Here is a 55,098-nt window from a genome sequence, read left to right as displayed (position 1 = left end):
CACGAGCCAGTCGAGGCTGAGGTCCCGCCACACGAACTCGCGTGACGTGACCACGAGGACCGCCTTGCCGGCGTCCTTCGCCGCGCGGACCGCCTCCAGGACGTCGGCCCGCGGCGGGCAGTCCGCCGACGCCGCGTGGAACGCCGAGAAATCGCGGTCCTCGCCCTCGACGTGATGGAGGATCGACGTCACGTCGCACAGCGTGCCGTCGAGGTCGGCGATGACTGCATCCATGTGGGGAGGGTGGGGCTCGAACCCACGACCGAAGGATTATGAGTCCTCTGCTCTGACCGGCTGAGCTACCTCCCCGCGTCGCGGCGTTAGCCTAGCCGGATGGAGCCGACACCCCTGGAGCCCGTGGACGAGTTGTGGGAGCGCGCGCTGGTGGTGGTCGCCCATCCCGACGACGTGGAGTTCGGTGCCGCCGCCGCGATCGCCCGCTGGACCGACCAGGGCAAGACCGTCGTCTACTGCATGGTGACCAGCGGCGAAGCCGGGATCGACGGGATGGACCCGGACGAGGCACGCCGGGTGCGCGAGGCCGAGCAGGTCGAGTCGGCGCGCATCGTCGGCGTCGACACGGTCGACTTCCTCGGCCTCCCGGACGGCGTCATCGAGTACGGGGTGCCACTGCGTCGTGAGATCGCCGCGGTCATCCGCAAGCACAAGCCGGACATCGTCATCACCAACAACTTCCGGGAGAACTGGGGCGGCAGCATGCCGAACCAGCCCGACCACATCGCCGTCGGCCGGGCCGCGCTCGACGCCACGGGCGACGCCGGGAACCGCTGGATCTTCGCCGAGCAGCTCGTCGACGGGCTCGAGCCGTGGGGCGACACGAAGCAGGTCTGGGCGGCCGGCTCGCCCGACTCCCGGCACGGCGTCGACACCACCGAGACGTTCGACCGCGGGGTCGAGTCGCTCAAGGCGCACCGGGCCTACATCGAGGGTCTGGGCTGGGAGCACTTCGACCCGGCCGAGTTCCTGGAGGGCACGTCGCGCCCGGCGGGCAGCCGGCTCGGCGTCACGTACGGCACGCCGTTCGAGGTCTTCTCCCGCGTCTGGGGCGAGTGACCACCGGCCGTGACCGACGTCCTGCTCGACGTCCTGGAGCTGTCCGGCGTCTTCACCTTCGCCCTCACCGGTGCGCTGGTGGGGGTGCGCAAGGACCTCGACGTGCTCGGCATCCTCGTGCTGGCGCTCGTGACCGGGCTCGGCGGCGGCATCGTCCGTGACCTGCTGATCGGGCACGTCCCGCCGCACGCGCTGGAGGACTGGCCGCTCCCGGCCACCGCCACGGCCGCGGCGGTCGTCGTGTACTTCCTGCACGGACCGGTGCAGCGGCTCGGCCGGTCGATCCTGCTCCTCGACAGCATCGGGCTGTCCGTGTTCTGCGTGAGCGGCACGGTGGCAGCGGCCCACGCGGGCCTGTCGGTCGGCGCGGCCACGGCGCTCGGTGCGGTGACGGCCGTCGGCGGCGGCGTCATCCGCGACGTGCTGACGGCCGAGGTCCCGCTGATCTTCCGTGGCGAGCTGTACGCCCTGCCCGCACTGCTGGGGGCACTCGTCAGCGCCGTGGTGGAGGAGGCCGACGGACCGGCTCCGCTCTACCTGCTGGCCGCCGCGCTCTGCCTGGTCTGGCGGCTGCTGGCCGTGCGCCGCGGGTGGTCGGCTCCGAGCGCCTGGCGCCGGCGAGCCTGGTGAAGCTCCCCCGGTTGGACTCGAACCAACAACCCTCCGGTTAACAGCCGAATGCTCTGCCAATTGAGCTACAGGGGATCGACTCCTCGTCGAGGAGCACGGTCACACACCTTAGCAAGGTGACCTCGCAAGTACCGCATCGCCCGGGCCTCTCGGACGCGCACCTGAGCCTCGGTGAGATCGAGCATCTCGCCGACCTTTCGGCGTGACCGAGGGATGCCGCCCGGCTCGCCGATCCGGAACCGCACGGTCACCACCTCCACGAGGTCGCGGGGCAGCACGGCGAGCAGGGAACGGAGGTCCTCGGCGGGCTCCGGAGGGGCTGGCGACGGCGCCTCGTCGAGCCGTTCCGACGGCGACTCCGGCCGGCTCCGGGGCTGCATGGCGTGCGTGATCCACGGCCAGGCGTACGTGGCCAGGCGGCACCCGCGATCGGGGTCGAACCGGTCGACGGCGGCCATCAAGGCGAGGGTCCCCTCCTGGATGGCCTCGTGGAGCGCGTCGCCGCGGTGGCCGAGGCTCTGCGCCCGCAGCACGACGAGGCGCAGGCTGTCCTCGACGAGCTGTCGCCGGGCCACGGCGTCACCGGCGCGCGCGGCAACGGCGAGCCGGTGCTCGCGCTCCGCGTCCATCGCAGGTCTCTGCATCAGCAACGCCAGCACCCTGTCCACGACCCCAGCCTGACCGGCACGAACGCCGATCGGACGGCCTCCGCGCGACCCTGTGGACGCCGCGAGGCCTGGGGACGGTCAGGCGCCGATGGCGCGGTCGCGCAGGGTGCGGTGCTGCTGCTCCAGCGCGATCAGCTCGCCGAACATCCGGTTGTAGCTCTCGGTCTGCTCCACCGGGTTGGTGCGCTGCAGCTTGGACTTCAGCTCGGTGATGCGGCGCGCAAGCGTGAGCGCCTGCAGCTGGGCGATGATCGACGCGATGACGGCCGGCGAGTCGCCGCGCATGCGCAGCGGCTCGACCGCGGCGACCGACAGCACGCGGCGGAGGTCGTCGGACGGCAGGGCGTCGGAGATGCGCGGGACCCAGGACGGGTCCGGCTGGTCCGGCCAGCCCTGGGCGCTGAAGTGCCGCCACAGCTCCTGGGCCACCGGGTGGGTGAAGTCGTTCTCCGCGACGTCGTCGACCAGCGGACCCGCGAGGTGTGGGTACTGGGCGAAGACCTTGAGCGCCTCGCGCTCGTCAGCGAACTCCGGGGCGCCGAAGCTCGCGAACGGCGCCGGCTCCGCGGCCGGCTCCTCCTCGGCCACGGGCCGGCGCGGCTGCTGCTGCGGCGCGCTCTTGCTGCGGCGGTGCTCCGCGCGCACCTGGTCGACGTCGAGGCCGACCTTCGTGGCCACCTCGCGCAGGAACTCCTCGACCTTGCTCTTGTCGCGGATCGCAGAGGCGAGCCGCACCGACTCGCGGACGGCATCGATGCGCTGGTCGCCGCGGTCGAGGTCGTAGCGGGCGAGCGTGTTCTCCAGCACGAAGCGGTACAGCGGGACGCGAGAGGCGACCAGGTCGCGGACCGCGGCGTCGCCGTCGGCCAGGCGGAGGTCGCACGGGTCCATGCCGCGGGGCTCGACCGCGACGTAGGTCTGCGCCACGAACTGCTGGTCGCTGCTGAACGTCTTCATGGCGGCACGCTGGCCGGCCTCGTCACCGTCGAACGTGAAGATGATCTCGCCGCGGAGGGCGTCGTGGTCCAGGAGGACGCGGCGCAGCACCTTGGCGTGCTCCTCGCCGAACGCCGTGCCGCAGGTGGCCACCGCGGTGCGGACACCGGCCTGGTGGCACGCCATGACGTCGGTGTAGCCCTCGACGACGACGGCCCGGCTCTCCGAGGAGATCTGGCGCCGGGCGAGGTCGAGGCCGTACAGGACCTGGCTCTTCTTGTAGATGGGCGTCTCGGAGGTGTTGAGGTACTTGGCCTCGACGCGGTCGTCGTCGAACATCCGGCGGGCGCCGAACCCGATGATCTCGCCGGTCAGCTCGCGGATGGGCCACAGCAGGCGGCCCCGGAACCGGTCGTACAGGCCGCGCTGGCCGCGGGAGGCAAGACCGCCGACGATCAGCTCCTCGTCGGTGAACCCCTTGCCCTTGAGGTGAGCCACGAGCGCCTCGCCGCCGCGGGGTGCGAAGCCCATGCCGAACGTCTCGGCGGCCGACTGGTCGAAGCCGCGGTCGGTGACGAACTGGCGGCCCACCTGCGCGTCGGGCGACGACGTGAGCGTGGTGGCGTAGAACTCGCCGGCCAGCCGGTGCGCCTCGAGCAGCCGCTGGCGCTGGCGGGGGTCGCGCCGTGGACCGGAGGGCGCGTTGCCCTCCTCGTAGCGCAGCTGGATGCCGTACTTGCCGGCCAGCCGCTCCACGGCCTCGACGAACGTCAGCCCCTCGATCTCCTGGAGGAACTTGATGGAGTCGCCACCGACGCCGCAGCCGAAGCAGTGGTAGTAGCCCTGAGCAGGGCGGACGTTGAACGACGGCGACTTCTCGTCGTGGAACGGGCACAGGCCCTTGCGGGACCCGCCGCCGGCGTTGCGGAGCGTGACGTACTGCTCCACGACCTCGTCGATCTTGGCGCGCTCACGGACGAGCTGGATGTCCTCGTCCTTGATGAGCCCTGCCATGGTCGGAATCTTAGGCGTTGCCGCCTACAGCCCGACCCGGTCCGCCCAGACCGGTGCGGAGATGTCCGTGAGGCTGGCGACCTGGTCGACGACGGCGCGCAGCCGGCCGGCGTCGTCGGTCGCGGCGTCGTGGTCGGCGCGCAGGTCCGGCTCCAGGTCACGGCCCTCGTTGGCGACCAGCTGCTCGACCAGTCCGGTGAGCAGCTCGCGCTGCTGGGTGAGCTGCTTCGTGCGGTCCTCCGAGCGCATGACGTAGTGCGCGGCCACCGCCTTCAGGACGGTGATCTCGTCCTTGGTCGCGACGGGCACCTCGAGGTCGGCGCCGTACCGGACGAGCGGGCCGCTCCCCCAGCGCTCGACGGTCGCGGACTGGACCGCGGTGACGAACCGGCCGATGAGCGCGCTGGTCAGGCTCTTCAGCACGGCGCGGGACGCCCGGCTCTCGTCGAGCGGCTCCTGCGGCCACTCGGGCATGTCCTCCAGGCGGCCGAGCGCGGCCGACAGCCGGCCGTCGTCGATCCCGGCGTCGTACCAGTCGCGGGCCACCGCGTAGACGGCCGTCTCGTCGAGCGACGCGAGCTGCAGCGTGAACCAGCCGCTGACCACGCCGTCCTCGACGTCGTGCACCGAGTACGCGACGTCGTCGGCAAGGTCCATCACCTGCGCCTCGATCGGCCGGCGGAGCGGCTCGGCGTCCTCCCGGGCCCAGTCGAAGATCTCCCGGTCGTCGGGGTAGACGCCGAACTTGCCGCCGGCCTCGGCGACCTCGCCCCGCCCCCACGGGTACTTCACGCAGGCCGCGAGCGTGGCGCGGGTGAGGTTGAGCCCGACGCTGCGGCCGTCGGGCGCGAACGTCTTGCCCTCGAGGCGGGTGAGCAGCCGGAGCGTCTGGGCGTTGCCCTCGAAGCCGCCGCACGCCTCGGCGGCCGCGTCGAGCGCGATCTCGCCGTTGTGGCCGAACGGCGGGTGGCCGAGGTCGTGGGCCAGGGCTGCGGAGTCGACGATGTCGGGGTCGCAGCCGAGCGACGCCCCAAGCTCGCGCGCCACCTGCGCGACCTCGAGCGAGTGGGTCAGCCGGTTGCGGACGAAGTCGTCGGTGCCGGCGCCGAGGACCTGGGTCTTGGCGGACAATCGGCGCAGGGCCGAGGAGTGCACGACCCGGGCCCGGTCGCGCTCGAACGGCGTCCGCCCCGCGCGCTTCGGCGGCTCAGCGACGAAGCGGGCGCGCGCCTCGATGCCGTAGGGGTCGTCCATCGCTCGCAGGTTATCCCGATCCCGCGGACGTGCGGCCGATCCCGTGTGATGATCTGCGGCGTGCGATCTCTCGGAGCGAGCGTCCTGGCGGGCGCGATCGGTGGTCTCGTGGTCGGCGGCCTCGGCGGACGGCTGTTCATGTTCGTGCTCGCCCGCATGAATCCGGAGGAGCACGGACGCGACACCGACGACGGCTTCGAGATGGGCCAGTTCACCGTCAGCGGGACGCTGAACCTGCTGGTGGTGACCACGGTCATCGGGATCATCGGCGGGCTCGTGTACCTGGTGCTGCGTGACCTGCGGTTCGGCCCCGCCTGGTTCCGATGGATCAGCCTTCCGGTCGGCGCGACCGTAGCGGTCGGCTCGATGCTGGTGCACAGCGACGGGATCGACTTCCGGGTGCTCGACCCGCAGTGGCTCGCCGTCACGCTCACCCTGGCCGTGCCGTTCCTCTTCACCGTCGTGGTCGCGGCGCTCGGGGACCGGTGGCTCGGCCCGGACGCGGTGATCCGGTGGCCGAACGCGCTGGCCTGGACGCTGCGAGCCGCTTGCGTCGTCGTCCTCGGCGTGTTCCTGGCGGACCTCGTCGACACGCTCCGCGAGCTCGACGACAACCCCTTCCAGTTTCCGGCCTAGCGACTCACCACTTGCCGTGGCGCGGGCGCGGCTGGCAGCGCGGGCAGGTGAACGACGAGCGGTTCATGAAGGCGTCGCGACGGATCGGGGTGCCACATCGCGGACACGGCTCACCCTCCTGCCCGTAGGCCGCGAGCGAGCGGTCGAAGTAGCCGCTCTGACCGTTGACGTTCACGTAGAGGGTGTCGAACGACGTGCCGCCCTGGCCCAGTGCCTCGAGCATGACGGCGTTGACGTGGTGCAGGAGGTCGTCGACCTCCCGGGTGCGCAGGTGCCGCGTGTTCCGCGCGTAGTGCAGCGGGGTGCGCCACAGCGCCTCGTCGGCGTAGATGTTGCCGACACCGGAGATGAGGGTCTGGTCGAGCAGCGCGCGCTTGACGCCGGTCTCGCGCCGCTTCAGCCGGGCGCGGAACTCCGACGGGTCGAACAGCGCGTCCAGCGGGTCGCGGGCGATGTGCGCGATCTCCGGGGGGAGCTCCGCCCCGCCCTCGCTGTACGACATGCCGCCGAACATCCGCTGGTCGGCGAAGAGCAGGCGGCGGCCGTCGTCGAGGTCGAAGGCGATGCGCAGGTGCCGCGGGTCGTCGGCGCCGGCGTCCAGGATCAGGAACTGCCCGCTCATCCCGAGGTGCGCCAGCACGGCGTCGCCACCCTCGAGCGGCAGCCACAGGTACTTGCCGCGTCGCTCGGCACCGGCGATCGTGACACCGGTCAGCCGGTCGGCGAAGTCCTGCGGCCCGGCCTCGTGGCGACGGACGGGGCGCGGGTGGTGCACCGTGACCCGCTCGATCCGCCGGCCGACGACGTGCTCGGCCAGCCCCATGCGGACGACCTCGACCTCGGGGAGCTCAGGCACTGGCGGGTGAGGTGGCGTCGGTCGTGCCGGTGATGGCCCGCCAGGCGATCTCGGCGACCTCCTGCTCGGCCTCCTTCTTGGAGCGGCCGGTGCCACCGGTGAAGACCTGCACGCCGACGTGCACCTCGGCGGTGAACGTCTTGTCGTGGTCGGGGCCCTCGCTCTGCAGCACGTAGCGGGGGACGCCGAGCTCCTCGGTGGCCGCGACCTCCTGCAAGGACGTCTTCCAGTCGAGCCCCGCGCCGAGCTCGGAGGCCTTTTCGATGACGGGGTCGAAGATCGTGTGGATGACCTGTGCCGCGCGCTCGATGCCGAACTGCACGTAGATGGCGCCGATCAGCGCCTCGACGGTGTCGGACAGGATCGACGCCTTGTCGCGGCCGCCAGTAGTCTCCTCGCCGCGTCCGAGCCGGACATGGTCGCCGACGCCCAGCGTGCGGGCCACGGCGGCGAGGGCCTTGGCACTGACGACGGCGGCTCTCAGCTTCGCGAGCTGGCCCTCGGGCAGCTCCGGGTGGTTGGTGAAGAGCGTGTCGGTGACGACGACGCCGAGCACAGAGTCACCCAGGAACTCCAAGCGCTCGTTGTTGGGGACGTTCCCGTTCTCGTACGCGAACGACCGGTGTGTGAGGGCGTGCTGCAGCAACGCGGGGTCGAGATCGGGGACCCCGAGGACCTGAGCCAGCTCCTCCATCGGGCGAACGGCCCGGTCAGAGGACCTGACGACGCTCGCCGCGCGCGCCGTACTGGCCGCACTCGGGGCACACGCGGTGCGGCACGACCTTGGAGTCGCACGCGGGGTTGGCACAGTCGACGAGCGTGGGGGCCTGGGCCTTCCACTGCGACCGGCGGTGACGCGTGTTGCTGCGCGACATCTTCCGCTTCGGAACGGCCACGATTACTCCTTGTTGTCTGTCTCGGTCATCCGGCTCAGCGCCGCCCACCGGGGGTCGATCGCGTCGCCGTGTGTGTGGTCTGGATCATCCGCGAGCCGTGCTCCGCACTCGGGGCACAGTCCCGGACACTCCGGGCCGCACACGGGGTTCTGCGGCAGTGCCAGCACCACCGCGTCCCGCAGGACGGGTTCGAGGTCGAGCAGGTCGCCCTCGAGTGACAGCTCCTCCTCGCCGGCGTCCGCGTAGAGGTAGAGCTCCTGGAAGTCCACGACGATCTCGTCATCGAGGCCCACCAGGCACCGCACGCATTCTCCGGTGGCCTGCGCCGAGGCGGTTCCCGTTGCCAGGACCCCGTCCATGACCGCCTCGAGCCGAAGCTCGATGGCGATGTCCGAACCCTCGGGCACGCCGTAGACGTCGCTGCCCAGGTCGGCCGGTGCGGCGACGGAGAGGTCGAGCGAGCGTTCATTGCCCGGTCGGCGCCCCAGCTCCTGGGTATCGACGACCAGAGGTCCTGACAGCACGTTCGTCCATCCATCGACGTACACGACACATCGGCCTGCACGCAGGCCGTTGATCATCGTACCGGGTGTCCATACACCTGAGCCAATTGGTCACAGGCCGGTGGGAGCCTGCAGTCATGGCCACCGAGGGCACCGTGCTGCACGCCGACCTGGACTCGTTCTTCGCATCGGTCGAGCAGCGCGACGACCCGTCTCTGCTGGGCCGGCCCGTGATCGTCGGCGCGGGCGTCGTCATGGCGTGCAGCTACGAGGCGAAGGCCCGCGGCGTCCGCACGGCGATGGGCGGCCGCCAGGCCCAGCGGCTGTGCCCGGAGGCCGTGGTGGTGCCGCCGCGCATGGACGCCTACTCGGCCGCCAGCAAGGCGGTCTTCGAGGTCTTCCGCGACACCACGCCGCTCGTCGAGGGGATCTCCATCGACGAGGCGTTCCTGGAGGTCGGCGGCCTGCGCCGCATCCGCGGGCAGCCGTCCACCATCGCCGCCCAGCTGCGGGTGGACGTCCGCGACCGGGTGGGCCTGCCGATCTCGGTCGGGGTGGCGCGCACCAAGTACCTCGCCAAGGTGGCCAGCGCCATGTCGAAGCCGGACGGGCTGCTCGTCGTGCACGTCGAGGACGAGCTGCGGTTCCTGCACGCGCTGCCGGTCGAGCGGCTGTGGGGCGTCGGGCCGAAGACGTCGGAGAAGCTGCACTCCGCTCGCCTCCACACGGTGGGCCAGGTGGCGGCGTTCGGGCTCTCCGAGCTGGTGCAGCTGCTCGGGCCGGCCGCGGCGCACCACCTGCATGCCCTCGCTCACAACCGCGACCCGCGCCGCGTCGAGACCGGCCGGCGTCGCCGCTCGATGGGGTCGCAACACGCCGTCGGCCGCGGCCCGCACTCCCCCGCGGAGCTCGACGTGGTCCTGATCGGCCTGGTCGACCGCGTCACTCGCCGCCTGCGTGCCGCCGGCCGGGTGGGCAGCACGGTCACTCTGCGCCTGCGGTTCGACGACTTCACCCGGTCCACGTCGTCGCGCACCCTGCCGCGACCCACGTCCAGCACCGAGACCGTGCTGCAGACCGCGCGTCAGCTGATGCGATCCCGCGCCGACGAGATCGCCGACCGCGGCTGCACCCTGGTCGGCATCTCGGTGAACGGTCTCGACGACCACCCGGCCCAGCTCGTGCTCCCGTTCACCGCGTCCAGCGGCCGGGCACTCGACAGTGCAGCACTGGAAGGGGCCGTCGATGCCGTCCGCGACAAGTACGGCTCCAAGGCCGTGCGGCGGGCCGCGCAGATCGGGCGCTCCGAGCGCGCGCCGATGCCGATCCTCCCGGACTAGCTCTCGGCGAAGCGCTGGGTCATCTGCTCCAGCACGAAGTCGGGCACGAGCCGGCTGACGTCGCCGCCCCCCTTGGCGACCTCCTTGACCAGGCTGGACGCCAGGTAGGAGTACTCCGGGCTGGTGGGGATGAAGATCGTGTCGACGTCGGTGAGGCTGCTGTTCATCTGGGCCATCTGCAGCTCGTAGTCGAAGTCGGAGACGGCGCGCAGGCCCTTGACGATGGCCGAGACGTCGTTCTCGGTGCAGAAGTCCACGAGCAGGCCGGTGAACGACGCGACGGTGACGTTGGGCAGCTCCGTGGTGGCGCGGCCCAGCATGTCGATGCGCTCGTCGATGGAGAACAGCGAGGACTTCTTCTCGTTCACCAGGACCGCGACGACGACCTCGTCGAACAGACGGGAGGCGCGGCCGACGATGTCGAGATGACCGTTGGTGACCGGGTCGAACGAGCCGGGGCACACGACCTTCGTCATGTCAGCGACCGTACCAAAGGTGCGTCTCCCCATAGGCCTTGTCGCGGACGGCTTCGAAGCCGTCCGGCCAGGTGAACGGGGTCCGCGAGGACCGCTCGACGACGGCCAGCCCGTGGGTCAGACAGTCCTGGCGCCGCAGCGTGCGCAGGAGCTCGTGGATCTCGTCGGTCGTCGTCGCGTAGGGCGGGTCGAGGAAGACGAGGTCGTACTCGTTCGTCTCCTCTCCGGCGACGAATCGCTGAGCGGTCGTCCGGTGCAGCCGCGCGTCGGCGCTGAGCTCTCGGATGTTCGCAGCGACGACTGCCGCAGCACGGCGGTCCGACTCGACGAGATCGGCACCCAGGGCCCCTCGTGACAGCGCCTCCAGAGCCAGTGCCCCCGAGCCGGCGAACAGGTCGAGAACGCGCACGTCCTCGAAACCCCCGAGCATCGACTCCAGGGACGAGAACATCGCCTCCCGGACCCGGTCCGAGGTTGGCCGGGTGCCGTCGCCCTTGGGCGTCCGGAGGCGCCGGCCGCCCCAGCGCCCGGAGACGATGCGCGTCATGTCCGTTCCAGGTAGTCGGCCTGCTCGGTCTCCTCGAGCGCGCGGATCGCGGCGGCCAGCGCGGGGTGCTCGGCGAGCGTCGGGTCGGACTCCACGACGGCCTGCGCGGCGTCGCGGGCGTCGACGATGACGTCCTCGTGGCGCACCACCGACAGCAGACGCAGGCTCGAGCGCACGCCGGACTGCCGCGAGCCGAGGACGTCGCCCTCGTGCCGCAGCTCGACGTCGAGCTGCGAGAGCTCGAAGCCGTCGCTGGTGGCGGCGACGGCGGCGAGGCGCTCGCGGGAGGTCTCCACCTCGCTGTTCGTGACGAGGAGGCAGAGCCCGGGCTCGGAGCCGCGACCGACGCGGCCGCGCAGCTGGTGCAGCTGCGAGAGGCCGAACCGGTCGGCGTCCATCACGACCATGACGGTGGCGTTCGGGACGTCGACGCCGACCTCGACCACCGTGGTGGCGACCAGCACGTCGATCTCCCCGGCAGCGAACGACCGCATGACCGCGTCCTTCTCGTCGGCCGGGAGCTGGCCGTGCAGCATCGCCAGGCGGAGCCCGCTCAGTGGACCGCCGACGAGCTCGTCGTGCAGGTCCACCAGGGACGTCGTGTCCTTGTCCTCGTCGCCTCCACCGGTCCCGATGCGCGAGACGACGACGTACGCCTGCCGACCCTTGGCGACCTCCTCGCGGACGCGCTCCCAGGCGCGGGCCAGCCACTCAGGGCGCTCGGCCGCGGGCACGACGGTGGTCTGCACCGGCTGTCGGCCGGCCGGCAGCTCGCGCAGCGTGGACGTCTCGAGGTCGCCGAACACGGTCATCGCCACGGTGCGCGGGATCGGAGTGGCCGTCATGACGAGGACGTGCGGCTTGACCTCCGACCGGTCGACGAGCGCCGACCGCTGCTCCACACCGAAGCGGTGCTGCTCGTCGACGACGAGGAGGCCGAGGTCGGCGAACTCGACACCCTCCTGGATGAGCGCGTGGGTACCGACGACGATGCCGGCCTCGCCCGACGCGGCGTCGTCGAGCGCCTCGCGACGGGCCTTGGCGCCGAGCGAGCCGGTGAGCAGCTGCACCCGGGTGGCCCGGTCCGCGCCCCCCAGCATGCCGCCCTGCGCGAGGTCGCCGAGGAGTGTGGAGATGGCCCGGTGGTGCTGGGCGGCGAGCACCTCGGTGGGGGCCAGCAGCGCCGCCTGGCCGCCGGCGTCGACGACCTGCAGCATCGCGAGCAGGGCGACGACCGTCTTGCCGGAGCCGACCTCGCCCTGCAGCAGCCGGTGCATCGGGTGGGTCCTGGCCAGGTCCGCCGCGATCACGTCGGCCACCTCGCGCTGGCCTCTCGTGAGCGTGAACGGCAGCCGCTCGGCGAACCGCTCGCGCAAGCCGTCCGGCACCTGCTCGCGGGCGGTGGCGCGGTCGTGCTCGACGACGTGGCGACGCTGGGCGAACACGCTCTGCAGCACGAACGCCTCCTCGAACCGGAAGCGGTCGCGAGCGCGCTGCCACTGCTCCTTCGCCCGTGGGCGGTGAATGTGCTCGAACGCCTCCGCCTGGTCGGCCAGCCCGCGGGCGGCGCGCACCTCCGCAGGGAGCGGGTCCTCGCCGAGGTCGACGACGGCGAGGGCCTGCGCCACGGACCGCTCCAGGCTGAAGGAGGTCACCTTCGCGCTGGCGGGGTAGATCGGGATGATCCCCCGCGCCAGGCGGGAGTCCTCGCTCGGGCCGTCCTCGTCGCTGACGGGCTCGAAGATCGGGTGCGTGAGCTGCGGCGTGCCGCGGAACTCGCCCACCTCGCCGGCGAACAAGCCGACCGTCCCCTCGGCAAGGGTCTTCAGCCGCCAGGCCTGCTGGAAGAACGTCAGCGTCAGGCGGCCGGTGCCGTCGGTCACGATCACCTCGGTGCGCGTCCGCTTGCCGCCCGGCCCGAACGAGTAGTTCTTGGCCGACACCACGCGGGCGAGGATCGTGGCGTACTGCCCGGGCCGCAGGGTCGACAGGTCACTCAGCTCGCCCACGCCGACGTACCGGCGCGGGTAGTGCCGCAGCAGGTCGTCGACCGTGACCATGCCGAACGCCGTCTCGAGGGCCTTGGCGGTCTTGTCGCCGACGACGGAGCGGAGCCGGGTGCTGAGGTCGACCATCACTCCACCGCGACGAACAGCGGGTAGTGCTCCTGGCCCCCGTCGTAGACGACCACGTCGACGTCGACGCGGGCGTCCTTGACCCGGCGGGTGAGGTCCTCGGCCAGCTCGGGATCGGCATCGGCGCCCGTGACGATGGTGAGCATCTCGACGCCGGGCGTCAGGAGGCGGTCGACGACGTCGCCGGCGACCGCGGCGAGGTCCTGCCCGACGAACGCGAAGTCGCCGGACACCACGCCGAGCACGTCACCCGCCTCGCAGGGCCCGGCCATCGTCATGCCGGGCTCGAGGGCGATCGTGACGGCGCCGTGCTGGGTGTGCGCCGCGGCACTGGACATGGCGACGACGTCCGCGTCGAAGTCGAGGCCGGGGTCGTGGACGGCGAGGGCCGCCAGTCCCTGCACCTGTGCCGTGGTGGGGATGACCGCGACTCGAATCCCGTCCTGGCGCGCCTGGGTGGCGGCCGCCTCGAACAGCCCGACGAACCGCGGGTTGTTGGGCAGGACGACGACCTCGTCCGCGCCGGCGTCGTGGAGAACGGAGACCATGCGGTCGACGCCGATGGGCTCGGCCCGGGTGAACTCGAGCACGTGGGCGCCGGCCTCGCGGCACAGGGCCCCGAGACCCGGTCCCGTGGTGGCGGCGACGACCGCGCGGGTCCGGCGGACCGTGCGCTGCCGGGCGATCTGGTCGGCGAAGTGGGTGACGGCGATCCGGTACGGACGGCCGGCCGCGAGACCGGCCTCGATCGCGGCGCCGACGTCGTCGACGTGGACGTGCACGTTCCAGAGCCGCTCGCCGCCGACCACGACGAGCGAGTCGCCCAGACCGTCGAGCAGCGTCCGGAGCGCCGGGATGCGGTCGTCGTCGGCCTCCAGGAGGTACATCACCTCGTAGCCGGGTCCGCCCTCGACGAGGTCCTCGCCGGCGACCGTGGGCACGGGCACCTGGTGGGCGACGGGGTCGGGGGCGCGGCCGGTGAACGCCTGCTCCGTGGCGTCGAGCACGACCACGAGGGCGCGACCGCCGGCGTCGACCACTCCGGCCTTGGCGAGGCGCTCCAGCTGCATCGGCGTGCGGGCCAGGGCCTCGCGGGCGGCGAGCGCCGCGCGGGCGAACACCTCGCGTGCGGCGACACCGACCTGGACCGCGGTCTCGGCACCTGCTGCCGCGGCCGCGGCGACGGTGAGGATCGTGCCCTCGACGGGGCGGCCGACCGCGGCGTACGCGGCGTCGGACGCCGCCCGGAACGAGTGCGCCACCGCGTCCGCGGAGACCTCCTCGGAGAGGCTCAGGTCGCGGAACACCGCCCGGACCAGCTGGCTGAGGATGACGCCGCAATTGCCCTTCGCTCCGCGCAGCAGACCGTCGGTGTACTCCTTCACCAGCTCGGCCAGGCCGGCCTCCGGACCGAGCGGCTCCAAGGCGTCGATCCCGGCGACGAACGTGAGGTAGGCGTTGGTGCCGGTGTCGCTGTCGGGCACCGGGAAGACGTTGAGGGCGTCGATCTCCGCGCGAGCCGAGGACAGGGCGTCGACGCACAGCCTGGTCCAGTCGCGGAACGCGTCGGCGCGCAGCGTCAGGGCCATGCCTGGAGGTTATCCGCCGATCAGGCACGCGGTTCTGGATGGAACTCCGTGTCGCGGTCGCCGAGCACACCCTGCGAGCGCTGGCCTCCGTGCGCAGCAGTCGCCCAGGAGATCGCGCTGGCCACCGACCAGCAGAAGACCGAGGCCCTCCTCGACGAGCGAGGCAGGGACTACCGGTGACCGAAATTCGCTGAATCCACAGGGTTTTCCACTGGTTTTCGATCGTATGTTCGAGTATGCTGGAGACATGGATCCGGCACCCACCATCGCGGCCCTGCGCGAGGCATCGCACGCGCTGTCGTCGGGTGATCCGTCCGAGATCCTCAAGGCTGCACAGCGGGCCCAGGACGCACTGGATGCCGTCAAGGCCGACGCCATGGCCACGCTCGACTGCACCCGGGACTTCGAGGCAGACGGCGCCTCGTCCATCTCCACCTGGTCGCGCAACCACCTGCGGCTCGACGCCGGCGAGGCGCGTCGACTTGCACGAGCCGGACAGACGCTGCGCATGCTCGACGGTGTGGACTCCGATGCCCGATCGGGACGCATCCGCCTGAAGCACGTCGAGGCCTTCACCTACGGCCTCAAGCACATCGGACCGCAGATCCTGCGCGACTCCGAGCCGTGGCTGCTCGACGTCGCACGGACGAGCGAGCCGGCCACTTTGCGCTCGATCATCCGCGACCTGCGGGAGGCGATCTATCCCGACTCGCTCGACAAGAAGTGGGCCGAGGGCATGGACCGCGAGGACATCCAGATCAACGCCGTGCCCGACGGGTGGCACCTCAACGGCTTCCTGGGCACGATCACCGGAGCCAAGCTCAAGGCCATCCACGACGTGCTCAGCGCGCCCAAGGACAAGGACGACGACCGTACCGGCGCCCAGCGGCGCGTCGCCGCACTGGATGAGCTCTGCACGAAGCTGCTGGAGTCCGGCCTGCCGGCCGACAAGGGCGTCCGCCCCCACATCTCCGTGATCGTCGAGGCCGACCGCCCGGCCCAGCTCAAGGGCTTCGGCTCCATCGGCCCGCAGCTGCTCGACTACCTCAAGTGCGGTGCCGACGTCACCGGCATCCTCACCGACGGGGCCCTCCCGCAAGCCCGCGTCCTGAACGTCGGTCGCAGCCACCGGCTGGCCACGCTGAAGCAACGCCGCGCCGTGATCGCTCGCCAGCGCGGCATCTGTGCCGGACCTGGATGCCGTCACACGCATCTTGAGATCCATCACGTCAAGCCGTGGTCAGAGAACGGCAAGACCGACCTCGACGACCTGATCGGCTACTGCGTCCGATGTCATCATCTGCACCACCGCGGCCTCCTCCAGATCAAGGCCACCGACGTGCCCGGTGCCTACGAGGTCCACGGCCGAGACCCACGCCCAGGACGCGAGGCGTACAAGCGGCGACTCGCCGCGTATCGCGAGACCAACGAGATCCGACGCATCGCCCACGAGATCCGCACCCGACGAGAACGCCGAGAACCCGTCCCGCTCAGAACCTGACCGATTAGCACTGCGGCCGTGGCGTCGGCTATTCTTGAGCGGTTGCCCGCCGGCCGTCGGCCAGGTCGGGCGCCTCAAACGTTCCGGACGAATTTCTCAGGAGTGGTCGCTGTGGCAGCGGTCTGTGATGTGTGCGGCAAGGGACCGGGCTTCGGCCACAACGTCTCTCACTCGCACCGGCGTACCAAGCGTCGTTTCGACCCCAACATCCAGCGCGTGCGCGCTGTCGTGGAGGGCACCCCGAAGCGGCTGAACGTGTGCACCTCGTGCCTCAAGGCCGGCAAGGTCACCCGCTGACCGAGCACGGCCGCGTCCACGCCTTCGGCGACGACGCACTCGGCGACCTCGACGCAGTCGGGGTCGCCGCTTCCATTGCTGCGGGCGAGATCAGCGCGCGGGAGGCCATCGAGGCCGCCATCGCGCGCATCGAGCGCGTCGACCCGGCGCTGAACGCCGTCGTGGTCCGCGACTTCGAGCGGGCGCTCGAGCAGTCCGACTCCCCCGCTCCGGGCGTGTTCTCCGGCGTCCCGAGCATGGTGAAGGACAACACCGACGTCGCGGGCCTGCCCTCCCGGCAGGGCTCGCTCGCCGTCCCGGCCACGCCGGCCACCGCCGACGCTCCGTTCACGACGCAGCTGCTCTCCACCGGGCTCCTGACCCTCGGCAAGACGACGATGCCCGAGTTCGGCTTCAACGCCACCACGGAGCACCCCACGCTGCCGCCCACGCGCAACCCCTGGCACACCGCCTACTCCAGCGGCGCCTCGTCAGGTGGCGCCGCCGCGCTGGTCGCCTCCGGCGCGCTGCCCATCGCCCATGCCAACGACGGCGGCGGGTCCATCCGCATCCCGGCCGCCGCGTGCGGTCTCGTCGGCCTGAAGCCCACGCGAGGTCGGGTCGTCGACGCCGTCGAGGCGAAGACGATGCCGGTGAACATCGTCAGCAACGGCGTCGTCACCCGCTCGGTGCGCGACACCGCCCACTTCCTTGCCGGCGCCGAGGCGCACCAGCCCGCGAAGGGCCTGCCCCCCGTCGGGCTCGTCGAGGGACCGTCCGACCGGCGTCTGCGCGTCGGGCTGATCCTCGACTCGGTCACCGGGACGCCCACCGACGACGAGACCCGTGCCGCGGTGGAGGCCACCGCCCGCCGGCTGGAGAAGCTCGGCCACACGATCGTCCCGGTGCCGCTGCCCGTCGGCGAGACGTTCAAGCGCGACTTCCAGCACTACTGGGCCCTGCTCGCCTTCGCCACGCAGCGGTTCGGCCGACGGGTCATGCACCCCGACTTCGACTCCTCGAAGACCGACCCGCTCACCCAGTTCCTTGCCGGCCGGTTCCTCCGCCAGGCCTGGCGCACCCCGATGACCATCCGCAACCTCAAGCGGTCGGAGAAGGTCTACCGCGACTCGTTCGCCGCCGAGGGTGTCGACGTCGTGCTGTCGCCCACCGTCGGGTACACGACGCCCGAGATCGGCTATCTCTCTCCTGCCGTCGAGTTCCCGGAGATGTTCGAGCGCCTGGTCGCCTACGCCGCGTTCACCCCGCTGAACAACACCGCCGGCGCCCCCGCCGTCTCCCTGCCGCTCGGGCGCACCGCCGACGGGCGGCCGATCGGCGTGCACTTCTCCGGACAGCACGGCGACGAGCGCACCCTGCTCGAGCTCGCCTTCGAGCTCGAGGCCGACGCGCCCTTCGCACGCATCCAGGACTGACGTCAGACCCAGTGCCGGTGGCCCGTGGGGCCCTCCGGCCGGACTCCGTCGACGAGAACCGTCGGCTGCTCCCCGGCGGACACGTCCCGAACCGACCCGATGCGGGTCCAGCCGTCCGGCAGGTCCGTCGCGGCACTGAAGGTCGCGACGAGCGCGTAGTCGTCGCCCCCGGTGAGGACGAACTGCAGCGGATCGGCGCCGAGGGCCTCGGCCACGGTCCGCACGGCCTCCGGCACCTCGAACAGCTCCGACTCCAGGTCGATCACGACGTTGCTGGCCTGGGCGACGTGGCCGACGTCGGCGAGCAGGCCGTCGCTCACGTCGATCATCGCGGTCGCGCCTGCGTCGGCGGCCCGCGGACCGGCGGCGTACGGCGGGCTCGGGACGCGGTGCGCGTCGACGGCGGCCTTCGGCGACCGGAACCCGCGGCTCAGCGCCGCGAACCCGGCGCCCGCCAGGCCGAGCGTGCCGGCGACGGCCACGACGTCGCCGGGGGCCGCCCCACCGCGGGTGATCGGGCGGACCGTGTCGCCCATCGCCGTCACGGCGATGACGATCTGGTCGGCGGCCGTGACGTCGCCACCCACCACGTGCGCACCGACCAGGGCGCACTCGGTCTCGAACCCGTCGGCGAGGTCGGTGACCCAGGACGCCATCAGGCCCGCCGGCAGGCCGAGCCCGACGGTGAGAACCGTGGCGACGCCGCCCATCGCGTTGATGTCGGACAGGTTCGCGGCGGCGGCCTTGCGGCCGATCTCGCCGGCCGACGACCAGTCGCGGCGGAAGTGGCGGCCCTCGACCAGGAGGTCGGTGGAGACGACGAACGTCCCGTCGCGGGTCTGCACATGGGCGGCGTCGTCGCCCGGACCGATCAGGGTCTGCTGGTTGGTGCCGCTGCGCTCGCGCACGAGGTCGACGAGCCCGAACTCCCCCACGTCGGCGACGGTCTGCTGTTCTGGCTGCACGTGTCCATCATCGCCGCTGCGCGGCGACGCATCTGACCAGTCAGGTAGCGTGTCCTCCGGTTTCCGCACATCCACCCGGCGAAGGAGTCCCGAGATGACCGTGCAGGCATACATCCTCGTCCAGACCGAGGTGGGCAAGGCTGCGGACGTCGCCCGGGCGATCGCCGCGATCAAGGGCGTCACCCTCGCCGAGGACGTCACCGGCCCCTACGACGTCATCGTGCGCGCCGAGGGCCCCACGGTGGACGAGCTCGGCACGCTCGTGGTGTCCAGCATCCAGGCCGTGCCCGGCATCACCCGCACGCTCACGTGCCCCGTCGTCTCGCTCTGACACTGGCGACCGCCGCCGTCGTCCTCGCCGGCTGCGGCACCCTCGACGTCGACGAGTACCCGACGACGAAGGGTACGTCGGTCGACTGCAAGGCGCTGCTCGCCGACACACCGCGCACGGTCGCCGGCCAGGACGCCCGCGACGTCACCGACCACGTCGCGTCCGCCTGGGGCGACCCGCCGATCATCCTGCGCTGCGGCGTCGAGAAGCCGAAGGCCCTGAAGCCGACCTCGCCGTGCTTCCCCGTGCGCGACGTCGGCTGGTTCGCCGAGAAGACGCCGGACGGCTACCTGTTCACCAGCATCGGCCGGAAGTACTTCGTCAGCGTCGAGGTGCCGAAGGACTACGACCCGGCCGCCGACGCGCTCGCCGACCTCGCCGAGGTCATCGGCCGGCACGACCCGGAGGTCCAGGCATGTGCCTGATCTGCCGGGTCAGCGCAGGCCGAGCGGCCGGTTGAGCGCCAGCTGCACCAGCCGGTCGACGAGCTCGGCGTAGGGCACGCCGCTCGCCTCCCAGAGCAGCGGGAACATCGAGTAGGGCGTGAAGCCCGGCATCGTGTTGATCTCGTTGACCACGAGCTCGCCGCCGTCGGTGAGGAAGAAGTCGACGCGAGCCAGGCCCTCGCAGCCGATGGCCTCGAACGCCTGCACCGCGTAGCCGCGGATCCGCTCGCTCAGCACCTCGGAGATGTCGGCCGGCACGACGTTGGTGCTGGTGCCGTCGAGGTACTTGGCCTCGAAGTCGTAGAACTCGTGCGCGCTGTCGGGCTTCACGACGATCTCGCCCACGACGCTGGCCACCGGTGACCCGTCGGGCTGCTGGATGACGCCGCACTCGAGCTCGCGCTTGCCCTGCGCCGCGGCCTCGATGAGCACCTTGGGGTCGAACTCACGCGCCGTCTCGATGGCGGACTCGAGGTCGTCCCACGACTCGACCTGCGCGACCCCGGAGCTGGACCCGGCCCGCGCCGGCTTCACGAACACCGGCAGCCCGAGCGCCTGCACGCGAGCCACGACGCGCTCGCGGTCGTCCTCCCACTGACCGGGCAGCACGGCGACGTACGGGATCTGCGGCAGGCCCCCGGCGGCGAACACCGTCTTGGTGAACGGCTTGTCCATGGCCACCGAGCTGGCGAGCACGCCGGCGCCGACGTACCGGACGCCGGCCATCTCGAAGAGGCCCTGGACGGTGCCGTCCTCGCCCCACGGACCGTGCAGCAGCGGCAGCACGACGTCGACCTCGCGCAGCTCGTCCAGCCCGAAGGGCGGGAGGCCCGGATCGACCGACGGCAACGTGCCGGCCGGGAGGTCGGACCACGACGCGGTCTCGCGCACCCACTGGCCGTCCGTGGTGATGCCCACCGGGACCACCTCGTAGCGGTCGGTGTCGATCACCCGCAGCACGTTCGCCGCGGTCAGGCACGAGACGCCGTGCTCACTGGAACGACCGCCGAAAACGACGGCGAGTCGAGGTCGATGGCTCCCCGGGCGGTTCACGTGGGACTCGATGCAGTGCTCGTTGCTGTACCCATTTCGGGGCACATTACCGGCAGTGCAGAATGTCCCCATGGAAGGACTCGGCCTCTCCCCCGCGACGATCGCCGTCGGTGCCGGCCGTCCGGAGCGCATTCCCGGCGCGCCCCTGAACGCACCCATCACCTTGGCCAGTGCCCTCGTGCCCGGAGCGGGCTCGGAGTACGGCCGTCATGGCAACCCGGCCTGGGATGCCTTCGAGACCGTGCTCGGCGAGCTGGAGGGTGGCGACGCACTCGCCTTCTCCTCCGGGATCGCCGCCGCCACGGCCGTCTTCGACCTCGTGCCGTCCGGAGCCGCGGTGGTCGCACCGCGCACCGCCTACTCGGGGACCCTCGCCCAGCTGCGCGAACGTGAACGCCGCGGCCTGATCGAGCTGCGGCTCGTCGACATCACTGACACCGAGGCGGTCAACCGAGCCGCCGCCGACGCCGCCCTGGTGTGGCTGGAGTCGCCCACCAACCCGACGCTGGAGGTCGCCGACATCGAGGCGATCGGCCGCGCCGCCGGGCAGACCGGCACCGCGGTGGCGGTCGACAACACGTTCGCCACTCCTCTGCGCCAGCGGCCGCTGCAGATGGGCGCCGACTTCGTCGTGCACTCGGCGTCGAAGCTGCTCTCCGGGCACAGCGACGTCGTGCTCGGCGCCGTCGTGATGAACAGCGAGCGCGCCCACCGGGCCATCGCCGCTCGCCGGAGCACCATGGGAGCCATCCCCGGCGCGCTGGAGTGCTGGCTGGCCGCGCGCGGCATCCGCACCTTGCACGTCCGGCTCGACCGCGCGGAGGCCAACGCCGCCGAGCTGCACCGCCGGTTGTCCGCGTCGCCCGCCGTGCAGTACTCGCGCTACCCCGGCTTCGGCACGGTGGTGGCGTTCGAGGTCGTCGGCGGCGCCGACGCGGCCCAGAAGGCCACCGAGCAGAGCCAGGTGGTGGTCTACGCCACCAGCCTCGGCGGCGTCGAGACCACCTGGGAGCGGCGACGTCGCCACGCCCAGGAGCCGACCACGGTGCCCGAGGGCCTGATCCGGCTGTCCGTGGGCCTCGAGGACGTCGACGACCTGTGGGCCGACATCGAGCAGGCGCTGCTCGTCTCGACCGGGATCAGTGGATCTCGGGCTTGGCCTCGCGGGAGATGAGGGCCTTCACCAGCTCCTTGGGGTCCATCCGTCCGTCGATCAACGCGGCCACGTGCTCGACGATGGGCATCTCGACGTCGTGCATGGCGGCCAGCTCGCTCACCGACGTGCACGACTTGACCCCCTCGGCGATCTGGCGGGTCTGGGCGGCGACCTCGTCGACGCTCATGCCCTGACCGAGCTTCTCGCCGAACGTGCGGTTGCGGGACAGCGGCGACGAGCAGGTGGCCACCAGGTCGCCCATGCCGGCCAGTCCGGAGAACGTCTGCGGGTCGGCGCCGATGGCGGCGCCGAGACGGGCGGTCTCGGCCAGCCCGCGGGTGATGACCGACGCCTTGGTGTTGTCGCCGAAGCCCAGGCCGATGCAGACGCCGACGGCCAGGCCGATGATGTTCTTCGTCGTGCCGCCGAGCTCACAGCCGATGACGTCGGTGTTGGTGTACGGACGGAACGAGCCGGTGTGGAACAGCTTCTGCAGCCGCTCGGCGACGGCGACGTCCTCGCAGGCCACGACGCTCGCGGCCGGCTCGCGCAGCGCGATCTCGCGCGCGAGGTTCGGGCCGCTGACGACGGCGATGCGGTCGGGACCGGCCCCGGTGAGCTCGGCGATGACCTGACTCATCCGGTAGTGGGTGCCGAGCTCGATGCCCTTCATCAGGCTGACCAGGATCGCGTCGGGCCCGATCGCCGAGCCCCAGGACTCCAGGTTGGTGCGCAGCTGCTGCGACGGGACGGCAAGCACGACGACCTCGGCGTCCTGGAGCGCCTCGGCCGGGTCGGAGAAGGCGCGGATCGTGTCCGGCAGCTCGATCCCCGGGAGGTAGTCGGCGTTCTCGTGGGTCTCGTTGATCGTGTCGCAGAGCTCGGCGCGCCGGCCCCAGAGCCGGACGTCGTTGCCCGCGTCGGCGAGCACGATGGCGAACGCCGTGCCCCACGACCCGGCCCCCATCACGGTGGTGATCGCCATCACTTCTCCCTCTGCTCATCATCGGCCCGCGGCCCCGAACCTCCGCCGCTGTCGAGCTCGGGCCGGTAGTTGGTCTTGGACTTGCCGAGCGTGTGGACGTCGATCCTCGGAGTCGACGGCAGCTCCCCGCGCACCTCGGCCATCATGGCGGTCAAGGTGTCCATCAGGCGATCCGTGGCCTCGTGCAGCACCTTCTCGGTGAGCTCCTGGCCCTCGAAGTCCGACAGGTCGAGGGGGTCGCCGACGCGCACGTGGATGGTCTTGCGCGGGAAGAACTTGGGCCGCTTGGTGTACGGCCAGAGGATCTCCTGCGGGCCCCACTGCATGACCGGCACGAGCGGGCGGCCGGTGGCGAGGGCGACGCGGACGGCGCCGGTGCGGCCGCTCATCGGCCAGGCGGCGGGGTCGCGCGTGATGGTGCCCTCGGGATAGATGGTCACCACGTTGCCGGCCAGCACGGCCGCCTCCGCGGCGCGCAGCGACTCCGCAGCGCCCGCCGAGCTGCGGTAGACGGGGATCTGCTCGGCCGTGCGCATGATGTAGCCGAGCCCCTTGACCGTCATCAGCGTGTCCTTGGCCAGGAACCGCGGCGTGACGCCGTGGTCGACCATGAAGTGCGAGATGAGGATCGGGTCGAGATGCGACAGGTGGTTCGGCGCGAGGACGTACCCGCCGTCGCGCGGCAGCTTCTCGGCGCCCTGCCAGTCACGCTTCGTGAGCACCATCAGCGGCGGTCGAAGGATGGCGACGACGACCCTCGTGGTGCGTGGGAGGAAGCTGCGGCGAGCCATGCGCCGAGCCTAGCCGCCGTGGGTCGCGGTACCGCGGAGTCGGTCGGCCAGGCCGGACGCGCGTTGCACCTGGCGGCCGATCGCGTCGTGGACGGCCTGCTCGGTGCCGACGATGCGCACGCGGTCCTGAGCGCGGGTGATGGCGGTGTAGAACAGCTCGCGCGTGAGCAGTCGCGAGTCCGGCGGCGGCATGATCACGGTGACCTCCCGCGCCTGGGACCCCTGCGACTTGTGCACCGTCATGGCGTGCATCGTGTCGGCGTCGGGCAGCCGGGTGGGCGCGAGCAGTCGCGGCTCGTGCGTGCCGCGAGCGAGCGCGACGACGAGCCCGCCGTCGGGGCGGCGGAGCGTGACGCCGACGTCGCCGTTGTAGACGTCCAGCTCGCGGTCGTTGGCCGTGACGAGGACCGGACGGCCGGGGTACCAGGTCTCGTAGTGCGTGACGCCGGTGGCGTCCGAGACCATGCGCTCGACCTCCCGGTTCCAGCCCTGGACGCCGAACCGGCCCTCGCGGTGGGCGCACAGCAGGCGGTGGTCGTCGAGCGTCGCGATGGCGGCGGCCGCGTCGAAGGTCTCGCCCGCGCGGCGCAGGGCCATCCCGGCGTCTCGCAGCCGCACCCGGAGCACCTCGATGGCCGCCTGGTCCTCGGGGTCGACGAGCTCGATCGTCTCCCCGCCGTGGCGGAGCAGGTCGACCGCGCCCTCGGCGTCGCCGGATCGCACCAGCTCGGCCAGCGCGCCGATCTCCTCGCCGAAGCGGTGCGACGTGCGCAGCCGGGACACCGGCGCGGCCGGGTGCTGGGCGAGCCCGTCGACGAGGTCGGCCAGGACGGCGCCCGCCTCGACGGACGCGAGCTGGTCGGCGTCGCCCACCAGCACCAGCCGGGCGTCCGGGCGCACGGCCTCCAGCAGCCGAGCCATGTGCGTGAGCGACACCATCGAGGTCTCGTCGACGATGACCACGTCGTGCGGGAGCCGGTGGCGCGCGTCGTGCCGGAACCTGACGTTGCTGCCTCGCCACCCGAGCAGGCGGTGCAGGGTGGACGCGCGCAGGTCGCCCAGCCGGGCCCGGTCCTCGTCCGGGAGCTGATCGGCAGCCGCGACGGTGGCGTCCTGCAGCCGGGCCGCGGCCTTGGCCGTGGGCGCGCACAGGGCGATGCGCGGCGCGACGCCGTCGGCGAGCTCGTGCTGCTCGGCCACCAGGGCCAGCAGCCGGGCCACCGTGGTGGTCTTGCCGGTGCCGGGTCCGCCGGTGAGCACCGACGTCCAGCGCCGCACGGCGCTCTCGGCGACGGCCCGCTGCTCGGCGTAGGTGGCCTCGCCGAACAGCCGCTCGAGACCGGCGGCCAGCGCGTCCGCGTCGACGACGGGCGCGTCGTGCTCGAGTCGGCCCAGGATGTCGTCGCAGACCGCGCGCTCCTCGCGCCAGTAGCGGTCGAGGTAGAGGCGCGAGCCCTCGAGCCGCAGGATCTCCTCACCGACCAGCGGGCTCGCGCCCACGGCCCGGATCCAGGCGGTCGGCTCCGGCCAGTCGAGGACGACCTCGTCGTCGAGCGGGATCTCCGCGGCGTGCGCGAGGTCGAGGCACACCGACCCCTGCCGCACCGCGCGGACGGCGAGGGCCACGGCGAGGCGCACGTCCTCGGACGACTCCCCGACGACGTCGGCGAGCCGGGTGGCGACGTGCACGTCGGCCGCCGAGAGCACGTCGGCGGCGTTGAACGTGGCCAGGACGCCCTGGGCGCGGAGCGCGACCCGGCGGTCGTGACGGTCGTCGATCATGACGCCACCTGCGCGGGCTGTCCGGCGAGCAGGCTCGACAGGTCGGTGACCAGCGCCGCCGGCGGCCGCCAGGAGAAGACGCCGCACGGGTTGCCGTCGATCTCCGGCGTCTCGGGCCCGCACATGCCGCGCACGTAGAGGTAGAGGATGCCGCCGAGGTGCTGCTGGGGGTCGTAGCCGGGCTGGCGCCAGCGCAGGTACCGGTGCAGCACGACGGAGTAGAGCATCGCCTGCAGCGGGTAGTGCGAGTGCAGCATCGCCTCCGCCATGCGCTCCGGCGTGTAGTCGAGCGCCGTCAGCTGAGCGTCGGAGGTGCCGAGCCAGTTGGTCTTGTAGTCGACGACGAGGTACGAGTGCTCGTCACCTCGCGGCACCCGGAGGACGACGTCGATCGAGCCGCCGAGGTAGCCGCGCAGCACCTGCTCGCCGAGGGACGGCGACTCCAGCCGGTCCGCGTAGGCGCGCATGGGGTCGTCAGACGGCAGGTGGCGGCGCACGGCGTCGGCGACGGCGCCGAGCACCGAGGCCCGCGCGCCGGACCGGTCGCCGCCGGCCAGCGGCACCTCGAAGTCGAGCTCGGACAGCCGGTCGGACGGTGGCAGGTCGCTCAGCCGCAGCCCGTCGGCGAGCGGACCGAGCGACGTGTGCTGCATCGGGACGAGGGCGGCGGCGAGGTCCTCGGCCGGCACGTCGACCGGCCACCACCGCTGCTGCTCGACGACCTGCCGGAGCAGCTCACCCTCGACGTCGTCGACGGTGACGTCGGCGTGCTCGAGGACCGCGTGCACCAGCGAGCCGAACGACGCTCCCGCGGGGAGATCGGCCATCGGGGACACCGGACCCTCCGCGGGAGTCGTGGCCTCCGGCTCGGGGACGGGGCCCTCCTCCTCGACCGGGTCCTCGTCGACCGTGCCCGGCTCCTCCGGCTCGGTGACCGGCGCGACCACGGCCTCCTCCGCGCGGATCAGCCCGCTGTACGAGGTGCGCCGCCAGTCGGTGTCGATGGGCCGGTCGAGCCGACTGATCGACAGGGCTGGGACCTCGGCCGGCGTCGGCTGCACGACGACCGACGGCGTCGCGTCGACCTCCTCGACGCGGACCGCCCCGGCCGCCTCCCACGCCTGCAGCCGCTCTCGGGCCTCGGACCAGGACGGCTTGTCGGCCACCGTCGGGACGTCGCTCTCGCCCGGCCCGCGGCCGAGCAGCAGCCGCGTGAGTCCCGACGGCCCGGAGTTGTAGCTGCCGGCCCACCACGCCACGACCTGGGACTGCGCCCGGGTGAGCGCGACATACGTGAGGCGAAGCTCCTCCGCCGCGTCCTCGGCGCGGACCTGGGCGGCGACGTCGGTCGGAAGGTCCTTGCCGCCGACGTACCGCATCCGGCGGCTCCCCTGGTGGAAGAGCGGGACGTCCTCGTCGCGGACGAAGCAGTCGAAGTGGGTGGGCAGGTAGACGACCGGGTACTGCAGGCCCTTGCTGCCGTGGATGGTGACCACCTGGACGGCGGCGGCGTCGCTCTCCAGGCGGCGGGGGCGCTCGCTGCTCCCCCGGTCGCGACGGCGCTCGCGCCGCAGCCACTCCAGCAGTGCGGGGAGGCCGAGCCGCTCTCGGTGCGCGACGTCGTGCAGCATCTGGCCGAGGTGGTGCAGGTCGGTGAGGTGCCGCTCGCCGCCGGGCTGCGCGAGCACGCGCTCGGCCAGCCCCCCGGCCGTGACGGCCTCGTGCACGGCCGCGACGCCACGGGCACGGAAGAGGTCCAACCACCGGCGGACCTGCTCGGCGACGGTGTCGGCGAGGTCCTCGCCGCCCGCGTCCAAGGACGCCGGGCTCTCACCGACGAACGACGACAGCGCGACCGCGCGGACCCGCCGCGACGACTGGCGCTCCAGCGCCTCCAGCAGCGTGAGCCACTCCTCGGCCGCCGGGCTGAGCAGCACGCTGTCGCCGCCGGTGACGACGCTCGCGATGCCGCGCGCGGCCAGGGCCGAGCGGAACAGGTCGACACCGGTGCGGGTGCGCATCAGGATCGCGACGTCGCCCGGCTGCACCGGACGGGCCTGACCGGACGCGTCGGTGAACGTGGCGCCCGACGTCAGCAGCGCCGCGACGTCGTCGGCAAGGTCCGCGGCGATGGTCGAGCGCAGCGCCGCGATGCCGGGGTACCGGCCGGTGTCGTCCGGTGCGATGATCCGCAGGCGGAACGGGTCCTCGTGCGGCATCCCGGCCAGGCGCGTGCCCTCGTGCGCGGCCTCGACCTCGTGGACGGTGATGCGCTCGTCACCGAGGCGGGCGCCCCGGGTGAGCGCCTGCAGCGCGCCGACGAGAGGGGCATCGGAGCGATGGTTGGTGGCGAGCGTGCGGGACTCGGCCGCGGTGCCGGCGGCCTCGAGATAGGTGACGACGTCACCGCCGCGGAAGCCGTAGATCGCCTGCTTGGGGTCGCCGATGAGCACGAGCGTGGCGTGGCCGGTGAAGGCCCGGTCGAGCACCTGCCACTGGACCGGGTCGGTGTCCTGGAACTCGTCGACGAGCACGATGCGCCAGCGCTGCCGCATGCGCTGGCGTGCGGGAGCGTCGTCGGCGTCGAGCGCCGTGGCGAGCCGGCTCAGCAGGTCGTCGTACGAGAGCACGCCGCGTCGCTGCTTGCGGTGCTCGACCTCGGCCCGCACCCCCTCGGCGAACGCGACGCGGTGGGCCTGGACGCTGCCGGCCTCGGCGCCCTCGGGGGCGAGGGCCGCCTGAGGGTCGCCCACTGCGGCGCGGCCGAGCACGCGCGCCTCACGCGGGCTGAACGGTGCAGGGTCGTCGGCGTCGGCGTAGGTGCGGACGTAGAGGTCGTTCACCACCTCGTCCACGAGCTCGTCGAGGTCCTCCACGAGCTCGACGCCGGAGTCGGAGTCGCCGGCGACGCCGAGCGAGCGCAGGACGAGCTGGCAGAACTGGTGGGTGGTGGCGATGGTGGCGGCGTCGAAGGAGGCGAGCGCCGACGTCAGGCGGTCGAGCCGGGCCGCGACCTCGGCGTCGTCCCCGGTGCGGAGGTAGGTGATCAGCTCGCTCGGGCTGGTGGCCGATGCGGGGTCGGACAGAGCTCGCTGAGCCTCCAAGAGCTGCTCACGCACGCGCTCGCGCAGCTCCTGGCTGGCCATCCGGCCGAACGTGATGACGAGCATCTCGTCGAGGGTGGCCACGCCTTCCGCGACGTAGCGGGTGACCAGCGCGCCGACCGTGTACGTCTTGCCCGTGCCGGCGCTGGCCTCCAGCACGGTGGTGCCGGAGGGCAGCGGCCCGAGGACGTCGAAGCGCTCCATCAGCGCACCGCCGCCCGGTCGAGGATCGGCTGCCACAGGCGCCGGGACAGGGCACCGAGTCGCGTGGTCTCGTCGCCGTAGCCCTCCCCCTGCCGCGGGGTGGCGGCCAGCAGCTCGTCGAAGGAGAGCCGGCCCCACACCCGGACGTGGTGCGGGTCCTGGTCCTCCTTGGTCCAGCTCGGGTCCGTGGTGGTCCACTCCTTGGCCGCGGCCGCCCGCGAGGTGACGTCGCGCTGCTTCGTGGCCCAGGCGTGGCCGGTCCTCAGCGGCAAGGGCACCGGGCCCCGCATGCCGGCGTCGTGGAGGGCGACGAGCTGGCGGAGGATCTCGGTGGCGTCCTCGACCGGCCCGAACACGATCGACGACACGGCCTGGTCGCGGCTCCCCCGCCCGACGACGCCGGAGTGCCACTCGACGTCCGGTCGGGTGGCGCAGAGCGCGAGCAGCGGCAGCCAGGCGTCGAGGTAGTGGCGCGGCCCGCACTTGGAGTAGGTGGCCTCGACCCGTCGGCTGCCGTAGACGTCGGAGACGGTGCCGCGGAGCCGGCGGCCGTCCCCGAGGTCGACGTCCACGTCCACGGACGCGGCCGCCTCGTCGCCGCGCAGGCCGATGGCCTCGGCGGCGACCGGCGCGACGGCTCCCGCCGTCTCGGTCAGCGTCTGCCAGCCGAGCTGCCGGCCGGGCGGGAGCGTCCCGCGCCGCCACTCCTTCTGGCGGGCGAGGTCGAGGTCGGTGCCGGCCAGGACGTCGCGGAGCAGCCGGTCCCCCACGCTCCAGCCGGCCAGGCTGTCGATCTCGAGGGGCAGGACGTCGACGACCTCCTCGCCGTCCTCGGGCAGTGCGATGCCCATGCGGCGGGACAGGAACGCCCGGACCGGGTGGCGGAGGAACGCGCCGAGGTCGGCGAGGTCGACGTCGGCGGGCGGCAGGGCGGGAAGGTCGACGAACGGCTCGACCGGGCGGCGCGGGCCGGCGGCCGCACGGGCACCGGCCAGGGCGGCCGGGTCGAACGAGAAGGGCCGGTCGGTCTGCAGGACCCCCGGGACCAGGTTGCGCTGGTCGAACGGCTGGAGGGGGTGGTGGACGACGACCCGGTGGCGGGCACCTTCCACCGTGGCGTCGAGCGCGTCGAGCAGCTCGCCCAGCGGGACGGCCGGCGGCCGGGTCTGGCCGGTGGTCTCCTGGGCCCCGGAGTAGGTGACGACGAGGTGCTCGGTGGCCGCCATGACGGCGTCGAGCAGGAGCTGGCGGTCCTCGCTGCGCGGGTCGCGCTCGCCGGTGACCGGCCGACGCGCGAGGGCGTCGTCACCGTCGACGATGGTGTTGCGCGGGAACACGTCGTCGTCGAGCCCCAGCAGGCACACGACCCGGTGCGGCACCGAGCGCATCGGCACCATCGTGCAGACGGTGAGCGACCCGCTCCGGAAGTTCGCCCGCGTGGGACGCCCCGCGAGGCGCTCGGCCAACAGGGCCCGCACGTCCGGGAGCCGCAGCTCGGTGCGCCCGCCGGCGGCGTCGCCGAGGGCGGCGATCTCGCGCTGCACCTGCGCGGTCTGCCACTCCTCGCCCCACGCCACCGACGTCAGCGAGGCGACGGCCTCGGTCATCGCGTCCAGCCAGTGCGTCACCGGGTGCGACCCGACCATCCGTTCGGTGACGGCGTGCAGGCGGTCGACGAGCTCGGCCAGGCGGCCGGCGAGGTCGATCGACGTGGACCCGACGTCGTCGAGCGGCAGCGTGGTGTCGATCCAGCGGTTGGCGTCGTCGGACACCGCGACGCCGGCGAGCACGCGGTCGAGCCCGAACCGCCAGGTGTTGTGGACGTAGCGCTCCAGCCCGTACGGCCGGCGGTGCTCGGCGTCGAACGCCCAGCGGATGCCCGCGGCGTCGACCCAGGAGCCGATGCGGTCGAGGTCGTCGTCGCTGAAGCCGAACCGGCGCCGGACCGGGTCCGTGGCGCACAGGTCGAGGACCGCGCTGGCCTCGGCCCGTCCGCCGGCGATGGTCAGCACCGCGTCGACGACGGCCAGCAGCGGGTTGGTGCGCGTGAGCGCGCGGTCGGCCAGGCGCACCTCGAGCGCGTGCCCGGGGTGCCAGCCGTGGTGGCCGGTGGCCGCGGCGACCGAGCCCAGCCCGAACGCCGCCTCCACCAGCGGCGCGTACGCCTCGATGTCCGGACACATGACGAGGACGTCGCGCGGCTCGAGGCTGGGGTCGTCGGCGAGCAGGCCCAGGATCACCTCGCGCAGGACGTCGACCTGGCGTGCCGGGCCGTGGCACGCGTGCACCTGGACGCTGCGGTCGCCGGCTTCGAGCTGCCGTCCGGAGGCGTCGGCGAGCGACGACGCGGCGAGGTCGGACTGGAGCAGCCCGAGCAGCGTGCCCGGCCGGGGCGGCGGCGGGCCGACGGCCTCGTCGACATCGACCACGGGCTCCAGCGTGCGCTGCAGCTCGCGGACGTCGCGCCCCAGCGACGCCAGCAGCGGGTGCCCGACCCGCTCGTGGCTGCGGTCCTCGTCGCGCGGCACGGCGCCGCCGAGGCCGGAGAGCGCCGTCCACATGGCCTCCGAGGGGTGCGGCAGCCAGACGTGGACGTCGCGGTGGCGGCCCAGCGCGCCGAGGAGCTCGGCCTCGGTGGCAGCGATGCGCGTGTGGCCGAACAACGAGAGTCGTGGCGGGAGGTCGGCCGCGCCCTCGCCCGCGGCCAGCGCCTCGAGGGTGGCCGCGTGCCGTTCTGCCGGTGGCGGAGCGTCCACCAGGTCAAGGACGTGGCGCCAGAGCTCCGGCTGCCACGCGAGGTCGGGATCGACGTCGTCCTGGCCCGCGGCCCACGCGGTGAGCAGGGACGGACGTTGCACGGCGTAGGAGGCGAACAGTCCGGCCAGCCGACGGGCCACGGCGTAGCGGCGGCCGTGTCGCAGCTCGGCCTCCTCGCCCTCCAGGGTGCGGCCGAGGTGGGCGTCGAGCGTGGCCATCCACGATTCGCCGGTGTGCGAGTCGATGACCTCGAGCACCGTCCAGACCAGGACGTCGGGCGACCACGGGTCGTCGTCGCCGATGCCGGTGAGCTCGGCCACGAGCGAGCGCGGCGTGCGGAAGTCGACCGCCGCGCACACGCCGTCGTCGCCGGCGTCCGCGCCGAGCCGGTGCGACAGGCGCTGGCTCAGCCAGCGCTCGATGCCCCGCGCGGGGACGATGACGAGCTCGCGCGCGAACGGGTCGGCCTGCGGCTCCCGCAGGACGTCGGCGAGCGCCTCGGCGAGCAGGTCGGCGCGCTGGGCGCGATGCAGGGTGAGAGCCACGGTGAGCGCGACTCTACGACGGCGTGCCGACGGATACCCTGGGGACGTGCAAGGAACCGTCGCGACGTACGACCCGGTCTCCCGTTCCGGTGACCTGTTGACCGACGACGGCCTGCGCATGGCCTTCCCCGGCGAGGCGCTCGCGGAGCACATCCGGCACCTGCGGATCGGGCAGCGCGTGTTCATCGATGCTGGTGAACAGGGCATCACCGGCATCCGTCTGTGGTGAGATACCCGCCATGGGACTCATTCCTGCCAACCCCGCCCAGGTCCTCAACCGTGCCGACAAGGTGCTCAACACCGTCGACGGCACGCTCGAGCGCGTCGACGGCACGCTGTCGGACGTCAGCACCACGCTGACCACCGTCGAGAAGACGCTGACCGAGACCAAGACGACCCTCGGCGAGGTGCGCGACCTGCTGACGTCGCTGCAGAGCCAGCTCGCCTTGCTCGAGGACCTGCCCCGCCTGGCGGCCCAGCTCGACGAGGTCCACAGCGCTGTCGTCAAGGGGGCGGGGAAGAAGGCCTGATCTCGGGGCAGACAAAGTTGGTACGTTCGTACTAATATCCCCGGATGCGTCTCGTCGCCGCGCTCGCCGGCCTGCTGCTGACCACCGCCGGGCTCGCCGCGACCCCGGCCGCCGCCGCGGACCCGGAGCCCACGGCACAGTCGATCCGGTTCACCACGTCCGACGGCGTCTCGCTGCAGACCACGCTGTTCAGCTCGGACCCGTCCGTGCCCCGCCCGACGGTCGTCGAGTTCAGCCCCTACGGCAACAACAGCCAGACGGTGACGCCCAGTGCCGGCACGAACGTCCTGCTGGTGCAGATCCGCGGCACCGGCAGCAGCGACGGCCAGTTCGACGCCCTCGGCCCGCGCAACCAGGCCGACGTCCCCGAGGTGCTCCAGTGGGCCTGCGAGCAGCCGTGGAGCAACGGCTCGCTCGGCATCAACGGGTTCTCGGCCAGCGCGATCATCATCTACAACTCGATGCACCAGCAGCTGCCCTGCGTGAAGGCGATGGTGCTCAAGTCCGGCACGTTCGAGCTCTACCGCGACCTGCTCGTGCCCGGCGGCGTCTCCAACATCGTCCCGGGCGCCGGCGTGATCCTGCTGATCGGCGCCCCGGCCCTGCTGCAGGGCGCCGAGCGGCTCGAGCGGAACCCGGCGTCGTCCCTCGACGTGCTGTCCGGGTTGTTCCTCGCCGGCCTCAACGCCGGCCTCCTGCACCCGACGCTGGACGACTTCTGGAAGAAGCGCCGGTTCCGCGGCGACGTCAACCACGTGCCGGTGCTCGTGATCGACGGGTTCTTCGACGTCGAGTCGCGCGGTGCGTTCCAGGGGTACCAGCAGCTCCGTGACGACGGCGCCCACCTCCTGGTCGTCGGCGCGCACGACGGCGCGCCAGAGGGCACCGACGGCGGCGCGGCGGAGACGAACGCGTGGTTCGACCACTACCTGAGCGGCGTCGACAACGGCGTCGAGAACCACCCGCGCGTGCAGATGCTGCTGTCCGACGGCGACCGCGAGGACATGCTGGCCGGCCAGTACGTCAGCCGGAACGCCACCGACTGGCCCGTGCCCGGCACCACCTGGCACTCGCTCAGCCTCGACGCCACGAAGAGCGGGTCGGCGCGCTCCCTCAACGACGGCTCGCTCACGCTCGGCTCCCCGGGCAAGACCGGGCTGCAGACGTACCTCGCCGCCCCGACGATCCCGTTCAACAGCGACCCGCCGAACACGGCGATCCTCGGCGGCTTCGGACTGAACCAGCTCACCACCGCGCTGCCGTTCCTCAGCCAGATGGACCTGACCGAGCCGCTCGGCCTCAGCTACACGACCAGGCCGCTGAAGCAGGACGTGCTGGCCGTCGGCCCGGCCGCGCTGGACGTCCGGTTGTCCTCCACGTCACCGGAGACCGCGATCTGGGCCGTGCTCACCGACGTCGCCCCGGACGGCTCGTCGCACCCGCTGACCGTCGGGCGGCTGCTCACGTCGTTCCCGGACATCGACGAGTCGAAGTCGCTCAAGGACGGCAACGGCACGATCGTCCAGCCGTACGGCGACTTCAGCAGGAAGACGCCCCTGGCGTCGCTCACACCGAAGCTCTACCACGTGGAGCTCTGGCCGGTCGGCAACCGGTTCAAGGCCGGCCACCGCATCCGTCTCGACCTCGTGGGCGCGTCGCTCGCCTCCCTGCCCACGCTGCCCGGGCTCACGTCCGTGCGCGTCGGCGGCACCAGCGGCTCGCGCCTCCTGCTCCCCGTCCTCCCGGAGAGCAACCTGCCCGCCGCCCTGAACTAGACCCCCGGACTTCGCGAAATGTGACGCGGAGGGCGCCATCCGAGTCGGATGACGCCCTCCGCGTCACATTTTGCTCTCGACGAGCACCAGGGCTAGACCGTGGTCGGCTTGAAGGCGAGGCGGTCCTGCTCGTAGGACTCGATGGCGTCGGCGTGGCCGAGGGTGATGGCGATGTCGTCCAGGCCCTCGAGGAGACGCCAGCGGGTGTAGTCGTCGATCGTGAACGAGTCCTCGATCGCGTCGATGCCGTCACCGGCCTTCACCGTGCGGGACTCGAGGTCGATGGTGATGCTGGCACCCGGGTTGTCGTCCAGGTAGTCCCAGAGGCGTTGGACGACCTTCTCGTCCACCTGCGCGGCGAGCAGCCCGGCCTTGCCGGAGTTGCCGCGGAAGATGTCGCCGAAGCGCGAGCTGATGACGACCTTGAAGCCGTAGTTCTGAAGCGCCCAGACGGCGTGCTCGCGCGACGAGCCGGTGCCGAAGTCCGGCCCGGCCACCAGCACCGTGGCGTTCTTGTACGCGTCCTGGTTCAGCACGAACGACGGGTCGTTCCGCCAGGCGGCGAACAGGCCGTCCTCGAAGCCGGTGCGCGTGACGCGCTTGAGGTAGACCGCCGGGATGATCTGGTCGGTGTCGACGTTGCTGCGCTTCAGCGGGGCGCCGACGCCGGTGTGGGTCGTGAACTTCTCCATGGTCAGGCCTCCAGGGGTTCCAGGTCGGCAGGGCTGGCGAGGTGGCCGAGGATGCCGGTGGCCACCGCCACCTCGGGCGACACCAGGTGGGTGCGGCCGCCCTTGCCCTGGCGGCCCTCGAAGTTGCGGTTGGAGGTCGACGCGCTGCGCTCCCCCGGCGTCAGCTGGTCCGGGTTCATGCCGAGGCACATCGAGCAGCCCGCGCCGCGCCACTCGGCGCCCGCCTCCTTGAAGACGACGTCGAGGCCCTCCTCCTCGGCCTGCAGTCGCACGCGGACCGAGCCGGGCACGACGAGCACACGGGTGTTCTCCGCGACCTGGCGGCCCTTGATGATCTCGGCGGCCGTGCGGAGGTCCTCCATGCGGCCGTTGGTGCAGGAGCCGATGAAGACCGTGTCGACGTCGATCTCGCGCATCGGCGTGCCGGCCGTCAGGCCCATGTACTCCAGCGCGCGCTCGGCGGCGACCTTCTCGTTGGGGTCCTCGAACTCGTCGGGGTGCGGGACCGACGCGGTCAGCGGTACGCCCTGGCCGGGGTTGGTGCCCCAGGTGACGAACGGGCCGATCGTCGAGGCGTCGATCGTGACGACCTTGTCGAACTCGGCGTCGTCGTCGGTGACGAGGCTCTCCCAGTAGGCGACGGCCGCGTCCCAGGCCTCGGCCTGCGGGGCGTGCGGACGGCCCTTGATGTAGTCGAACGTGGTCTGGTCGGGAGCGATGAGGCCGGCCTTGGCGCCCCACTCGATCGACATGTTGCAGATCGTCATGCGGGCTTCCATCGACAGCTTCCTGATGGCCTCGCCGCGGTACTCGACGATGTAGCCCTGGCCGCCGCCGGTGGTCTCCTGCGCGATCAGGGCGAGGATCAGGTCCTTCGCCGTGGCGTCGGCGGGCAGCTCGCCCTCCACCTCGACGGCCATCATCTTCGGCTTGGCCTGCGACAGGGACTGCGTGGCCAGCACGTGCTCGACCTCGCTGGTGCCGATGCCGAACGCGATGGCGCCGAACGCCCCGTGCGTCGACGTGTGGGAGTCGCCGCACACGATCGTCATGCCGGGCTGCGTCAGGCCGAGCTGCGGGCCGACGACGTGGACGATGCCCTGGTCGAGGTTGCCCATCGGGTACAGCCGGACGCCGAACTCCTCGGCATTGGCGCGCAGCGTCTCGACCTGCTTGCGCGAGACGGGGTCGGCGATGGGCTTGTCGAGGTCCGTCGTGGGGATGTTGTGGTCCTCGGTGGCCAGCGTCAGGTCGGGACGGCGGACGCTGCGGCCGGACAGCCGCAACCCGTCGAACGCCTGCGGGCTCGTCACCTCGTGGATGAGGTGGAGGTCGATGTACAGCAGGTCGGGCTCGCCCTCGGCGGAGCGAACCACGTGGTCATCCCAGATCTTCTCGGCGAGCGTCTTACCCATGTCGCTACGCTAACACTTGCGTCTCAAGATGCGATACGGCAGTATCAATACATGGACAACAGCTCCTCCAGCACCGGCAGCGGCGTCGGCGTCCTCGACAAGGCGGCCCTCGTGCTCGCCGCTCTCGAGCCCGGCCCCGCCACGCTCGCCGGGCTGGTCGCCGCCACCGGCCTCGCGCGTCCCACCGCCCATCGTCTCGCGGTCGCTCTCGAGCACCATCGTCTCGTGGCCCGCGACATGCAGGGCCGCTTCGTCCTCGGTCCGCGCCTCGGCGAGCTGGCCGCGGCCGCCGGCGAGGACCGCCTCCTCGCCGCCGCCGGCCCCGTGCTCGCGCGCCTGCGCGACATCACCGGCGAGTCCGCCCAGCTGTTCCGCCGCCAGGGCGACTTCCGTGTCTGCGTCGCGGCCGCCGACCGCCCCACCGGCCTGCGCGACTCGATCCCCGTGGGCAGCCAGCTGACGATGAACGCCGGCTCCGCCGCCCAGGTCCTCCTCGCCTGGGAAGACCCGGAGCGCATGAACAAGGGCCTGCTGAAGTCGGCGTTCTCCGCCGCCGAGCTGTCCGCCGTCCGCCGGCGCGGCTGGGCGCAGAGCGTCGGCGAGCGCGAGAACGGCGTCGGATCGGTGTCCGCGCCGGTGCGCTCACCGTCCGGCAAAGTCGTCGCGGCGGTCTCGGTGTCGGGACCGCTCGAGCGCCTCACCCGTCAGCCGGGCCGCATGCACGCGCCCGCCGTGGCCGCAGCCGCCGAGCGGCTCAGCCAGGGCCTGCGCCGCTGACCCTCACTCCCCTTCGACGAGCCAGGCGTCCTCGCCCCGGTGGAACGCGGCCAGCTCCTCGGGCTGGTCGTCGCCCAGCAGGTCCTGGCTCACGGTGACCCCGCGGGTCGACTGGATCCAGGTGAGGAACCGGTACGACGGACGAAGGCCGGCGAGCCGTTCGACGTCGACCGGGATGGCCTGGCCGGCGTGGACGGGGCGGAGCTCGTCGCGCTCGAGCAGCGCCTCGAAGCTCAGCAGCCGCCACCGGCCGTCGGCGCGGACGGCCCGGGAGAAGAACCGGCAGTAGGCGTGGAAGTCGACCTCGACGCCCTCGACCGTGGTGCGGTTGAAGATCTTGGCCGGGCTCTCCACGGTGGCGCGGTCGCCGCGGACCTGGGCGTACGCCGGGAAGACCCAGTGCTTGCTGTTGCCCGTCCGCTCCATCCACGCCTTCGTGGCCTCGACGTAGGCCTCGCCGCCGCGTCCCTCGTACCAGGTGGTGCGGACGTAGGCGTCGTCGTGGAAGCAGTCGCGCATCACGTCGAACCGTCGCTGGTCGCGGGCGAACCGCTCCCGGCGAGCCAGGTCGAACAGCTCCTCGCGGTCCAGCAGCTCGGCCAGGCGGTCGGTGGTGTCGGGCACGGTGGTGGTCCTCTCGGTCATTGCGGGTACCCCAGCACGGCCTTCACCTCGAGATACTCCTCGAAGCCGAAGCGGCCGAACTCGCGGCCGTTGCCCGACTGCTTGTAGCCGCCGAACGGCAGGCTCCGGTCGAACGGGGCCCCGTTGAGGTAGACCCGGCCGGCGCGGATCCGGTTGGCGACGCGGCGGGCGTGGTCGGGGTCGCCCGACTGCACGAAGCCGGCCAGCCCGTAGGGCGTGTCGTTGGCGATCTCGACCGCCTCGTCCTCGCTCTCGTAGTGGAGGATCGACAGCACCGGGCCGAAGATCTCCTCGCGCGCGATCCGCATCTGCGGGGTGACGTCGCCGAACACGGTCGGGCGCACGTAGAAGCCGGTGTCGAGCCCGTCCGGTCGGTCCGGTCCGCCGATCACGAGCGTGGCTCCTTCGTCGATCCCGGACTGCACGAGGCCGGTCACCTTCTCGAGCTGGGTCTGGTTCACCACCGGTCCCATCGTGGTGTCGGGATCGAGCGGGTCGCCCAGCCGGACGGTCTCGACCGCGCGACGCGCGATGGCGTACGCCTCGTCGCGCTGCGAGTGGTGCACCAGCATGCGGGTGGGCGACTGGCAGTTCTGCCCGCCGTTGGTGAAGCAGGAGTGCACGCCGGCGGTGACGGCGGACTCGAGGTCCGCGTCCGGCAGGACGATGTTGGCCGACTTGCCGCCCAGCTCGAGGGCGACGCGCTTGACCGTGTCCGCGGCCAGCTTCGACACCCGGATGCCGGCTCCGGTGGAACCGGTGAGCGACACCATGTCGATGTCCGGGTGCGCCGCGATGGCCTCACCGACGGTGGGCCCGTCGCCGTTGACCAGGTTGAACACGCCGGGCGGGAGGTCCGCGTCGTGGATGATCTCGGCGAGCAGCATCGCGCTGAGCGGGGCGATCTCGCTCGGCTTGAGCACGACGGTGCAGCCCGTGGCGAGCGCCGGCGCCACCTTGGAGGCGACCTGGTTCAGCGGCCAGTTCCAGGGGGTGATGAGGCCGCAGACGCCGATCGGCTCGCGCCGGACGATGCCCGCACCCGTCACCTCTTCGAAGTTGTAGTTCACGAGGACCCGCGCCGCCTCCTCGAAGTGGAACAGTGCGACGGTGGCCTGCCGCTCGGTCGAGAACGTGATCGGCGAGCCCATCTCCAGCGTCATCGTGCGGGCGATCTCGGGCAGCCGGGCTCGGAACCCCGCGATGATGCGTTCCAGGTACTCGAGCCGCTGGGCGACGCTGACCTGCGAGTACGTGGCGAACGCGTCGCGGGCCGACTTCACCGCCTGGTCGACGTCGTCCTCCGTGCCCAGGCTGATGGAGGCGAACGTCTCCTCGGTGGCCGGGTTGAGGACGCCGAGGGTGCGCGGCACGGCCGGGTCGACCCACGCGCCACCGACGTAGAACTGGTGCTGCTCGTTCATCTGCCACTCCTCCTGGCGGGAGTCTTCACGATCCCGCCCACGTCAGGGGAACGTCGAGGCGAGCGCTCAGCTCGTCGAACGAGATCCCCCAGGTCTCCCGCACGCCGACCGCCTCCCCCGTGGTCAGGTCGAACGTCGCGACGTCGGTGTAGACCCGGTCGACGCAGTGCAGCGCCGTGATCGGGTACGTGCAGGCCTCGACGAGCTTCGACTCGCCGCTCTTGGTGAACAGGGACATCAGCACGAACACCTGCTTCGCACCGACGGCCAGGTCCATCGCACCGCCGACGGCCGGGATCGCCTCGGGGTCGCCGGTGTGCCAGTTGGCCAGATCTCCCGCCGCCGACACCTGGTACGCGCCGAGAACGCACAGGTCGAGGTGACCACCGCGCATCATCGCGAACGAGTCCGCGTGGTGGAAGTACGACGCTCCCGGCAGCTCGGTGACCGGCAGCTTGCCGGCGTTGATGAGGTCGGGATCGATCGCGTCGCCGGTGGCCGCGGGGCCCATGCCGAGCATCCCGTTCTCCGTGTGGAAGATGACGCCGGACTCCGGGGGCAGGTGGTCCGCCACGGTCGTGGGCTGCCCGATGCCGAGGTTCACGTACGCGCCGCGGGGAATGTCGCGCGCGAGCGCCTGGGCCATCTCGTCGCGGCTGAGCGGCCCGCGGTCGGTGTGCTGGAGGGCGGGCACGGACGTCACGCTCATGCCGCCACCTGCACGATCCGGTCGACGTAGATGCCCGGCGTGACCACGGCCTCGGGATCCAGGTCCCCGACCTCGACGACGTGGGCGACCTGCACGATCGTCGTCGTCGCCGCCGTGGCCATGACGGGCGCGAAGTTGCGTGCGGTCTTGCGATAGACGAGGTTGCCGAGCGGATCGGCGGCGTGCGCCGCGATGAGCGCGACGTCGGCCGCGATGGGCAGCTCGAGGACGTACTCGCGTCCGCCGATCTCGCGGGTCTCCTTGCCCTCGGCGAGCAGGGTGCCCACGCCCGTCGGCGTGTAGAGGCCGCCGATGCCGGCGCCCGCGGCGCGCATCCGCTCGGCCAGGCTGCCCTGCGGAGCGACCTCGAGCTCGATCCGGCCGCTGCGGTACAGCTCGTCGAAGACCCACGAGTCCGTCTGCCGGGGGAAGGAGCAGACGACCTTGCGCACCCGGCCGGCTGCGAGCAGCGCGGCCAGGCCGGTGTCGCCGTTGCCCGCGTTGTTCGAGACCACGGTGAGGTCCTGTGCACCCTGACGGATCAGCGCGTCGATCAGCGCGAACGGCATCCCGGTGATGCCGAAGCCACCGACCAGGACCGTCGAGCCGTCGGCGATCCCGGCGACGGCGTCGTCGACAGAGGCGCAGAGCTGCGTCATGACACGTTCTCGAGCACGACCGCGAGGCCCTGCCCGACGCCGATGCAGATGGCGGCCACGCCCCAGCGCTCGCCGGACTCCACCAGGCGAGCCGCGAGGGTGCCGAGGATGCGTCCGCCGGACGCACCCAGCGGGTGTCCGATGGCGATCGCGCCGCCCTTGGCGTTGACGACCTCGGCGTCACGCAGCCCGAGCTCGAGCCAGGCGTCGACGCACGCGATCGACTGGACGGCGAACGCCTCGTTCAGCTCCACCGCGCCGACGTCCGCCCAGGTGATGCCCGCCCGGGCCACGGCGTCGTTGGCCGCCTCGACCGGGGCGTAGCCGAACTGCTGCGGCTCGAGCGCTGACCAGCCGCGGCCGGCGACCCGTGCAACCGGGTCGCGGCCGATCGTGGCCGCGGCCTTCTCCGAGCCGAGGAGGACGGCGCTGGCGCCGTCGTTGAGCGGCGAGCAGTTGCCGGCCGTGATCGTTCCGCTCGGGCGGAACGCCGGCTTCAGCCTCGCCAACCCCTCGAGCGTCGTGTCGGGGCGGATGCTCTCGTCCTGGGCCAGCTCGACGCCGGGGACCGGCACGACGAGATCGTCGTAGAAGCCCTTCTCCCACGCCTCCGCCGCGAGCCGGTGCGACCGAGCACCCATCTCGTCCTGGCGCTCGCGCGAGATGGAGAACGTCTCCTGCAGCTGCTCGTTGCACTCCCCCAGCGAGACCGTCCACTCCGCGGGCATCCGCTCGTTGACCAGCCGCCAGCCCAACGTGGTGGACACCGCGGTGACGTCCCCGGCCGGGTACCGGCGCGACGGCTTGGGCAGGACCCACGGTGCTCGCGTCATCGACTCGACGCCGCCGGCGACCGCGACGTCGGCGTCCCCGACCTCGATCATCCGCGACGCCATCATCGCGGCGTCCAGCGACGAGCCGCAGAGCCGGTTCACCGTCGTCGCGCTCACCGAGACGGGCAGACCCGCCAGCAGGACCGCCATCCGGCCCACGTTCCGGTTGTCCTCGCCGGCCCCGTTGGCGTTGCCCCAGAACACGTCCTCGACCAGGGCGGGGTCGAGCCCCGGCGAGCGGTCGAGCAGTCCTTTCAGTGCGATGGCGGCGAGGTCATCGGTCCTCGTGTCGGCCAAGGCGCCGCCGAACCGCCCGAAGGGCGTGCGGGCCGACGCGTACACGAATGAGCTGGTCATCGGGTGATCTCTTCTTCCTGCCTCCGGATCAGGAGGCGTCCTTCGCCTGCCGGCGGATGTCGTCGTACGAGAAGTCGTTGATGGCGTCCAGGAGGTCGGTCGTGTAGATGTCCGTGGCCGGGAACGGCTTGGCCACCAGCCCGGCGGAGGCCATGAAGTCGACCATCCCGGTCGCGGCCTTCGGGTCGATCCGGCCCCAGCTGTCGTCCTCGACGCCCTGGCCGGCGAGCCGTACCTCGAGCACCTTCACCTGCGACGCCAGCGCCTTGTCCTCCGGACCGCTGCCGCGCGTCTCGGGGTGCAGCTTCCAGAGGTCGCGGACCGCGGCCTCCGGGTTGGCCTGGGCGAACGCGAAGCCCTTGGCGATGGCGCGACCGAAGCGCTTGAGCACGTCCTTCTTCTCGGTGAGCGTCTTGCGCGTCGCGGCGAACCCCCCGCCCCAGATCGTGGCGGTCTGCGGCACCTCGAGCGGGGTGAGCAGGACGCCGGCGTCCTCGACGATGGCGTACTGCGTGTCCCACAGCGCGAGGGCGTCGACCTTGCCGCTCTTGACGGCGCTGATCTGCTGCGCACCGGCGCCGATCGGCACCAGGCTCGCGGCGTCCTCGCTCATCCCGTTGAGCTTCATCGCGGTGCGTGCGAACGTGCCGCCGGAGCTGGCCACCGCCGTGACGCCGATCTTCTTGCCCTTCAGGTCCGCGATGCTCTTCACGTCCGAGCCCTGCGGCAGCTGGAGGCTGTAGATCCAGTGCGGGTAGTACGACGCGAAGTAGACCAGGTCCAGGTTCTTGGCGTGGCCGATCGCGACGGGCTCACCCGTCATCAGGCCGATGTCCGCCCCGCCGCCGGCGAGCTGCTGGGCCGACTGCGTGCCGGACGGGAAGAGCTGCACCGTGACGTCGAGACCCTCCTCCTTGAAGTAGCCCTCGGCCTCCGGGACCACCAGCGTCGTGTAGCCGGAGTTCCAGCTGGGGGCGCTCAGCGCGAACGTCACCTTGTCGAGGCCCTTGTCGCCGGACCCGTCGTCCTCCGAGCCGCAGGCACTCAGTGCCGCCACGGCGCACACGCCGGCAAGCACCAGCGCGGAAGCCTTCCTGAGACGTCTGGTCGTCATCGATCGTCATCCCCCTCGTGGGTCGTCGTGTCGTGCCAGTGTGGGAGCACCTGAGCCCCCACGAGATCGAGCGTGTGCTGCGCGACGTCCGGCGGCGTGCCGACCGGAGCGACGCGGAGCTGGACGGACGTGACGCCCGCCCGGGCGTACCGGCCGATCGCGTCGTGGACCTGCTCGGGCGTGCCCACCATTGGCAGCTCCGGGTCCGCGGGTCCGTCCGGGCCCATCCAGGCGTCGCGCGCGGTGTAGTAGTCGGTCGCGGGCTTGAGGTAGCGGGCCGCGAGCTCCTGCGCGGTGTCGGCGTCCTCGTGGACGACGCAGAACCGCGTGGTCGCGACGACGCCGTCCTCCCGGTGCGACCGGAAGGCCGCTGCTTGCTGGAGCAGCAGGTCGTCGCGGTAGTTGGTGGCTCCGTAGAACCCGTCGGCGAGCGTCGCGGCGCGTCGGGCCGAGGCGGCCACGCGGCCGCCCACCAGGATCGTCGGCCCGCCGGGTTGCACCGGGGCTGGGATCGCCACCGGGTGATCGTCTCCCGAGTCACCCGGCGGGGACCAGGCCTCGCGCAGCAGGCGGAGCGCGGCGTCGAACGCCTTGCCCGCCGGACCGGTAGGAGGATGCCCGGTCCGGCGAGCCACCTCGGGGTTGCCGAGTCCGAGTCCGAGGGTGAGCCGGCCCTCGCACAGCTGGTCGAGCAGCGCGGCCTCGTAGGCCAGCTTCTCGGGGCGATAGGCGCGCAGGAGCAGCACCGCCGTCCCGAGCGCCATGGTCGTCCGCCCGGCCAGATGGCTCAGGACCATCAGGACGGACGGAAGGTGGAACGGCTGGGGGGTCGCGTGATAGCTCTCCCCCACCCACGCGGAGTCGAACCCGTGCTGCTCCGCGTGGGCGAGCATCGTGACCATGCGATCCACCTGCGGGCGGACCGGCTCCGCAGAGCTCAGGTCAAGCGCGACCCCCAGCCGCATTCAGGAGGCCTCCTTCGCCTTCTGGATGACCTCGTCGTAGTCGAAGTCGTTGAAGGAGTCGAACATCTCGTCCGTGTAGATCTCCTTCGCCGGGAACTTCTTGATCAAGCCGGCCGTCGTCATGAAGTCGAGCGCCCGGGTGAAGGCCGCGTCGTCGATGCGGCCCAGCGTCTTGTCGTCGAAGCCCTGGCCGTCCAGGCGGACCTGCAGCACCTTGACGCCGTCGGCCAGCGCCTTCTCCTCCGGGTCCGATCCGCGGGTCTCCGGGTGGAGCTTCCACAGGTCGCGGACCGCGGCCTCAGGGTTGGCCTTGGCGAACACGAACGCCTTGGCCACCGCGCGGCCGAACTTCTCGAGGACGTCCTTCTTGGACTCCAGGTTCTTGCGCGTGGTCGCGAATCCGCCGCCCCAGGCGTCGGCCGTCTCCTCGACGGGGAGCGGAGTCAGCGTGACGCCGGCGTTCTTCACGATCTGGTACTGGATGTCCCAGAGCGCGAGGGCGTCGACCTTGCCGCTCTTGATGGCCTGGATCTGCTGCGCGCCGGCGCCGATCGGCACCAGGCTCGCCCCGTTCTCCCCCACGCCGTTGAGCTTCATCGCCGTCCGCGCGAACGTGGCGCCCGAGCTCGCCACGGCCGAGACGCCGATCTTCTTGCCCTTCAGGTCGCTGATGCTCTTCACGTCCGAGCCGTCCGGCACCTGCAGGCTGTAGATCCACTTGGCCCAGTACGAGCCGAAGTACGCCAGGTTCAGGTCCTTGTCGTGGCCGATGGCCACCGGCTCGACGGTCATGAGGCCGAGGTCGGCGCCGCCGCCGGCGACCTGCTGCGCGGCCTGCGTGGCCGACGGGAACAGGTTGGTCTTGACCTTCAGGCCCTCTTCCTCGTAGAAGCCCTCGGCCTCCACGACGGCCATGACCGCGTAGCCCGCGTTCCAGCTGGGCGACGCCATCGCGAACGTGACGGGGGTCAGCTTGCCGGACTTGTCGGAGTCGCCGGATCCGTCGTCGGAACCACAGGCGCTCAGCATCGCGGCCGCGCACAGTGCGGCGACCGCACCACTCGCGACCTTCATCAGTCGTCTCGTCTTCACGATGGGACCTTTCCTTGCTGGTTGGGGAGGGGGTAGGTGTCTTCGTTGAGCACTCGGCCCGGCGTCTGGGAGAAGTCCAGGCGCGGCGGGCAGAAGATGTCGATCAGCTGGTTGGCCCCGGCGCCGACGGCCTCGCTGGTGTGGATCATCGGCGGCGGGATGACGGCGACCGACGGGCTCCCGCACTCGAGGTGCCGGTCCTCCCGCCACTCGCTCCTCCTCTTCGACCAAGGCGTCCGCAGGTGGTGGACGTACTCGCCCTCGACGGCCAGCGAGCACTGCTCGAAGTCGTCGTGGTCGTGGGGCGAAAGATTGTCGGGGTCGCGCGGGCCGATGCGCGGCGCCAGGAAGTTGACCATGAAGGTGCTGCACCGGACGATCTGCCCGGGCCGGACGGCGTCCTGGGTGACCTCGAGGTCGGCCAGCCGGTAGGCCCGGATGCGAAAGCCCTCCGGCGGGTCCGGCCAGGGCGCGAACGGCGCGACGTTCGGGTGCGGCTCGCGGTACGCGTCGCGGTTGCGGGCCTTGTCGAGCAGGTCGGTGGAGCGGGAGCTGAAGAGGCGCACGACGACGCAGTCCTCGACGGCGACGATCGCGCTGCTGCCGGGCGGCACCATGACCACCGCCTTGCCCGAGACCGGCTCGGTCTCCTCGCCGGCCCGGACCTCCACGCTGCACGACTCGTACGGCAGGATCGCGACGTACTCGTCGGGTTGGTCACCGCGCTCGAGCACGTCGCCGGCCACCATCGTCGTCCATGCCAGCACGAAGTTGTGCCCGCGGAAGTACCACGTCGACGAGCCGGCGGCGGTGGTCTCGTCGGGGTCGCCGGTGGCGAGGTCGGTGAACTCCACGTCGGGTGGGGTGGCCAGGGTGGTCATCGTCCGTCCTTTCGGGTGAGCAGGTTCAGTCGTCGAGGCCGAGGAGGAAGGCCGGGTTGTCGCAGAAGACCTGACGCAGCGACTTCTCGTCGAGGCCGAGGTCCAGCAGCGCGGTGGCGACCCGGATGTAGGAGTCGACCGGCAGCGGGCGGTCCTTCTGCCCGAGGTCGGAGGCGATCACCGTGTGCTCCGGGCCGATCCGCTCGATCCAGTCCAGGAGGATCTTCGGGTCCCACTTCTTGGTGCCCTCGGGGTCGTAGAAGCCGGTCTCGTGCTCGACGAACGCGCCGTAGCCGACGAGCTCGCGGCACGTCGCCTCGTCCGCCCCGATGACGTAGTCGGGGTGGTTGAGCAGCATCCGGGAGATGCCCTTGTCCTTGGCCGCGGCGAACAGCTGCTTGATGGACTCGGTCTCCATGTGGCCGCCGGTGACCATCGCGCCGGTCTCCTTGACCAGGTCGAGCACCTCGTGCACCTGTGGGATCAGCTCGCCGTCCTCGCCGTGGATCTCCACGCGGGACGAGGGCACCTCCACGCTCGCGGTCGGGAACCCGACGCCCTCCGGGTGACAGTCGATGTGGCGGCCGGCGGAGAACGTCGGGAACCACACGGCCTTGCCGCCCATCCGCAGGGACATCGCCACCGCGTGCGGGTTGATGCCGCCGACCATGCTGTTCAGCGTGATCCCCCCGAAGACGGGGGTCTTGATCGTCGCGAGCCGGTCCTTCATCGACAGCAGGTCCATCACGGTGTTGTGGTGGTGCGACTTCACCAGCACGCCCCGCATGGCGAGCCGCTCGCCGTCCTTGCCGGCCTCGGCGTGGTCGATGCGACGCGGGAACGGATTCGGGCCCGAGTGGCAGTGCAGGTCGACGCAGCCGTGCAGCAGCTTGGTGATGGCGAGCGATTCGGTCACAGAGTCTCCAGGGTCGTTGGTGTTCGCATGTCAGACTGCTCGTTCACAGTCCGGTCTGTCAAGAGTGTGACGCAGGAAACTTTTCCGAGAAGTTTCCGCGAGATTTCCTTGCACGTCCGAGCTCAACCTGTTTACTCTGCGTCCGTAGTGCGAACTTCACATACCGATTTTGAGCACCATCGACGACAGGAGCAGAGCCGATGGCCGAGGGTGAGAGCGAGCAGCCGAGCACCGCTCGTGAGCAGGACATCCAGGCGGTGAGCCGGACCGCGCAGATCCTCGGCCTGTTCGCGCCCGAGACCCCGGAGCTGTCCGTGGCGGAGGCCACCAAGCGGCTCGGCCTCAACCGGACCACGGTGCACCGCTACTTCAGCTCGATGATCAGCTCCGGTCTGCTCGAGCGCGTCGACGACTCCCCTCTCGTCCGACCCGGCCGGGCCGTTCTCCAGCTCGGCAGCTTCGCGCTCGGTCAGCAGCGCATCATGCAGTTGGCGCCGGCGTACATGCGCGAGCTCGCACTCGACATCAAGGTCAGCACGGTCCTCTCGCTGTGGGGCATCTCCGGGCCGGTCGTCTCGCTCGTCGAGGAGGCTGACCACCCGACCCTCGTGACGGTCCGGGTGGGTTCGCAGCTGGCGCTCAACTCGTCGCAGGCGAAGGTCTTCCTGGCCTTCCTCCCCGACCAGTTCCACGCCGACCGGATGACCGGCAGCCTGCCCGAGCCGCAGCGCACCGAGACTCGGAACCGCATCCAGGCGGTGCGGGAGGCCGGCATCAGCAGCGACGTGAACCACCGCGGCATCTGCATCCTCGCGGCTCCGGTCTTCGCGGCGAACGGCATCTGCGCCACCATCGCGGCCGTCGGCACCGAGCGGATGCTCCCGGCCGCCCTCGACTCCCGCGAGGCCTTGGCGCTGAAGGACGCCTGCCAACGGCTGACCAAGGAGATGGGCGGCACGTGGCCCGAGGACAGCTGAACCCGTACCGCTCCACGACCGAGGCGCGGGAGGCCCGCGCCCGAACCAGGTGAGGAATGTCAGACATGCCAACCAGCACCGACACCGACGTCATCCGCTTGGACTCCTTGTCCATGCTCTACCCGACGAAGTCCGGAGGGACGGTCCAGGCGCTCGACGACGTCTCCCTGAGCGTCCGATCCGGTGAGTTCATCTCGATCGTCGGCCCCAGCGGCTGCGGCAAGAGCACCCTGCTGCGGATCATCATGGGCCTGTCCCGCCAGACGTCCGGGACGGTGACGTTCGGGTCGTCCGAGGAGACCCACCGCAACCAGCTCGGGATGGTCTTCCAGCAGCCGCTGCTGCTGCCGTGGCGCACCGTGCGGAAGAACCTGATGATCTCCCCGGACCTGCACCACACCCGCGACGCGGCGACGCTCGAGAAGGCCGAGTCGCTCCTGGTGATGCTCGGGCTCGAGGAGTTCGGCGACCGCTACCCCAACGAGCTGTCCGGCGGCATGCAGCAGCGCGTGGGCATCGGCCGCGCTCTGATGCACGATCCGCGGATCCTGCTCATGGACGAGCCGTTCGGCGCCCTCGACGCGATGACCCGAGACCAGATGGGCCTGGACCTCCTGGAGATCTGGGACCAGGACCGCAAGACCGTGCTGTTCGTGACGCACAGCATCCCCGAGGCGGTGCTGCTCGCGGACCGCGTCGTCGTCATGACTCCGCGCCCCGGCCGGCTGGCGGACGTCGTCGACGTCTCGCTCCCTCGTCCCCGGCGGCTCGAGAACATCAACACCCCGGAGTTCGGCGAGATCGTCGCGCACATCCGCAAGCTCCTCGACTCCGAGCACAGCGCCCACTAGGAGGCCTGATGTCCACCAACACCCAGCCCCCGGCGACCCATCGCGCGGCGCCTGCCGACCTGGACGCGCCCGTCACGGCAGCGCCGCCCCAGACCCCGGCTCCCCCCAAGCGCCGCCGCCGGCACGTCCCGGAGATCACCTACAGCGTCCTGGTGTTCCTCGGCCTGCTCGTGATCTGGCAGCTCGTGGTCAAGATCTTCGACGTCTCGAACATCCTCGTGCCGGCGCCCACGGCGGTCGTCGAGTCCCTGATCGACGGGTTCCAGGACGGCTCGCTCGTCGACAACTCCATCGTGACCCTGAAGGAGATCCTCATCGGCTTCGGCCTCGCGGTCGGCTCAGCCCTGCTCTCGGCGGTGCTGATCACCCAGTTCCGGACCGTGGAGCGAGTCCTCTTCCCCCTGCTGATCCTCACGCAGACGATCCCGAAGGTCGCCATGGCGCCGCTGCTGATCGTGTGGTTCGGCATCGGGATCAGCTCCAAGGTGCTGACCGTGGCCCTGATCGCCTTCTTCCCGCTGCTCATCAACGCGATCCTGGGATTCCGGTCCGCCGCGCACGAGCAGGTCGAGATGCTGCGGTCGTTCGGCGCCTCGCGCATGCAGGTCATGCGACACCTGCAGGTGCCGTCGGCGCTCCCGCACATCTTCGCGGGCCTGGAGGTCGCGGTGATCCTGTCCGTCACCGGCGCCGTCGTGGCGGAGTTCGTCGGCAGCTCCGAGGGCCTCGGCTACCTGATCCAGGCGAGCAACTTCACCCTCGACGTGGCCCGGACGTTCGCGGTGATCGTGGTGCTGTCGGCGATCGGCATCGCCCTCCACGCGGTCGTCGTGCAGCTCGGCAAGTGGCTGGTCTTCTGGACCGCCACGCCGGACACCACGAACGAGGTCTGATCCGTGGCACGATCGCGCGACGGCATCAACGGCGGCACGCTCGGGACGTGGGTCAAGCTCTCCAGCCCGGAGAGCACCGAGATCATGGCGTTCGCCGGCTTCGACTTCGTGGTCGTCGACCTCGAGCACACGACGCTGGACCTCTCCGCGGCGTCCACGCACATCGCGACGGCCCGCGCGCTCGGGGTGGATCCGCTCGTCCGCGTGCCGGACCACGGCCACAGCGTGATCCAGCGCGTCCTCGACGCCGGCGCGGCCGGCGTGGTCGTGCCACACGTCGACACCGCCGAGCAGGCGCGCGCCGTCGTGCGGTCGACCTGCTTCCCGCCGCGAGGCGACCGTGGCTCCGGAGGCACGAGCCGGGCCGGTCGTTGGGGACTGCTCCCCCGGGCCGACTACCTCCGTCACGGGAACGAGGACGTCCTGTGCGTCGTGCAGCTCGAGAGCCAGGAGGCGATCGAGAACGCGCCGGAGATCCTGGCGGTCGACGGCGTCGGTGCCGCGTTCGTCGGCACGGCGGACCTGTCGATGTCGATGGGCGTGACCGCCGACAGCGACGCGGTGGGCGCACTCGTCACGTCCGCCCTCGACGCAGCACGCACGGCCGGCCTTCCGATCGGCACCGCGTCGGCGACCGCCGAGCAAGCACGGGTGGCGCTCGGCCGCGGGTACGACTACGTGGTCGTCAGCAACGACACCTCGATCCTCGCGAGCGGAGGACGGGCGATCGTGAACGCCGTGCACGCGCCGGTGGCCGAGCGGGTCGCGCCGTGACCCGCGTCGCGATCGTCACGGGGTCCAGCTCCGGCATCGGCGAGGGCATCGCGCGCGCGTTGGCGGCGGACGGGTTCACCGTGGTCGTCAACTCCGCGACGTCCGTGGAGGCCGGTGAGAAGCTCGCGGCCGAGCTGCCGGACGCCAGCTACGTCCAGGCCGACGTCGCCGATCCCGCCGACGCCGTGCGACTCGTGGAGACCACCGTCGAGCGGCACGGCCGCCTCGACGTCCTGGTGAACAACGCCGGGGTGGCGCGGCCTACGCCGCACGGCGACCTCGACGCCGTCACCCGCGACGACTGGGACCGGATCCTCGGCGTCAACGTCGTGGGCACCTGGCAGGTCTCCGTGGCCGCGGTCAAGGCGATGGAGCCGGGCGGACAGATCATCAACATCACCTCGGTGGGCGGCTCTCGTCCGCTGGGGAGCTCGATCCCCTATGCGGTCAGCAAGGCGGCGGTCGACCACCTGACCCGGCTGCTCGCCAAGGCCATCGGTCCCGACGTGCGGGTCAACGCGATCGCCCCGGGGCCGGTCGAGACCCGGCTCACCTCCGAGACCCTGTCGGCACGGGCGGCGCGGACCAGCGCGATGACGCCGCTCGGCCGGCTCGGGGAGCCGTCCGACGTCGCCGCGATGGTGCTGGGGCTGATCAACGCCCCGTTCGTGACCGGCGAGGTCATCCACGTGGACGGCGGGATCAACCTCGTCACCCACGTGGACGCGCCGCGCGACTAGCCAGACGCCGCGACGTCCAGCCGCGGGAGCTCGGGTCGCGCGACGTGGTCGAGCGGGTGCTCCCCCGGCGTGTGCGGCGGCGGAGCGAGACGCAGGACCACGAACGCTCGGGACAGGCTGGCGAGCAGGAGGCGCGCGCCGATGCTCGGCGGGCGGGGCTGGTAGGCCGGGACGATGGCGAGCTGAGCTGACATGGTGTCCTCCGGGGTGGTGGCTCACGTCCAGCGTGACCCCGGAACATGACAGCCGTGTGAACGTCAGGTCAACGTTCGATCAGAACAGCCCCGGCTGCTCGAGGGCGAGCAGGATCCGCTTCTTGTCCAGCCCTCCGCCGTAGCCGGTCAGCGTGCCGTCGGCGCCGATGACGCGGTGGCACGGCACGACGATCGGGATCGGGTTGGCGCCGTTGGCCGCTCCGACCGCTCGCGAGATCACCGGCTCGTAGCCGAGACGGCGGGCGATGTCGCCGTAGCTGGCGGTCTCGCCGAACGGGATGTGCTGGAGCTCGGCCCATACCTTCTTCTGGAACTCGGTCCCGTCGCTGGCCAGCGGGAGGTCGAAGTCCTCCCGCGCGCCGGTGAAGTACTCGGTGAGCTGCCGCTCGGCCTCGTCGAGCAGCGGGTCGGCCGCCCGGGTGCCGCGGACCCGCGCGTCGAAGTCGATCGCGGTGATCAGCCCGGCGTGCGCGTGGATCCGCAGGCCGCCGATCGGCGAGTCCATCCATCGTGTGGTCATGCCGTCTCCTTCGGGGTGCTGGCGAGTCGCCAGAGGTGCAGGGCGGCGTAGGACCGCCAGGGTTGCCAGGTGGCCGTGCGCGCGGCGTCGACGCCGTAGCGGTCGAGCATGCGCTTGATGATCAAGTCGGTCTCGAGCATCACGTCCGGGTGGCCGAACGCCCGCATCACGACGTAGTCGGCCGTCCACGGCCCGATGCCCCGGTGGCCCAGCAGGGCCTTGTGGGTGGCGTCGCGATCGGCGCCGGGTTCGAGGTCGAGCTCGCCGGCGGCGACGGACCGGGCGACGCCGATCAGTGCCTGGGCCCGGGATCGTGGCATGCTCAGCGCCGTGTCGTCGGCGTCGGCCATGGCCTCGGCCGTGGCGAACGCGTGGGTGAGGCCGTGCTCGGCGGCGAGGTCGAACGTGGCGGGCGTGCCGTACGCGGCGGCGAAGCGGCCGAGGATGGTGCGCGCCCCGGCGACGGAGACCTGCTGGCCCACGATCGCCCGCACGACCACCTCGAAGCCGTCGACCTGGCCGGGCAGCCGGATGCCGGGCACCTCCGCGACGGACGGAGCGAGCAGCGGGTCGGCGGCGAGCACGTCGCCGATGGCTACCGGGTCGGCGTCCAGGTCGAGCAGGCGCCGGCAGCGCTCGACGGCGACCGCCGTGTCACGGAGGTCGGCGAGCTCGAGCTCGGCCTCGACGCGATCGTCGTGGAGCGTCAGCCGCACGGCACCCAGGCCGTTGGGGAGCCGCAGGATTCGGGCGTAGACCCGTCCCTCGACGTGCTCGACGCCGGCGATCGCCCGGTCGCCCAGGAACGTGAGGAGGCCGTCGGGGTCGAACGGCCGGCGGACCGCCAGTCGGATGGCGAGGCGTCCGGACGTCTTGCCGCCGCGGCGGCCCCGCATCTCCGTGGGCGTGAGCCCGTACACGGTGCGGATGGAGTCGTTGAACTGCCGGATCGAGGCGAACCCCGCGGCGAACGCGATGTCGGCCATCGCCATGTCGGTGGTCTCGATCAGGACCCGAGCCGCCTGGGAGCGTCGGCTGCGCGCCAGGGCGAGCGGACCGGCGCCGAGCTCGGCGGTGAGCATGCGGTTGACGTGACGGGTGCTGAAGCCGAGGCGGGACGCGAGGCCGTCGACCCCCTCCCGCTCGACGAGACCGTCGCCGATCAGTCGCATCGCCCGGGCGACCGCGTCGGCCCGCAAGTTCCACTCCGGCGAGCCCGGCGTGGTGTCGGGCCGGCAGCGGCGGCAGGCGCGGAATCCGGCCTCCTGCGCTGCGGCAGCGGACGGGAAGAACTCGACGTTGTGCTGGTGCGGCGTGCGGGCGGGGCACGACGGCCGGCAGTAGATGCCGGTGGTGCGGACGCCGGTGTAGAACACGCCGTCGAAGCGCGCGTCGCGCGACCGGACGGCGCGGTAGCACCGGTCGTGGTCCTCCACCATGGCTGTCGTCATGGCTCCATCCTGACGGCCGGCACCGACAGGATCTAGCGGAAATCGGACCAGCTCGTCACCTGGTTGGATCGGGACCACCAGAAAAGTTTCGGAGGGGATGTCGCACCACGGTGCTTTCGTTCGACGTACGGGCGAGAGGCGCCGAGCAGCGGCGCCGCACCACCAAGGACAAAGGAGCTGACGATGCCTCGATTCATGGGTTTCGTGAGGATGGAAGAGAACATCGGCACGCCGCCGAAGTCGCTGTTCGAGGCGATGGACGTCTACATCGGGGAGCGGGCCGCGTCGGGCGTGTTCATCGACGGCGGCGGGCTGTACGGCACGGAGGACGCCGTGAACTTCGTCGTGAAGAACGGTGAGGTCACCCGCGTCGACGGCCCCTACGCCGAGGGCAAGGAGGTCGTGGGCGGCTGGTCGCTCCTGCAGTACGACACGCTGGAGGAGGCGATCGCCGACACCCAGACGTTCGCCGACCTGCACGCGGAGCACTGGCCGGAGGTCACGGTCGTCTCCACGCTGCGGCAGATCTCCGAGGGTCCGGAGGAGCCGGAGAGCTGATCGACCGTCGGGAGGTCGGCCTAGTGTTGCCGTGTGCAGACCGGGCCGACCTCCGAGGCGATCACCACGACCTGGCGCGCCGAGTCGGCTCGCCTGGTCGGCGCCCTCACGCGCATGACGCGCGACGTCGCGATGGCCGAGGACCTCGCCCAGGACGCCCTCGTGGCGGCCATGGAGCAGTGGCCCGAGAACGGCATCCCGTCCAACCCGGCCGCCTGGCTGATGACCGCCGCGAAGCGTCGCGGCATCGACGAGTTCCGGCGCGCCGACACGCTCCGCCGCAAGACGGCTGACCTGGCGCACGACCTGGAGGAGGAGGACGGCATGCCCGATCTCGACTCCCAGGTCGACCACATCGAGGACGACGTCCTCCGGCTGATGTTCCTGTGCTGCCACCCGTCGCTCACGCCGGAGTCGCGCACCGCCCTGACGCTCCGGCTCGTCGGCGGACTCACCACCGACGAGATCGCACGGGCGTTCCTCTCGTCGGAGTCCACGATGCGGCAGCGCATCTCGCGGGCCAAGAAGACCTTGTCCGACGCCCGGGCCGAGTTCGAGCTGCCCACCGGCCAGGACCGCGAGCGCCGGCTGGACGACGTGCTGGCCGTGATCTACCTCGTGTTCAACGAGGGCTACTCGGCCACCGCCGGCGACGACTGGATGCGCCCCGACCTGGCCGAGGAGGGCATGCGTCTGGCCCGACTGCTCGCGGCTCAGGTGACCGACGAGCCGGACGTGCTCGGCCTGCAGGCGCTCGTGGAGATCCAGGGATCGCGCATCCCGGCACGGCTCGACGACGACGGCGTGCCCGTCCTGCTCGAGGCGCAGGACCGGTCCCGCTGGAACCAGCTGCTGATCAGGCGCGGCATCGCGGCGCTGGAGAAGGCGGAGGAGCTGGCCGCCCGTGGCCGGCCGGTCGGTCGCTACTTCCTCCAGGCCTGCATCGCGGCCGAGCACGCCCGCGCCGAGCGCGCCGAGGACACCGACTGGCGCCGCATCGCCTCGTACTACGACGTGCTGGCCCAGGCTGCGCCCGGGCCCGTCGTCGAGGTGAACCGGGCCGTCGCGCACGGTCGCGCGTACGACGCCGGCACCGGGCTGGCCGTCCTCGAGGCGGTCGCGCCCGACGCGCTCGGCGACTCGCCCCTCATCCCGAGCGTACGTGGCGACCTGCTCGAGCGTGCGGGTCTGCACGCCGACGCTGCGGCCTCGTTCCGCGAGGCTGCCGGCCGCACCCGCAACGAGGGCGAACGCTCCGTCCTCCTGCGCCGTGCGGAGGAGAACCAGCGCTAGGTGTAGTTCCCCACGAGGTTGTGAACAGGTGACGTGAGACGAGGACCTCCGGTATTGGAGGGGTTACCACAACCAACTCCGCCGGAGGTCCTCGTGACTCACGTTAATGCTCCGATGATGCCTGAGGGACGTCGTCGACTTGCCGTTCTGATCGTT

At 71.7% G+C, this 55,098-nt stretch carries 55 protein-coding genes and 2 tRNA genes (1 of these 57 only partly in view); 21 read left to right on the top strand and 36 right to left on the bottom strand.

What is annotated here, in order from left to right; all coding sequences use genetic code 11:
• A protein-coding gene (locus tag FHP06_RS00285) for a phosphatase domain-containing protein (RefSeq protein WP_147682683.1) crosses the window boundary here: on the bottom strand, positions 1-234 show its 5' portion. Its footprint begins 189 nt before the window's first position; the window shows 234 of its 423 coding nt (coding positions 1-234); its start codon is at positions 232-234; the stop codon falls past the left edge of the window.
• A gap of 1 nt (position 235) precedes the next feature.
• A tRNA-Ile gene (locus FHP06_RS00280) sits at positions 236-309 on the bottom strand.
• A gap of 24 nt (positions 310-333) precedes the next feature.
• On the opposite strand from FHP06_RS00280, the gene FHP06_RS00275 reads away from it, so the two are divergent.
• Both FHP06_RS00275 and FHP06_RS00270 read left to right on the top strand, forming a co-directional pair.
• Entirely contained in the window at positions 334-1,074 is a 741-nt protein-coding gene (locus FHP06_RS00275; protein ID WP_147682680.1) for a PIG-L deacetylase family protein, read from the top strand.
• Between the two features lie 9 nt (positions 1,075-1,083).
• Complete coding sequence (locus FHP06_RS00270) at positions 1,084-1,704, top strand: trimeric intracellular cation channel family protein (RefSeq protein WP_222706310.1); 621 nt, start codon at positions 1,084-1,086, stop codon at positions 1,702-1,704.
• 2 nt (positions 1,705-1,706) lie between these two features.
• Here FHP06_RS00270 and FHP06_RS00265 read toward each other — a convergent pair.
• The 4 genes from FHP06_RS00265 to FHP06_RS00250 all read right to left on the bottom strand — a co-directional run bounded on the left by FHP06_RS00265 (position 1,707) and on the right by FHP06_RS00250 (position 5,576).
• Positions 1,707-1,779: transfer RNA gene (locus FHP06_RS00265), tRNA-Asn, on the bottom strand.
• Positions 1,770-2,372: a sigma-70 family RNA polymerase sigma factor gene (locus FHP06_RS00260; protein WP_147682679.1), complete on the bottom strand. Its 603-nt coding sequence runs from the start codon at positions 2,370-2,372 to the stop codon at positions 1,770-1,772. Before FHP06_RS00260 ends, FHP06_RS00265 begins: the two co-directional genes overlap by 10 nt.
• A gap of 78 nt (positions 2,373-2,450) precedes the next feature.
• Entirely contained in the window at positions 2,451-4,322 is a 1,872-nt protein-coding gene (dnaG, locus tag FHP06_RS00255) for a DNA primase (protein ID WP_147682677.1), read from the bottom strand.
• Positions 4,323-4,346: 24 nt separating this feature from the next.
• Entirely contained in the window at positions 4,347-5,576 is a 1,230-nt protein-coding gene (locus tag FHP06_RS00250; RefSeq protein WP_147682675.1) for a deoxyguanosinetriphosphate triphosphohydrolase, read from the bottom strand.
• 60 nt (positions 5,577-5,636) lie between these two features.
• Between FHP06_RS00250 and FHP06_RS00245 the strand changes: the two genes are divergently transcribed.
• Complete coding sequence (locus FHP06_RS00245; RefSeq protein ID WP_147682673.1) at positions 5,637-6,212, top strand: hypothetical protein; 576 nt, start codon at positions 5,637-5,639, stop codon at positions 6,210-6,212.
• 4 nt (positions 6,213-6,216) lie between these two features.
• Here the strand turns inward: FHP06_RS00245 and mutM are convergent, their stop codons facing one another.
• Genes mutM through FHP06_RS00225 form a run of 4 tightly spaced genes read right to left on the bottom strand, consistent with a single transcriptional unit; the run spans position 6,217 to position 8,545 of the window.
• The gene (gene mutM, locus FHP06_RS00240; RefSeq protein ID WP_147682672.1) at positions 6,217-7,068 is read right to left on the bottom strand and encodes a bifunctional DNA-formamidopyrimidine glycosylase/DNA-(apurinic or apyrimidinic site) lyase; all 852 of its coding nucleotides are present in this window, start codon (positions 7,066-7,068) and stop codon (positions 6,217-6,219) included.
• Complete coding sequence (gene rnc, locus FHP06_RS00235) at positions 7,061-7,762, bottom strand: ribonuclease III (protein ID WP_147682670.1); 702 nt, start codon at positions 7,760-7,762, stop codon at positions 7,061-7,063. Before rnc ends, mutM begins: the two co-directional genes overlap by 8 nt.
• 16 nt (positions 7,763-7,778) lie before the next feature.
• Positions 7,779-7,964: a 50S ribosomal protein L32 gene (gene rpmF, locus FHP06_RS00230; protein WP_147682669.1), complete on the bottom strand. Its 186-nt coding sequence runs from the start codon at positions 7,962-7,964 to the stop codon at positions 7,779-7,781.
• 2 nt (positions 7,965-7,966) lie between these two features.
• The gene (locus tag FHP06_RS00225) at positions 7,967-8,545 is read right to left on the bottom strand and encodes a YceD family protein (RefSeq protein WP_147682667.1); all 579 of its coding nucleotides are present in this window, start codon (positions 8,543-8,545) and stop codon (positions 7,967-7,969) included.
• A gap of 59 nt (positions 8,546-8,604) precedes the next feature.
• Between FHP06_RS00225 and dinB the strand changes: the two genes are divergently transcribed.
• A complete protein-coding gene (dinB, locus tag FHP06_RS00220) occupies positions 8,605-9,807 on the top strand; it encodes a DNA polymerase IV (RefSeq protein ID WP_147682665.1) in 1,203 nt (400 codons plus the stop codon).
• On the opposite strand, the gene coaD is transcribed toward dinB, so the two are convergent.
• Genes coaD through FHP06_RS00200 form a run of 4 tightly spaced genes read right to left on the bottom strand, consistent with a single transcriptional unit; the run spans position 9,804 to position 14,554 of the window.
• Positions 9,804-10,283: a pantetheine-phosphate adenylyltransferase gene (coaD, locus tag FHP06_RS00215; protein WP_147682664.1), complete on the bottom strand. Its 480-nt coding sequence runs from the start codon at positions 10,281-10,283 to the stop codon at positions 9,804-9,806. The two genes, dinB and coaD, sit on opposite strands and share 4 nt — an antisense overlap.
• 1 nt (position 10,284) lies before the next feature.
• Entirely contained in the window at positions 10,285-10,830 is a 546-nt protein-coding gene (gene rsmD / locus FHP06_RS00210) for a 16S rRNA (guanine(966)-N(2))-methyltransferase RsmD (protein WP_147682662.1), read from the bottom strand.
• The gene (gene recG / locus FHP06_RS00205) at positions 10,827-12,965 is read right to left on the bottom strand and encodes an ATP-dependent DNA helicase RecG (RefSeq protein WP_147682660.1); all 2,139 of its coding nucleotides are present in this window, start codon (positions 12,963-12,965) and stop codon (positions 10,827-10,829) included. The genes rsmD and recG overlap by 4 nt, the downstream gene beginning before the upstream one ends.
• Positions 12,965-14,554: a DAK2 domain-containing protein gene (locus FHP06_RS00200; RefSeq protein WP_147682658.1), complete on the bottom strand. Its 1,590-nt coding sequence runs from the start codon at positions 14,552-14,554 to the stop codon at positions 12,965-12,967. Before FHP06_RS00200 ends, recG begins: the two co-directional genes overlap by 1 nt.
• Before the next feature lie 247 nt (positions 14,555-14,801).
• Between FHP06_RS00200 and FHP06_RS00195 the strand changes: the two genes are divergently transcribed.
• The 3 genes from FHP06_RS00195 to FHP06_RS00185 all read left to right on the top strand — a co-directional run bounded on the left by FHP06_RS00195 (position 14,802) and on the right by FHP06_RS00185 (position 17,767).
• The gene (locus tag FHP06_RS00195; RefSeq protein WP_147682656.1) at positions 14,802-16,055 is read left to right on the top strand and encodes an HNH endonuclease; all 1,254 of its coding nucleotides are present in this window, start codon (positions 14,802-14,804) and stop codon (positions 16,053-16,055) included.
• A gap of 111 nt (positions 16,056-16,166) precedes the next feature.
• Positions 16,167-16,352, top strand: a complete 186-nt coding sequence (gene rpmB / locus FHP06_RS00190; RefSeq protein ID WP_147682655.1) for a 50S ribosomal protein L28 — start codon at positions 16,167-16,169, stop codon at positions 16,350-16,352.
• The gene (locus FHP06_RS00185) at positions 16,322-17,767 is read left to right on the top strand and encodes an amidase (protein WP_230973353.1); all 1,446 of its coding nucleotides are present in this window, start codon (positions 16,322-16,324) and stop codon (positions 17,765-17,767) included. Before rpmB ends, FHP06_RS00185 begins: the two co-directional genes overlap by 31 nt.
• A gap of 2 nt (positions 17,768-17,769) precedes the next feature.
• Here the strand turns inward: FHP06_RS00185 and FHP06_RS00180 are convergent, their stop codons facing one another.
• Positions 17,770-18,732 (bottom strand): thiamine-phosphate kinase, encoded by a 963-nt coding sequence (locus FHP06_RS00180; protein WP_230973352.1) that lies wholly within the window; start codon positions 18,730-18,732, stop codon positions 17,770-17,772.
• A gap of 94 nt (positions 18,733-18,826) precedes the next feature.
• Here FHP06_RS00180 and FHP06_RS00175 point away from each other — a divergent pair, with 94 nt between their 5' ends.
• Positions 18,827-19,063, top strand: a complete 237-nt coding sequence (locus FHP06_RS00175; protein WP_147682651.1) for an Lrp/AsnC ligand binding domain-containing protein — start codon at positions 18,827-18,829, stop codon at positions 19,061-19,063.
• Entirely contained in the window at positions 19,042-19,488 is a 447-nt protein-coding gene (locus FHP06_RS00170; RefSeq protein WP_230973351.1) for a DUF3515 family protein, read from the top strand. Before FHP06_RS00175 ends, FHP06_RS00170 begins: the two co-directional genes overlap by 22 nt.
• A gap of 9 nt (positions 19,489-19,497) precedes the next feature.
• On the opposite strand, the gene FHP06_RS00165 is transcribed toward FHP06_RS00170, so the two are convergent.
• The gene (locus tag FHP06_RS00165; RefSeq protein ID WP_147682649.1) at positions 19,498-20,634 is read right to left on the bottom strand and encodes a D-alanine--D-alanine ligase family protein; all 1,137 of its coding nucleotides are present in this window, start codon (positions 20,632-20,634) and stop codon (positions 19,498-19,500) included.
• Between FHP06_RS00165 and FHP06_RS00160 the strand changes: the two genes are divergently transcribed.
• Positions 20,633-21,736, top strand: coding sequence for a trans-sulfuration enzyme family protein (locus tag FHP06_RS00160; protein WP_147682648.1), 1,104 nt, complete (start codon positions 20,633-20,635; stop codon positions 21,734-21,736). The two genes, FHP06_RS00165 and FHP06_RS00160, sit on opposite strands and share 2 nt — an antisense overlap.
• Here FHP06_RS00160 and FHP06_RS00155 read toward each other — a convergent pair.
• Genes FHP06_RS00155 through recC form a run of 5 tightly spaced genes read right to left on the bottom strand, consistent with a single transcriptional unit; the run spans position 21,702 to position 31,886 of the window.
• Positions 21,702-22,703, bottom strand: a complete 1,002-nt coding sequence (locus FHP06_RS00155; protein ID WP_147682646.1) for an NAD(P)H-dependent glycerol-3-phosphate dehydrogenase — start codon at positions 22,701-22,703, stop codon at positions 21,702-21,704. The genes FHP06_RS00160 and FHP06_RS00155 overlap by 35 nt on opposite strands.
• Positions 22,703-23,494: a lysophospholipid acyltransferase family protein gene (locus FHP06_RS00150; RefSeq protein WP_147682644.1), complete on the bottom strand. Its 792-nt coding sequence runs from the start codon at positions 23,492-23,494 to the stop codon at positions 22,703-22,705. Before FHP06_RS00150 ends, FHP06_RS00155 begins: the two co-directional genes overlap by 1 nt.
• A gap of 9 nt (positions 23,495-23,503) precedes the next feature.
• Positions 23,504-25,276, bottom strand: coding sequence for an exodeoxyribonuclease V subunit alpha (gene recD / locus FHP06_RS00145; protein ID WP_147682642.1), 1,773 nt, complete (start codon positions 25,274-25,276; stop codon positions 23,504-23,506).
• On the bottom strand, positions 25,273-28,584 hold the full coding sequence (locus tag FHP06_RS00140; protein ID WP_147682640.1) for a UvrD-helicase domain-containing protein: 3,312 nt from the start codon (positions 28,582-28,584) through the stop codon (positions 25,273-25,275). Before FHP06_RS00140 ends, recD begins: the two co-directional genes overlap by 4 nt.
• Positions 28,584-31,886 (bottom strand): exodeoxyribonuclease V subunit gamma, encoded by a 3,303-nt coding sequence (gene recC, locus FHP06_RS00135; protein ID WP_147682638.1) that lies wholly within the window; start codon positions 31,884-31,886, stop codon positions 28,584-28,586. The genes FHP06_RS00140 and recC overlap by 1 nt, the downstream gene beginning before the upstream one ends.
• A 46-nt stretch (positions 31,887-31,932) precedes the next feature.
• Here recC and FHP06_RS00130 point away from each other — a divergent pair, with 46 nt between their 5' ends.
• From FHP06_RS00130 to FHP06_RS00120, 3 genes are read left to right on the top strand one after another with little or no spacing between them, the layout of a single operon-like run.
• Entirely contained in the window at positions 31,933-32,115 is a 183-nt protein-coding gene (locus FHP06_RS00130) for a cold-shock protein (RefSeq protein WP_147682636.1), read from the top strand.
• Positions 32,116-32,125: 10 nt separating this feature from the next.
• Positions 32,126-32,416 (top strand): hypothetical protein, encoded by a 291-nt coding sequence (locus FHP06_RS00125; RefSeq protein WP_147682634.1) that lies wholly within the window; start codon positions 32,126-32,128, stop codon positions 32,414-32,416.
• Positions 32,417-32,460: 44 nt separating this feature from the next.
• Positions 32,461-34,191 carry a CocE/NonD family hydrolase gene (locus FHP06_RS00120; RefSeq protein WP_147682632.1) on the top strand — a complete coding sequence of 577 codons (1,731 nt, stop codon included), beginning with the start codon at positions 32,461-32,463 and terminating at the stop codon, positions 34,189-34,191.
• Between the two features lie 92 nt (positions 34,192-34,283).
• Here the strand turns inward: FHP06_RS00120 and leuD are convergent, their stop codons facing one another.
• Together leuD and leuC are read right to left on the bottom strand one after the other, a co-directional pair.
• A complete protein-coding gene (leuD, locus tag FHP06_RS00115) occupies positions 34,284-34,883 on the bottom strand; it encodes a 3-isopropylmalate dehydratase small subunit (protein WP_147682631.1) in 600 nt (199 codons plus the stop codon).
• A 2-nt stretch (positions 34,884-34,885) separates the two neighbouring features.
• Complete coding sequence (leuC, locus tag FHP06_RS00110) at positions 34,886-36,298, bottom strand: 3-isopropylmalate dehydratase large subunit (RefSeq protein WP_147682629.1); 1,413 nt, start codon at positions 36,296-36,298, stop codon at positions 34,886-34,888.
• A 51-nt stretch (positions 36,299-36,349) separates the two neighbouring features.
• On the opposite strand from leuC, the gene FHP06_RS00105 reads away from it, so the two are divergent.
• Positions 36,350-37,075 (top strand): IclR family transcriptional regulator, encoded by a 726-nt coding sequence (locus FHP06_RS00105; RefSeq protein ID WP_147682627.1) that lies wholly within the window; start codon positions 36,350-36,352, stop codon positions 37,073-37,075.
• A gap of 3 nt (positions 37,076-37,078) precedes the next feature.
• Here the strand turns inward: FHP06_RS00105 and FHP06_RS00100 are convergent, their stop codons facing one another.
• Genes FHP06_RS00100 through FHP06_RS00055 form a run of 10 tightly spaced genes read right to left on the bottom strand, consistent with a single transcriptional unit; the run spans position 37,079 to position 46,670 of the window.
• Positions 37,079-37,720, bottom strand: a complete 642-nt coding sequence (locus tag FHP06_RS00100) for a nuclear transport factor 2 family protein (protein WP_147682625.1) — start codon at positions 37,718-37,720, stop codon at positions 37,079-37,081.
• Positions 37,717-39,144: an aldehyde dehydrogenase family protein gene (locus tag FHP06_RS00095; protein ID WP_147682623.1), complete on the bottom strand. Its 1,428-nt coding sequence runs from the start codon at positions 39,142-39,144 to the stop codon at positions 37,717-37,719. Before FHP06_RS00095 ends, FHP06_RS00100 begins: the two co-directional genes overlap by 4 nt.
• 25 nt (positions 39,145-39,169) lie before the next feature.
• Positions 39,170-39,853 carry a 3-oxoacid CoA-transferase subunit B gene (locus FHP06_RS00090; RefSeq protein ID WP_147682621.1) on the bottom strand — a complete coding sequence of 228 codons (684 nt, stop codon included), beginning with the start codon at positions 39,851-39,853 and terminating at the stop codon, positions 39,170-39,172.
• Positions 39,850-40,512 carry a 3-oxoacid CoA-transferase subunit A gene (locus tag FHP06_RS00085; protein ID WP_147682619.1) on the bottom strand — a complete coding sequence of 221 codons (663 nt, stop codon included), beginning with the start codon at positions 40,510-40,512 and terminating at the stop codon, positions 39,850-39,852. Before FHP06_RS00085 ends, FHP06_RS00090 begins: the two co-directional genes overlap by 4 nt.
• A complete protein-coding gene (locus FHP06_RS00080) occupies positions 40,509-41,702 on the bottom strand; it encodes a thiolase family protein (protein ID WP_147682618.1) in 1,194 nt (397 codons plus the stop codon). Before FHP06_RS00080 ends, FHP06_RS00085 begins: the two co-directional genes overlap by 4 nt.
• Before the next feature lie 28 nt (positions 41,703-41,730).
• Positions 41,731-42,816 carry an ABC transporter substrate-binding protein gene (locus FHP06_RS00075; protein WP_147682616.1) on the bottom strand — a complete coding sequence of 362 codons (1,086 nt, stop codon included), beginning with the start codon at positions 42,814-42,816 and terminating at the stop codon, positions 41,731-41,733.
• The gene (locus tag FHP06_RS00070) at positions 42,813-43,781 is read right to left on the bottom strand and encodes an LLM class flavin-dependent oxidoreductase (RefSeq protein ID WP_147682614.1); all 969 of its coding nucleotides are present in this window, start codon (positions 43,779-43,781) and stop codon (positions 42,813-42,815) included. Before FHP06_RS00070 ends, FHP06_RS00075 begins: the two co-directional genes overlap by 4 nt.
• Positions 43,782-44,855 (bottom strand): ABC transporter substrate-binding protein, encoded by a 1,074-nt coding sequence (locus FHP06_RS00065; RefSeq protein ID WP_147682612.1) that lies wholly within the window; start codon positions 44,853-44,855, stop codon positions 43,782-43,784.
• Positions 44,856-44,869: 14 nt separating this feature from the next.
• Positions 44,870-45,754, bottom strand: a complete 885-nt coding sequence (locus tag FHP06_RS00060) for a cupin domain-containing protein (RefSeq protein ID WP_147682610.1) — start codon at positions 45,752-45,754, stop codon at positions 44,870-44,872.
• Positions 45,755-45,779: 25 nt separating this feature from the next.
• Positions 45,780-46,670, bottom strand: coding sequence for a DUF6282 family protein (locus FHP06_RS00055; RefSeq protein ID WP_147682609.1), 891 nt, complete (start codon positions 46,668-46,670; stop codon positions 45,780-45,782).
• A 200-nt stretch (positions 46,671-46,870) separates the two neighbouring features.
• Between FHP06_RS00055 and FHP06_RS00050 the strand changes: the two genes are divergently transcribed.
• The 5 genes from FHP06_RS00050 to FHP06_RS00030 all read left to right on the top strand — a co-directional run bounded on the left by FHP06_RS00050 (position 46,871) and on the right by FHP06_RS00030 (position 50,905).
• A complete protein-coding gene (locus tag FHP06_RS00050) occupies positions 46,871-47,647 on the top strand; it encodes an IclR family transcriptional regulator (protein ID WP_147682607.1) in 777 nt (258 codons plus the stop codon).
• A 65-nt stretch (positions 47,648-47,712) separates the two neighbouring features.
• A complete protein-coding gene (locus FHP06_RS00045; RefSeq protein WP_147682605.1) occupies positions 47,713-48,498 on the top strand; it encodes an ABC transporter ATP-binding protein in 786 nt (261 codons plus the stop codon).
• 8 nt (positions 48,499-48,506) lie between these two features.
• On the top strand, positions 48,507-49,391 hold the full coding sequence (locus tag FHP06_RS00040; RefSeq protein WP_147682603.1) for an ABC transporter permease: 885 nt from the start codon (positions 48,507-48,509) through the stop codon (positions 49,389-49,391).
• Positions 49,392-49,394: 3 nt separating this feature from the next.
• Positions 49,395-50,165, top strand: a complete 771-nt coding sequence (locus FHP06_RS00035; protein WP_222706309.1) for an HpcH/HpaI aldolase family protein — start codon at positions 49,395-49,397, stop codon at positions 50,163-50,165.
• On the top strand, positions 50,162-50,905 hold the full coding sequence (locus FHP06_RS00030; protein ID WP_147682601.1) for an SDR family NAD(P)-dependent oxidoreductase: 744 nt from the start codon (positions 50,162-50,164) through the stop codon (positions 50,903-50,905). The genes FHP06_RS00035 and FHP06_RS00030 overlap by 4 nt, the downstream gene beginning before the upstream one ends.
• Here FHP06_RS00030 and FHP06_RS00025 read toward each other — a convergent pair.
• From FHP06_RS00025 to FHP06_RS00015, 3 genes are all read right to left on the bottom strand, one after another.
• The gene (locus FHP06_RS00025) at positions 50,902-51,099 is read right to left on the bottom strand and encodes a hypothetical protein (protein WP_147682599.1); all 198 of its coding nucleotides are present in this window, start codon (positions 51,097-51,099) and stop codon (positions 50,902-50,904) included. The genes FHP06_RS00030 and FHP06_RS00025 overlap by 4 nt on opposite strands.
• Before the next feature lie 79 nt (positions 51,100-51,178).
• Entirely contained in the window at positions 51,179-51,640 is a 462-nt protein-coding gene (locus tag FHP06_RS00020) for a methylated-DNA--[protein]-cysteine S-methyltransferase (RefSeq protein ID WP_147682597.1), read from the bottom strand.
• Positions 51,637-53,091, bottom strand: a complete 1,455-nt coding sequence (locus tag FHP06_RS00015) for a DNA-3-methyladenine glycosylase 2 family protein (protein WP_230973350.1) — start codon at positions 53,089-53,091, stop codon at positions 51,637-51,639. Before FHP06_RS00015 ends, FHP06_RS00020 begins: the two co-directional genes overlap by 4 nt.
• A 210-nt stretch (positions 53,092-53,301) precedes the next feature.
• Between FHP06_RS00015 and FHP06_RS00010 the strand changes: the two genes are divergently transcribed.
• Together FHP06_RS00010 and FHP06_RS00005 are read left to right on the top strand one after the other, a co-directional pair.
• The gene (locus tag FHP06_RS00010) at positions 53,302-53,649 is read left to right on the top strand and encodes a YciI family protein (RefSeq protein ID WP_230973349.1); all 348 of its coding nucleotides are present in this window, start codon (positions 53,302-53,304) and stop codon (positions 53,647-53,649) included.
• Between the two features lie 33 nt (positions 53,650-53,682).
• Positions 53,683-54,942, top strand: a complete 1,260-nt coding sequence (locus tag FHP06_RS00005; protein WP_147682593.1) for an RNA polymerase sigma factor — start codon at positions 53,683-53,685, stop codon at positions 54,940-54,942.
• The last annotated feature ends 156 nt before the right edge of the window (positions 54,943-55,098 follow it).

Origin of the sequence: Aeromicrobium terrae (assembly GCF_008039565.1) — a bacterium.
Classification (GTDB): Bacteria; Actinomycetota; Actinomycetes; order Propionibacteriales; family Nocardioidaceae; genus Aeromicrobium; species Aeromicrobium terrae.
The sequence above is the reverse complement of the archived record's forward strand: the minus strand, read 5'-3'. Positions and strand labels throughout refer to the sequence as shown.

Coding starts and splice junctions, on each gene's coding strand:
- FHP06_RS00275 (WP_147682680.1), top strand. CDS start 334: ATGGAGCCGACACCCCTGGAGCCCGTGGACGAGTTGTGGGAGCGCGCG.
- dnaG (WP_147682677.1), bottom strand. CDS start 4,322: ATGGCAGGGCTCATCAAGGACGAGGACATCCAGCTCGTCCGTGAGCGC.
- FHP06_RS00250 (WP_147682675.1), bottom strand. CDS start 5,576: ATGGACGACCCCTACGGCATCGAGGCGCGCGCCCGCTTCGTCGCTGAG.
- rnc (WP_147682670.1), bottom strand. CDS start 7,762: ATGGAGGAGCTGGCTCAGGTCCTCGGGGTCCCCGATCTCGACCCCGCG.
- FHP06_RS00225 (WP_147682667.1), bottom strand. CDS start 8,545: ATGATCAACGGCCTGCGTGCAGGCCGATGTGTCGTGTACGTCGATGGA.
- dinB (WP_147682665.1), top strand. CDS start 8,605: ATGGCCACCGAGGGCACCGTGCTGCACGCCGACCTGGACTCGTTCTTC.
- coaD (WP_147682664.1), bottom strand. CDS start 10,283: ATGACGAAGGTCGTGTGCCCCGGCTCGTTCGACCCGGTCACCAACGGT.
- rsmD (WP_147682662.1), bottom strand. CDS start 10,830: ATGACGCGCATCGTCTCCGGGCGCTGGGGCGGCCGGCGCCTCCGGACG.
- recG (WP_147682660.1), bottom strand. CDS start 12,965: ATGGTCGACCTCAGCACCCGGCTCCGCTCCGTCGTCGGCGACAAGACC.
- FHP06_RS00200 (WP_147682658.1), bottom strand. CDS start 14,554: ATGGCCCTGACGCTGCGCGCCGACGCGTTCCGCGACTGGACCAGGCTG.
- FHP06_RS00195 (WP_147682656.1), top strand. CDS start 14,802: ATGGATCCGGCACCCACCATCGCGGCCCTGCGCGAGGCATCGCACGCG.
- FHP06_RS00175 (WP_147682651.1), top strand. CDS start 18,827: ATGACCGTGCAGGCATACATCCTCGTCCAGACCGAGGTGGGCAAGGCT.
- FHP06_RS00160 (WP_147682648.1), top strand. CDS start 20,633: ATGGAAGGACTCGGCCTCTCCCCCGCGACGATCGCCGTCGGTGCCGGC.
- FHP06_RS00165 (WP_147682649.1), bottom strand. CDS start 20,634: ATGGGGACATTCTGCACTGCCGGTAATGTGCCCCGAAATGGGTACAGC.
- FHP06_RS00155 (WP_147682646.1), bottom strand. CDS start 22,703: ATGGCGATCACCACCGTGATGGGGGCCGGGTCGTGGGGCACGGCGTTC.
- FHP06_RS00150 (WP_147682644.1), bottom strand. CDS start 23,494: ATGGCTCGCCGCAGCTTCCTCCCACGCACCACGAGGGTCGTCGTCGCC.
- recD (WP_147682642.1), bottom strand. CDS start 25,276: ATGATCGACGACCGTCACGACCGCCGGGTCGCGCTCCGCGCCCAGGGC.
- FHP06_RS00140 (WP_147682640.1), bottom strand. CDS start 28,584: ATGGAGCGCTTCGACGTCCTCGGGCCGCTGCCCTCCGGCACCACCGTG.
- FHP06_RS00125 (WP_147682634.1), top strand. CDS start 32,126: ATGGGACTCATTCCTGCCAACCCCGCCCAGGTCCTCAACCGTGCCGAC.
- FHP06_RS00120 (WP_147682632.1), top strand. CDS start 32,461: ATGCGTCTCGTCGCCGCGCTCGCCGGCCTGCTGCTGACCACCGCCGGG.
- leuD (WP_147682631.1), bottom strand. CDS start 34,883: ATGGAGAAGTTCACGACCCACACCGGCGTCGGCGCCCCGCTGAAGCGC.
- leuC (WP_147682629.1), bottom strand. CDS start 36,298: ATGGGTAAGACGCTCGCCGAGAAGATCTGGGATGACCACGTGGTTCGC.
- FHP06_RS00105 (WP_147682627.1), top strand. CDS start 36,350: ATGGACAACAGCTCCTCCAGCACCGGCAGCGGCGTCGGCGTCCTCGAC.
- FHP06_RS00100 (WP_147682625.1), bottom strand. CDS start 37,720: ATGACCGAGAGGACCACCACCGTGCCCGACACCACCGACCGCCTGGCC.
- FHP06_RS00095 (WP_147682623.1), bottom strand. CDS start 39,144: ATGAACGAGCAGCACCAGTTCTACGTCGGTGGCGCGTGGGTCGACCCG.
- FHP06_RS00090 (WP_147682621.1), bottom strand. CDS start 39,853: ATGAGCGTGACGTCCGTGCCCGCCCTCCAGCACACCGACCGCGGGCCG.
- FHP06_RS00085 (WP_147682619.1), bottom strand. CDS start 40,512: ATGACGCAGCTCTGCGCCTCTGTCGACGACGCCGTCGCCGGGATCGCC.
- FHP06_RS00080 (WP_147682618.1), bottom strand. CDS start 41,702: ATGACCAGCTCATTCGTGTACGCGTCGGCCCGCACGCCCTTCGGGCGG.
- FHP06_RS00075 (WP_147682616.1), bottom strand. CDS start 42,816: ATGACGACCAGACGTCTCAGGAAGGCTTCCGCGCTGGTGCTTGCCGGC.
- FHP06_RS00070 (WP_147682614.1), bottom strand. CDS start 43,781: ATGCGGCTGGGGGTCGCGCTTGACCTGAGCTCTGCGGAGCCGGTCCGC.
- FHP06_RS00065 (WP_147682612.1), bottom strand. CDS start 44,855: ATGAAGGTCGCGAGTGGTGCGGTCGCCGCACTGTGCGCGGCCGCGATG.
- FHP06_RS00060 (WP_147682610.1), bottom strand. CDS start 45,754: ATGACCACCCTGGCCACCCCACCCGACGTGGAGTTCACCGACCTCGCC.
- FHP06_RS00050 (WP_147682607.1), top strand. CDS start 46,871: ATGGCCGAGGGTGAGAGCGAGCAGCCGAGCACCGCTCGTGAGCAGGAC.
- FHP06_RS00045 (WP_147682605.1), top strand. CDS start 47,713: ATGCCAACCAGCACCGACACCGACGTCATCCGCTTGGACTCCTTGTCC.
- FHP06_RS00040 (WP_147682603.1), top strand. CDS start 48,507: ATGTCCACCAACACCCAGCCCCCGGCGACCCATCGCGCGGCGCCTGCC.
- FHP06_RS00025 (WP_147682599.1), bottom strand. CDS start 51,099: ATGTCAGCTCAGCTCGCCATCGTCCCGGCCTACCAGCCCCGCCCGCCG.
- FHP06_RS00020 (WP_147682597.1), bottom strand. CDS start 51,640: ATGACCACACGATGGATGGACTCGCCGATCGGCGGCCTGCGGATCCAC.
- FHP06_RS00015 (WP_230973350.1), bottom strand. CDS start 53,091: ATGACGACAGCCATGGTGGAGGACCACGACCGGTGCTACCGCGCCGTC.
- FHP06_RS00010 (WP_230973349.1), top strand. CDS start 53,302: ATGGAAGAGAACATCGGCACGCCGCCGAAGTCGCTGTTCGAGGCGATG.